Annotated in this window: 47 protein-coding genes and 1 tRNA gene (2 of these 48 only partly in view); 20 read left to right on the top strand and 28 right to left on the bottom strand. The window is 40.3% G+C overall.

The genetic code is table 11. The annotated features are described in order from the left end of the window. Positions 1-1,099, top strand: the 3' portion of a protein-coding gene (locus ABFX33_RS13530; protein ID WP_346086442.1) for an exonuclease domain-containing protein. The gene continues 347 nt to the left of window position 1, outside the view; the window shows 1,099 of its 1,446 coding nt (coding positions 348-1,446); its start codon lies off the left edge, out of view; the stop codon is at positions 1,097-1,099. A 613-nt stretch (positions 1,100-1,712) separates the two neighbouring features. Here the strand turns inward: ABFX33_RS13530 and ABFX33_RS13535 are convergent. The 6 genes from ABFX33_RS13535 to ABFX33_RS13560 all read right to left on the bottom strand — a co-directional run bounded on the left by ABFX33_RS13535 (position 1,713) and on the right by ABFX33_RS13560 (position 10,978). Then, positions 1,713-2,834, bottom strand: coding sequence for an acyltransferase family protein (locus tag ABFX33_RS13535; protein WP_346086443.1), 1,122 nt, complete (start codon positions 2,832-2,834; stop codon positions 1,713-1,715). Positions 2,835-2,898: 64 nt separating this feature from the next. Next, positions 2,899-4,449 (bottom strand): RagB/SusD family nutrient uptake outer membrane protein, encoded by a 1,551-nt coding sequence (locus ABFX33_RS13540; RefSeq protein WP_346086444.1) that lies wholly within the window; start codon positions 4,447-4,449, stop codon positions 2,899-2,901. Positions 4,450-4,467: 18 nt separating this feature from the next. Beyond that, positions 4,468-7,737, bottom strand: coding sequence for a TonB-dependent receptor (locus ABFX33_RS13545; RefSeq protein WP_346086445.1), 3,270 nt, complete (start codon positions 7,735-7,737; stop codon positions 4,468-4,470). Positions 7,738-7,773: 36 nt separating this feature from the next. After that, on the bottom strand, positions 7,774-8,913 hold the full coding sequence (locus ABFX33_RS13550; RefSeq protein WP_346086446.1) for a FecR family protein: 1,140 nt from the start codon (positions 8,911-8,913) through the stop codon (positions 7,774-7,776). Between the two features lie 66 nt (positions 8,914-8,979). Continuing rightward, positions 8,980-9,537, bottom strand: a complete 558-nt coding sequence (locus ABFX33_RS13555) for an RNA polymerase sigma-70 factor (RefSeq protein ID WP_346086447.1) — start codon at positions 9,535-9,537, stop codon at positions 8,980-8,982. A 736-nt stretch (positions 9,538-10,273) separates the two neighbouring features. After that, positions 10,274-10,978, bottom strand: coding sequence for an LOG family protein (locus ABFX33_RS13560; RefSeq protein WP_167457254.1), 705 nt, complete (start codon positions 10,976-10,978; stop codon positions 10,274-10,276). 117 nt (positions 10,979-11,095) lie between these two features. On the opposite strand from ABFX33_RS13560, the gene recR reads away from it, so the two are divergent. Next, positions 11,096-11,710, top strand: a complete 615-nt coding sequence (gene recR, locus ABFX33_RS13565; protein WP_120257865.1) for a recombination mediator RecR — start codon at positions 11,096-11,098, stop codon at positions 11,708-11,710. On the opposite strand, the gene ABFX33_RS13570 is transcribed toward recR, so the two are convergent. The 3 genes from ABFX33_RS13570 to ABFX33_RS13580 form a co-directional block, all read right to left on the bottom strand. Beyond that, complete coding sequence (locus ABFX33_RS13570; RefSeq protein ID WP_346086448.1) at positions 11,707-12,882, bottom strand: oxygenase MpaB family protein; 1,176 nt, start codon at positions 12,880-12,882, stop codon at positions 11,707-11,709. The genes recR and ABFX33_RS13570 overlap by 4 nt on opposite strands. 61 nt (positions 12,883-12,943) lie before the next feature. Beyond that, positions 12,944-13,306, bottom strand: coding sequence for a hypothetical protein (locus ABFX33_RS13575; RefSeq protein WP_257090186.1), 363 nt, complete (start codon positions 13,304-13,306; stop codon positions 12,944-12,946). Positions 13,307-13,312: 6 nt separating this feature from the next. Next, positions 13,313-13,930, bottom strand: coding sequence for a hypothetical protein (locus tag ABFX33_RS13580; protein WP_346086449.1), 618 nt, complete (start codon positions 13,928-13,930; stop codon positions 13,313-13,315). Positions 13,931-14,117: 187 nt separating this feature from the next. On the opposite strand from ABFX33_RS13580, the gene ABFX33_RS13585 reads away from it, so the two are divergent. Continuing rightward, on the top strand, positions 14,118-15,371 hold the full coding sequence (locus tag ABFX33_RS13585; RefSeq protein WP_346086450.1) for an amidohydrolase: 1,254 nt from the start codon (positions 14,118-14,120) through the stop codon (positions 15,369-15,371). A 158-nt stretch (positions 15,372-15,529) separates the two neighbouring features. On the opposite strand, the gene ABFX33_RS13590 is transcribed toward ABFX33_RS13585, so the two are convergent. Then, entirely contained in the window at positions 15,530-16,126 is a 597-nt protein-coding gene (locus ABFX33_RS13590) for a hypothetical protein (protein ID WP_257090192.1), read from the bottom strand. A gap of 523 nt (positions 16,127-16,649) precedes the next feature. Between ABFX33_RS13590 and ABFX33_RS13595 the strand changes: the two genes are divergently transcribed. From ABFX33_RS13595 to ABFX33_RS13605, 3 genes are all read left to right on the top strand, one after another. After that, positions 16,650-16,712 (top strand) — tRNA-Thr (locus ABFX33_RS13595). 401 nt (positions 16,713-17,113) lie between these two features. Further along, complete coding sequence (locus ABFX33_RS13600) at positions 17,114-18,211, top strand: slipin family protein (protein ID WP_257090193.1); 1,098 nt, start codon at positions 17,114-17,116, stop codon at positions 18,209-18,211. Positions 18,212-18,324: 113 nt separating this feature from the next. Beyond that, on the top strand, positions 18,325-19,746 hold the full coding sequence (locus tag ABFX33_RS13605; protein WP_346086451.1) for an RtcB family protein: 1,422 nt from the start codon (positions 18,325-18,327) through the stop codon (positions 19,744-19,746). Between the two features lie 122 nt (positions 19,747-19,868). On the opposite strand, the gene ABFX33_RS13610 is transcribed toward ABFX33_RS13605, so the two are convergent. The 4 genes from ABFX33_RS13610 to ABFX33_RS13625 form a co-directional block, all read right to left on the bottom strand. Next, positions 19,869-21,155, bottom strand: a complete 1,287-nt coding sequence (locus ABFX33_RS13610) for a chloride channel protein (protein WP_346086452.1) — start codon at positions 21,153-21,155, stop codon at positions 19,869-19,871. 154 nt (positions 21,156-21,309) lie between these two features. Further along, on the bottom strand, positions 21,310-21,768 hold the full coding sequence (locus ABFX33_RS13615) for a GyrI-like domain-containing protein (RefSeq protein WP_346086453.1): 459 nt from the start codon (positions 21,766-21,768) through the stop codon (positions 21,310-21,312). 120 nt (positions 21,769-21,888) lie between these two features. Further along, the gene (locus ABFX33_RS13620) at positions 21,889-22,749 is read right to left on the bottom strand and encodes a DUF6265 family protein (RefSeq protein ID WP_346086454.1); all 861 of its coding nucleotides are present in this window, start codon (positions 22,747-22,749) and stop codon (positions 21,889-21,891) included. A gap of 44 nt (positions 22,750-22,793) precedes the next feature. Beyond that, the gene (locus ABFX33_RS13625; protein ID WP_120257854.1) at positions 22,794-23,351 is read right to left on the bottom strand and encodes a DUF4256 domain-containing protein; all 558 of its coding nucleotides are present in this window, start codon (positions 23,349-23,351) and stop codon (positions 22,794-22,796) included. Positions 23,352-23,484: 133 nt separating this feature from the next. On the opposite strand from ABFX33_RS13625, the gene ABFX33_RS13630 reads away from it, so the two are divergent. Then, positions 23,485-24,369 (top strand): DUF808 domain-containing protein, encoded by an 885-nt coding sequence (locus ABFX33_RS13630; RefSeq protein WP_346086455.1) that lies wholly within the window; start codon positions 23,485-23,487, stop codon positions 24,367-24,369. A gap of 73 nt (positions 24,370-24,442) precedes the next feature. On the opposite strand, the gene ABFX33_RS13635 is transcribed toward ABFX33_RS13630, so the two are convergent. From ABFX33_RS13635 to acnA, 3 genes are all read right to left on the bottom strand, one after another. Continuing rightward, positions 24,443-25,828, bottom strand: coding sequence for a WG repeat-containing protein (locus ABFX33_RS13635; RefSeq protein WP_346086456.1), 1,386 nt, complete (start codon positions 25,826-25,828; stop codon positions 24,443-24,445). Between the two features lie 209 nt (positions 25,829-26,037). Next, positions 26,038-26,604 carry a pentapeptide repeat-containing protein gene (locus ABFX33_RS13640; RefSeq protein WP_346086457.1) on the bottom strand — a complete coding sequence of 189 codons (567 nt, stop codon included), beginning with the start codon at positions 26,602-26,604 and terminating at the stop codon, positions 26,038-26,040. Positions 26,605-26,882: 278 nt separating this feature from the next. Next, the gene (acnA, locus tag ABFX33_RS13645; RefSeq protein WP_346086458.1) at positions 26,883-29,651 is read right to left on the bottom strand and encodes an aconitate hydratase AcnA; all 2,769 of its coding nucleotides are present in this window, start codon (positions 29,649-29,651) and stop codon (positions 26,883-26,885) included. Between the two features lie 377 nt (positions 29,652-30,028). On the opposite strand from acnA, the gene ABFX33_RS13650 reads away from it, so the two are divergent. From ABFX33_RS13650 to ABFX33_RS13665, 4 genes are all read left to right on the top strand, one after another. Then, a complete protein-coding gene (locus tag ABFX33_RS13650; protein WP_257090205.1) occupies positions 30,029-30,562 on the top strand; it encodes a TlpA family protein disulfide reductase in 534 nt (177 codons plus the stop codon). A gap of 114 nt (positions 30,563-30,676) precedes the next feature. Then, positions 30,677-31,621: a homoserine O-acetyltransferase MetA gene (gene metA / locus ABFX33_RS13655; RefSeq protein ID WP_346086459.1), complete on the top strand. Its 945-nt coding sequence runs from the start codon at positions 30,677-30,679 to the stop codon at positions 31,619-31,621. A 67-nt stretch (positions 31,622-31,688) separates the two neighbouring features. Next, a complete protein-coding gene (locus ABFX33_RS13660; protein ID WP_257090206.1) occupies positions 31,689-31,898 on the top strand; it encodes a hypothetical protein in 210 nt (69 codons plus the stop codon). A gap of 105 nt (positions 31,899-32,003) precedes the next feature. After that, a complete protein-coding gene (locus ABFX33_RS13665; RefSeq protein WP_257090207.1) occupies positions 32,004-34,007 on the top strand; it encodes a M13 family metallopeptidase in 2,004 nt (667 codons plus the stop codon). Positions 34,008-34,072: 65 nt separating this feature from the next. Here the strand turns inward: ABFX33_RS13665 and ABFX33_RS13670 are convergent, their stop codons facing one another. From ABFX33_RS13670 to ABFX33_RS13695, 6 genes are all read right to left on the bottom strand, one after another. Continuing rightward, the gene (locus ABFX33_RS13670) at positions 34,073-35,290 is read right to left on the bottom strand and encodes an MFS transporter (protein ID WP_346086460.1); all 1,218 of its coding nucleotides are present in this window, start codon (positions 35,288-35,290) and stop codon (positions 34,073-34,075) included. Between the two features lie 155 nt (positions 35,291-35,445). Further along, positions 35,446-36,405, bottom strand: coding sequence for a bifunctional metallophosphatase/5'-nucleotidase (locus ABFX33_RS13675; RefSeq protein WP_120257845.1), 960 nt, complete (start codon positions 36,403-36,405; stop codon positions 35,446-35,448). Then, positions 36,383-37,144, bottom strand: coding sequence for a 5'-nucleotidase C-terminal domain-containing protein (locus ABFX33_RS13680; RefSeq protein ID WP_282254775.1), 762 nt, complete (start codon positions 37,142-37,144; stop codon positions 36,383-36,385). Before ABFX33_RS13680 ends, ABFX33_RS13675 begins: the two co-directional genes overlap by 23 nt. Before the next feature lie 155 nt (positions 37,145-37,299). Then, positions 37,300-38,367, bottom strand: coding sequence for an EamA family transporter (locus tag ABFX33_RS13685; RefSeq protein WP_346086461.1), 1,068 nt, complete (start codon positions 38,365-38,367; stop codon positions 37,300-37,302). A 19-nt stretch (positions 38,368-38,386) separates the two neighbouring features. Further along, positions 38,387-38,860 carry an Lrp/AsnC family transcriptional regulator gene (locus ABFX33_RS13690; RefSeq protein ID WP_223585270.1) on the bottom strand — a complete coding sequence of 158 codons (474 nt, stop codon included), beginning with the start codon at positions 38,858-38,860 and terminating at the stop codon, positions 38,387-38,389. 182 nt (positions 38,861-39,042) lie between these two features. Continuing rightward, positions 39,043-39,546, bottom strand: coding sequence for an FUSC family protein (locus ABFX33_RS13695; protein WP_120257842.1), 504 nt, complete (start codon positions 39,544-39,546; stop codon positions 39,043-39,045). Between the two features lie 212 nt (positions 39,547-39,758). On the opposite strand from ABFX33_RS13695, the gene ABFX33_RS13700 reads away from it, so the two are divergent. The 8 genes from ABFX33_RS13700 (at position 39,759) to ABFX33_RS13735 (ending at position 52,106) form a co-directional block, all read left to right on the top strand. After that, positions 39,759-42,680: an FAD-binding and (Fe-S)-binding domain-containing protein gene (locus tag ABFX33_RS13700; RefSeq protein ID WP_346086462.1), complete on the top strand. Its 2,922-nt coding sequence runs from the start codon at positions 39,759-39,761 to the stop codon at positions 42,678-42,680. Between the two features lie 94 nt (positions 42,681-42,774). After that, on the top strand, positions 42,775-43,425 hold the full coding sequence (locus tag ABFX33_RS13705) for a hypothetical protein (RefSeq protein WP_346086463.1): 651 nt from the start codon (positions 42,775-42,777) through the stop codon (positions 43,423-43,425). Between the two features lie 265 nt (positions 43,426-43,690). Then, the gene (locus tag ABFX33_RS13710) at positions 43,691-44,905 is read left to right on the top strand and encodes a DUF763 domain-containing protein (RefSeq protein ID WP_346086464.1); all 1,215 of its coding nucleotides are present in this window, start codon (positions 43,691-43,693) and stop codon (positions 44,903-44,905) included. Positions 44,906-44,989: 84 nt separating this feature from the next. Then, entirely contained in the window at positions 44,990-45,391 is a 402-nt protein-coding gene (locus ABFX33_RS13715) for a hypothetical protein (RefSeq protein ID WP_346086465.1), read from the top strand. 175 nt (positions 45,392-45,566) lie between these two features. Beyond that, entirely contained in the window at positions 45,567-46,649 is a 1,083-nt protein-coding gene (locus ABFX33_RS13720; RefSeq protein ID WP_346086466.1) for an efflux RND transporter periplasmic adaptor subunit, read from the top strand. Positions 46,650-46,671: 22 nt separating this feature from the next. Continuing rightward, positions 46,672-49,836: an efflux RND transporter permease subunit gene (locus tag ABFX33_RS13725; RefSeq protein ID WP_120257837.1), complete on the top strand. Its 3,165-nt coding sequence runs from the start codon at positions 46,672-46,674 to the stop codon at positions 49,834-49,836. Continuing rightward, positions 49,829-51,268 (top strand): TolC family protein, encoded by a 1,440-nt coding sequence (locus ABFX33_RS13730; RefSeq protein WP_257090225.1) that lies wholly within the window; start codon positions 49,829-49,831, stop codon positions 51,266-51,268. Before ABFX33_RS13725 ends, ABFX33_RS13730 begins: the two co-directional genes overlap by 8 nt. A 151-nt stretch (positions 51,269-51,419) precedes the next feature. Then, positions 51,420-52,106 (top strand): Bax inhibitor-1/YccA family protein, encoded by a 687-nt coding sequence (locus ABFX33_RS13735; protein WP_259179039.1) that lies wholly within the window; start codon positions 51,420-51,422, stop codon positions 52,104-52,106. A 79-nt stretch (positions 52,107-52,185) separates the two neighbouring features. Here the strand turns inward: ABFX33_RS13735 and ABFX33_RS13740 are convergent, their stop codons facing one another. The 5 genes from ABFX33_RS13740 to ABFX33_RS13760 all read right to left on the bottom strand — a co-directional run bounded on the left by ABFX33_RS13740 (position 52,186) and on the right by ABFX33_RS13760 (position 56,436). Beyond that, positions 52,186-52,698, bottom strand: coding sequence for an SRPBCC family protein (locus ABFX33_RS13740; RefSeq protein WP_346086467.1), 513 nt, complete (start codon positions 52,696-52,698; stop codon positions 52,186-52,188). A gap of 213 nt (positions 52,699-52,911) precedes the next feature. After that, complete coding sequence (locus ABFX33_RS13745; protein WP_346086468.1) at positions 52,912-53,352, bottom strand: carboxymuconolactone decarboxylase family protein; 441 nt, start codon at positions 53,350-53,352, stop codon at positions 52,912-52,914. Between the two features lie 128 nt (positions 53,353-53,480). Further along, the gene (locus tag ABFX33_RS13750; protein ID WP_077433996.1) at positions 53,481-53,846 is read right to left on the bottom strand and encodes a VOC family protein; all 366 of its coding nucleotides are present in this window, start codon (positions 53,844-53,846) and stop codon (positions 53,481-53,483) included. 121 nt (positions 53,847-53,967) lie between these two features. Continuing rightward, a complete protein-coding gene (gene glsA / locus ABFX33_RS13755; RefSeq protein ID WP_346086469.1) occupies positions 53,968-54,999 on the bottom strand; it encodes a glutaminase A in 1,032 nt (343 codons plus the stop codon). A 48-nt stretch (positions 55,000-55,047) separates the two neighbouring features. Further along, complete coding sequence (locus ABFX33_RS13760) at positions 55,048-56,436, bottom strand: family 10 glycosylhydrolase (RefSeq protein ID WP_346086470.1); 1,389 nt, start codon at positions 56,434-56,436, stop codon at positions 55,048-55,050. A gap of 309 nt (positions 56,437-56,745) precedes the next feature. Between ABFX33_RS13760 and ABFX33_RS13765 the strand changes: the two genes are divergently transcribed. Beyond that, positions 56,746-57,671, top strand: the 5' portion of a protein-coding gene (locus ABFX33_RS13765) for a porin (RefSeq protein ID WP_120257830.1). It continues 241 nt past the right edge of the window; the window shows 926 of its 1,167 coding nt (coding positions 1-926); it begins with the start codon at positions 56,746-56,748; the stop codon falls past the right edge of the window.

Genomic DNA, 57,671 nt, shown 5'->3' on the forward strand with positions numbered 1-57,671 from the left:
TAAATTATGTACCGTACGCTATGCCCGTAAGATCAAACCGGGGCTTTTATCCTATAGTTTGGGACGTTTGTGTGATTACCTCGACATACCCATCGAAAATAGGCACAGGGCAGGTGGTGATGCCGATGCAACAGCGATTCTTTTCGCCTATCTTCGTGCGCTCGATACAACGCAGGTGTTTCAGGAAATGATCAAACACAAGGCGATCGATCAGCGGTTTCCGCCGCATTTAGATCGGAAGGAATTTGAGCAATTGCCAGATACCGCCGGTGTTTATTATTTTCATGATAGAAATGGGAAGGTGATCTATGTGGGGAAGGCGGTCAATATCAAGAAAAGGGTGTTATCCCACTTTACAGGTAACAATATTCAGGCGCAGCGACAAAATTTTTTAAAAGAGATCTATCACATTAGTTACGAGTCTTGTGGCACAGAACTAATGTCCCTGCTACTGGAATGTGCGGAGATTAAACGACTTTGGCCCAAATATAATCGGGCACTCAAACGGTATGAACCAAAATTTGGTTTGTTTTGCTATGAGGATCAAAATGGGTATCTCCATTTGGCAATAGGTAAAATGAATCGGATCCAGGACTGCATTCAGTTATTTCAACGGGAATATGATGCCATTCAATTATTACAGTCCTTTATGAAAGAAGGAGAGATTAGCGCTCAGTTTTGTCATTTTGGCACTGCTAGTTTGGCAGCTAAATCCGTCAGTCGAGCTGATTTGCCTGACAAAGCACTGCATAATACACGTGTGGAGCGTTGTATTGATGAATGGTTAAAACAAAGGCCATCTTATGTATTTATAGATAAGGGGCGGAGTATAGAAGAAAAGAGCTGTATTGTCATTGAAAATGGCCGGTTTTATGGCATGGGCTATATTGATCTATATGGTCAATATGCTGATTTAGCAGATATCAGAACCCAGGTAAAGGTTTATCCAAGCAATCATTATATGATGGAGCTGGTCAGGCAAATGGCCGAACGCTATCCCAATAAGGTGCATTTTCTGACTCAAAATCCGGCTGGGCTTATAGCTGCTGAACCTGACACTGATTATGACAAAATTGCCACAGACAAGCTCTTCCAATAAGTTGATCTATTATTCGATAATATAGTCAGGCGATCCGGAAAGGGGAGATTCGTCATATCAATCTCAGCAATTTGTTAAAAAAATGTGAAATATAAAATCGACACTCTTTTTGGTCTAATAGTTGAAATATTCCTTGTGTAGAATAATAAAAAAAGACTTTTCATAATTTAGGTTAATAATTGGTTAGTTAAGACCTGGGGCTCCCAACCTCAGGTCTTCTTTTTTATATACAGAGACAGCGTCTGTCGTTGCTCCTATAGATGGAAAGTGCTTGCGAGATGAAATTAGACCTAGTTCTTTTTGTTAAAAAAGCACTTTTGGCTATTTTATCTTGTAACAGTAATGGTTTGTATATCAAATTATTGCGATTTGTCCCCCCTTTTGTCCCCCTTGTTTTTTTCTCTATAGGGTTAATTTGACTTACTTTAGTACATGCATACTGTAATGGCGGAATTAGTAAACAAATATGGGGCGTTTTCTAAAAGTAGCTACGGTATATCTTATCCATATCTTTATATATAAAAAGGGCCTAGGCCCTTTTTTTTGTGTCGTTCTGCTGGAGCTGTCTACTTTGTAGACAGTAGAAAATACCGAATTTTTTGCTTCAATAAACCTAGATTTTGATGTAGATATTCTTTTTTCTGAGGAATAAGGCTACTAACCAATTGAGGAAAACAAACAATAGGGCAAATAGTACTGACCCTAGTGTTTGGTTTGTCCAGTTTCCAAATATCGCCTGATAGCTAAAATCCCAGAGGTTTTGTTTTGTATTTGGTATCAAAATAAGGGCACATAGGCTGGGAACAATTCCACTCAGACAATAGATGAAAAGTGTGTTCTTACCAAAGTCGTCAAACACACTGTATAGCGGACCTTTGATCTTTAGAAAATCAATCAGATAAATTAACAGACTCAGAAAAGCTAAGGCTATCCCGGTTGTGAATAGGCAATAACTGCTGGTCCAGATCTTTTTATTGATGGGGAAGGCAAAAGACCATAAATATCCGGCTACCATCAAGGCCAGTCCCCAGGCAAATAGCCTGATCAACTCTTTCTTTCCCGCTAATCTTTGAATAATATATTTTCCGGTAATATAACCAAAAACAGTTTGACTGATTGCAGCGGGTGCGCTCCAGATATCTTCGGGATCAAATGCTTTACCTTCACCATGATAAAGGTGAGATGCACCGAAAAGCTTGATGTCCAAAGCTGTTCCAAACCATCCTTCCAAGCTATAGGGATCATTGGGGTTGGCTATATAGCAGATTAACCAATAGAAAAGTAGCAGAAAGATACTCGTGATAACGGCTCCCTTGTCTTTGAGGTAATAGATTAATAGTGCACTGCAAAAATAGCATAAGGCAATACGTTGTAAAACACCAAAGTAGCGGTATTTTTCCATGGACAGCCACTCCAGCTGATGCTGGCTATTCCATTCCACAAAAGGGAAAATATTTAATAAGAAGCCGATCAGAAATAATAATAGAAATCTTTTGCTGATTTTTTTTAGAAATACCGCAGATGGGATTTCTTCCATTTTTTTTAAAGAGAAAGCCATTGAATTTCCTACGGCGAACAGGAAAAAGGGGAAAATAAGATCTGTAAATGTACAGCCATGCCAAGCGGAATGTTCCAGCTGCGGATATACATGGTGGTAATTTCCTGGATTATTGACCAGTATCATGGCTGCAACGGTAAATCCACGAAATATGTCTAATGATTTAAAGCGGTTCATAAATTGATGTAAAAAAGGCCGCTTTAGTAAATTCAGTTCAACTAAAGCGGCCTCGGGTTGGTCACTAATAGCCTGGATTTTGAGTCAGGCTAGGGTTTGCCTGCATTTCCAATAATGGTATTGGTAGTAGGAGGCTATTTTGGTTAAAATTATATTTTATTGGAGTAGGGGCACTTACATTTCCTTCGTTACAGGTAAACTTGAGCTCGTTCAGCTTATTCATAACGTCCACCGTAACACCATAGCGATTTAGATCATCCCAACGTTGTCCTTCGAAAGCAAGTTCCAATCGGCGCTCATTGAGTATAATAGATTTCAGCTGACTTGCGTTGCCTGTTGTGATGTCGGGCAGCCCAGCACGGTGACGGATGATGTTAAGGGTATTCATTGCTTCGTTTGAATTGCCTAAGGCATTTAAAGCTTCAGCCTTTAACAAAACAATATCTGCCAGACGGAGCAGGTAGAAATGGTCTCCACTCTGAAAACTATTGGCGTGTTTTTGCTTGACATTAAAGGGGATTTTGGTATTGCTATCAGCACAAGGGTTCCAAAACTCATCAGCCCAAGGGACAGAAAAGAACCAGATATTGGCATTTTTTCGTTTGGTGTCACCCGCTTTGTCATAAGCATCTACAAGATCTTTAGAAGGAGTGCCATATCTGCGCCATTCATTTTCATTGATCAGTCCATTCCCATCCAGATCGGGGAAAAAGAAGGCACCTCCCCAACAACTTAAATTGGGACTTCCGGCAACATATGGGATTTCTATAATTGACTCATTGTTGTAGTTGTGTGCGCCATCAAAGAGGTCAGCATAGTTTTGAAGCAGCTGATAGCCACCTTTTCCGTTAATTACTGCATTTGCGTATTGGAGAACCTTGTTGTAATCCCGATCCGGGCGCTGTGCCCATATCTTGGTCAGGAGGGCATTTGCGGCACCTTTTGTTGCGCGAACTTTGTCGATCGAAGGTTGGCCAAATCCGTCTGGTAGATTGATTACGGCAACTTGCAAATCCGAATCTATAAAGTCATAAACCTCTTCTACAGTTGATCTTTTGATACGGATGACTTCTGGGTCTGTGCTGTTCGAGTGTTTTTCCAGTGGAACACCACCATACAATTTGACCAGCTGGTAGTAATGGAAAGCTCTCAAAAAGGAGGCTTCCCCTAAAATTTGTTTACGCCGCTCTTCTGAAAAGGTGGGGTCAGTGACTTTTCCCACATTGTCAATGACAATATTACATTTTGAAATGGCTCCATATAATTCTTCCCAATCCCTTCGAACCATGTCATTGGTATTGGTGATGGTGTTGAAATCAATTTGTCCAAAGTCAATCTCGCCACCACCCGCAGCGTGTGCATTGTCAGAGCGGATATCAGTTTGTAAAATCATCTCCCATTGGTAGTAATTGGCATTACTTCCTGGTCTTGTGCCATTTCCGATGAATGAGTTATAAGCGCCATTCATCGCTTTTTCGATATTATCACCTGTCAGGTAAGCATTTTCACTGGTTACCGTAGATGTTGGTTGTACGTCCAAAAACTTCTTACAGGAAGTGAAGGATAGGGATGCCATTAAGGCTATTGTGAGCGACGTATATAGATTAGATCTCATGTTATTCAAATTAAATGGTTAAAAGGTTAAGTTTAAACCAACAATAAAGGTGCGTGCTTGTGGTGAAGTACCGAAATCAATACCCGGAGACATATTGGAGCTCACAACTTCTTGATTGGTTGCACTGTACATACTGACCTCGGGATCTAAACCGGAGTACTTGGTAAAAGTCAATAGGTTTTCACCGGTCACGTAGAAACGCAGCTTATTAATTTTCCATTTCTCCAGGACCTGTTTGGGTATGGTATAGCCGAGTGTTAACGATTTTAATCGGAGATAGGAACCCTTTTCAACAAATCGGGAAGAGATTTTGGTATTGTAATTATCCTCCGTGGTGTTTAAATCGGGACGTGGCATCGTGCTGTTCTTATTTGTTGGACTCCAACGGTTAAGGACTTCCGCACTTTGGTTTCGAGGCTCCCACATACCTTCTGTATAAATACGTGTTGCATTGAGGATGTCGTTACCCTGTACACCTTGCAAGAAAAAAGATAAATTAAAGTTTTTGTAACTGAAATCGTTTGTCATCCCGTAAGAAAATTTAGGTGTAGCATTACCAATAACAGCCATATCGCTCGTCTGAAGGCCTGCATCGGGATCAGCCATCTGATAGATCATATCGCCCGTTTCCGGATTGACACCCTTGGCTACGTATCCCCAAAAGGTGCCTAAAGCAAGGCCTTCTTTGGCGATGGTACTGTTTCCACGACCGTCAATATTACCATCGTAATAGGTGCCGCCATCAATATTCAGAACTTTGTTGCGATTGAGACCAAAGGTTAGGGTTGTATTCCATTTGAAGTCCTGGACAAAATTCCGGCTACTTAATTCAAACTCAAAACCTTTGTTCTGTAGATCGCCAAGGTTCCTGAGGACTTTGGCATATCCCGAACTATAAGGTACACGCGAATCAAGTAAAAGTCCTACTGTTTTCTTTGCGTAATAGTCTGCCGCAATAGTCAATCGGGAGTTTAGAAAGCTCGCATCAAGACCAATATCTGTCTGGTTGGTTGTTTCCCATTTCAAGCTGGGGTTGTCCAGCGTGATTGGTGTGTAGCCCGGTACAACCTGATCACCAATGACGTACGATCCTGTCACATCTATTAAGCCAAGATAGGCGAAGGCCGGTATCTGGCTGTTTCCGACTTTACCCCAGCTCGCTCTGATCTTTAAATCGTTGACAGTATTTTTCCAGGCTTCGAAGAAACCCTCATTTGATATACGCCAGCCTGCTGAAAAGGAAGGGAAATAGCCCCAGCGGTTGTTGGGGCCAAATACCGAAGATGCATCTGCTCTTAAATTGGCCGTAAATAAATAGGTGCCATTATAATCATAACCGATTTTGGCGATACCAGAAACGGTCGTGATTGTAGCATCCTTTGCAGTAGGCATCCTTGTAATCATCGATCCGCCATTAACGGTATGGATCGCTGGATTAGCAAAGTTCTGTGTACTTATACTTGAACCTGTTGTTTGTGTTTTGGTGGTAATATACCCCAATAAACCAGTGAAGTGATGTTTTTCATTAAAGGTCTTATCATAGTTTAGGGTATTTTCAGACATCCAATACTGATTGTCCTGTTGGTCGAGCTGGGCCATTCCCTTATATTTCCGGCCTTCGGTGGTACGAAATGGATCGACAAAACTGCGGTATTGGTTGTTGTATTTCTCGTAGCCAAATAAAGTTTTGAATTTTAGTTCAGGGAGGATATTCGCCTCAGCAAAGATATTTCCGGTAAATCTATTGTTGACATAAGAATGTTCATTTCCGGTAGCCAATGCTACAGGATTATCAAGATCTGTATAAAAAGGGTCTACGGTAAATGCGCCTTTGTCACCGTAGATTCCAATCACTGGGGAACCTAAATAAGCATTCATAATAACACCATTCCGTGTATTTTCGGGAATATCCACATCATACCAGCGGTTATAAGACATGCTCGTTCCTACTTTGAATATCTTGTTGATCTGATGATCGAGATTGACTTTGAAATTGACTTTGTTAACTGTATTTGTAATGACGGTACCATTGTCTTTCTGATACGATCCTGAGATGTAAAACCCGGTCTTTTCATCGCCGCCACGTACAGAGGCCTGATATTTTTGGCTATGCCCCATGCGGAACAATTGATCTGGCCAATTGGTATCGGCTGAATATTTGGACCAATCGGTTGTTTCTCCAACTTCGGTCATCAGATCTTTGTATTGCGCAGCATTTAATACCTTTGGTCTTTTCCAGATTGTTGAAAAACCCTGATAAGTTTCGAAATTTACTAATGTTTTACCATTATTCCCACGTTTGGTTGTAATGAGGACGACGCCATTGGCACCCGAAGAACCGTAGACAGCTGCGGATGCGGCATCTTTTAACACCGAGATGCTCTGTATATCTGAAGGATTGAGTTCGGAGATATTTTCGGTAGGAACACCATCCAGAATATACAAGGGGTTGCTACCGGCAGTGATTGTCGACGTTCCGCGTACACGGATAGAGAAACCAGCCTGTGGCTGACCCGAGGATTTGACGATTTCTACCCCAGCCATTTTCCCTTCCATGGCACTAGCTAACTGGGTTACCGGTCTGTCTTCAATATCCTTTGTGTTCATGGTAGCAATCGCTCCGGTAATATCTTTCTTCTTCTGCGTTCCAAAACCTATCACAACGATCTGTTCCAATTGGTTATTTGCCGTTTTCAGTTGAACCGTCAAGGGGTTGCTGTTGCTGATCGTATTATTTACCGTTTCATAACCTACAGAACTAAAGCTTAGTTGTTGTGTCGGTGCGCCTTCTATACTAAACTCGCCTTTACTGTTGGTTTCGGCCTGACGGCCATTATCTATATTTCGGATGGTGACGCCCGCTAGCGGTTTTCCGTCCATATCAACCACTTTCCCTTTGATCAGCTGTTGGACAGTTTGATTATTTGCCTGGGCTATATCAATTTTCCTCTTTAATACAATGGTGTTGTTGACGATTTTGTACGAATACGATAGTTCTTTTAGGTTGTCATTCAAAATCTCTTCAATGGAGCCGTCCGTATGATGGATCAGAATCTTTTGATTGTCATTGATCTGAGAATTGTCGTAAAGAAATACGTAGGAACTTTGCCGTTCGATTTCTCGCGCAAACTTTGCTAATGTATATTCTTTGTCATGTAATTTGATTTTGGATTGACTCACCAAGGCGATAGCCTTGTTATTGACAGTCGCTAGGCACTGGATGGCAAGTAGGGCACCAAATAGTTTTGCCCGTTTATGCGCAAAATGATTCGTTGTAACTTTATACATAATTTAGTTGGTAAATGTGTTCTATATTTTTATACGTTAGAGTTCTACTTCAATTTTGTTGTTTTTTAATTGGCATTTAATATCGAGGAAGTTGAGTGTTTCAATCAATTGTTGCGCGGTGGAGTTGCGTTTTATTTTTCCGGTCAGTTCACGTTTTTCATTGGTTCCTTTGTAGATGATATCCACATTATACCAGCGTTTTATAGCAGATAGGGCTTCCTTGACCGGTGTAGATTCGAAATAGAAGAAGCCATTTTTCCAGGCTATCGCTTCTTCAATGTTCACGTCCTGGACAAGTAAATTGTTATTCCTGCTGAATGCGGCCTGACCTGGTTTTAACATCTTGGATCGACCGGATTGTGTCACCTGTACTGAGCCTTCGACAAGGGTGGTCCTGTTGTTCTCGTTCGGATAAGACTGTACATTAAAATGCGTTCCGAAAACCCGGATGATCTGCTGGTCTGCATTGACGTAGAAGGGTTTTTTCTTATCTGGTGTAATCTCAAAATAAGCTTCACCGGACAATGTTACCTCCCTGTTGTTGGATGCGAAAGTCTCGGGAAAGGTCAGTTTGGAGCCTGCATTTAACCATACCTTACTGCCATCTGCAAGTATGATATTATATTCTGTACCGATCGGTGTTTCTATGGTATTTGTTCTATGACCAGGATTGCTGTTTCCGGCGGTAAACTGATATTGAACCGTACCTTCGGCGGTCGTCGTGATCTTTACCTTTGCATCTTGATGTAGAATATGCTGTTTATTGTCGGATAGATCTATTTTGGTTCCATCTGCCAAGATTAATACAGCAGCTTTTGTCCCAGGATGAACCACTTTTTGAACTGTAGCTATTTTCGTTACTTGCTCATAGTCCGTGTGCTGTACGAGATAAAGCGGAAGTCCAAATAGGAGTAACAATGCCGCAGCAATTCCAGCCAATTTGTACCATCTGGAAATCGGTTCGATTTTGGAGCTTTCTATTTGCTGTTTGATATTCGAAAATAAACGTTCCTTAAGCTCTTGCTCACTCGTTGCGATTTGCTCGGGAATAGGGAGGGGGGCTTCATTGTTTTCTTTATACCATTGCAGTAAATACGCCTCTTCTTCTTCCGTACAGGTGCCTTGAAGCCATTTATAAGCTAATTGCTTAATATCAAATTGATTGTTATCAACCATATTTAGGGGGTATTTTCTATATAGTTCCCGAAATATGGCGGTACCCTGACAGTCGGGTGAAAAAAATTATAAAGTAATCAGAAAACGCTGAATACCAGTGCGTATTTTTTTTAGGGCACGACTTAATTGGGTTTCAACTGTCTTCACGGAGATATCAAGTTCATCCGCAATTTGTTTGTAAGTCAGTCCTTGTTCACGGGATAGTTTGAAAATAAGCTGGCATTTCTCGGGTAAGGTTGAGACAACTTGTTCCAACCGGGCTCGCAATTCCTCAAATTGAAGCCAATCTTCGGTGGAGTTATCAAAATCTACCCAATCGTTATCCTGTTGAAAGGCTTCTCGTTTATAACGCTGTGCCAGATATTTAAAGACCTTGTATTTCACAGCGACAGCGAGATAGGAGGAGACGTTGCTCTCTATATGCAATTGCTGTCTTCGGAGCCAAATAGAAGTGAAGATATTCTGAACGATTTCCTGTGCATCCTCCAGCGAATCTGTTTTTCGGGCAGCCTGATAGTAGAGCTTCTTCCAGTAGCGCTCATACAATGCTTCAAAAGCGATATTATCATCCTGTTGAATCAATAGAATCAACTCTTCATCCGAATGGCTCCCACTATCTTTCATCTGACACAATAATCTGTTTTTCTTCGGTTATGTTATCTGACTATATAATTTGTGTTGTAAATGTAGTTACTAAATTAGGAATATTCCAATTTTTAAAATTAATATTGCCAGCCCAATTGTATAAGGTATTGTCTGTTTTGGCCTCTCGGCCTATAGTTCGTTTTTCAGTAAATAAGCTAGGCGTTGAGCTTGGTTAGAAGATCTGAAAGGATGAATAATCGTAGCGGTGGACGCTGCTCTTATATACAGCTGAATGCGCTTTATTGTGTTAGGTTTGGTTATCTAGTAGTTAAAATGGATAAAGGCGTCAATTTTTGTATTTTATCTGTTTTCAGTAGTCTAATATCTCGTTTAAAGCACTGTTAAAGTACATTTCGTTTTGTAACAAAATAGTACTTTATCTGTGCTTCATCTGTACTTAAGAGGTACTATATCCGTACTGGGGAAGTGAGACCGCTATATACCTGCATCGAACGAACTGATAAGTTGTGCTTTTTTTTAACTGATGTATTTGAAATATTTCTTTTTGTTTAAGGTTAAAATGCTGTTTATTTATGCCTGACAAACACGAAGTGAAGTAGTCGTATCAATGCGAATAAAAAGTTTTAATGCTAGGATAGGCCTGATTTTCATTAGGATGGAAGGCTGCGGATAGATGGCGTGTGCATGAAAACACAAAAAGAGTACCCAAATTGTTTAGATACTCTTTTTTGTGTTTTATTTAATCTTATAGCGATTAGAAGTTCGGTTTCAACAGATACTTATCATAGAAACGGAAAATATGATCTGCTGCTTCTTCAGCTGTATCAACGATGCGATAAAGTTTGAGATCTTCTTCACTGATATATTTGTTTGATAACATGGTATTTTGCACCCAGTCCATAAGGCCTTTCCAGTACTCTGAACCAACCAATACAATTGGGAAGCGGGCAATCTTACCTGTTTGAATCAAGGTAATCGCTTCAAAGAGTTCATCCATTGTTCCAAAACCACCAGGCATAACGATATAACCTTGGGAGTATTTCATAAACATTACTTTTCGTACAAAAAAGTATTTGAACTCAAGTAGTTTATCCCGATCAATATATTTGTTGTGAAATTGTTCAAATGGAAGTTCAATATTCAAACCCACGGATTTTCCGCCAGACTCATAAGCACCTTTATTCGCTGCTTCCATAATCCCCGGGCCACCTCCAGATATAATACCATATCCACGTTCAGTTAGTAGCGCGGCGATATCTACAGCCATTTGATAATATTTGTGTTCACGTGGTGTGCGTGCCGAACCAAATATGGATACACAGGGGCCAATTTTAGCCAATTTTTCAAATCCGTCCACAAATTCTGACATGACTTTAAAAATCTGCCATGAATCTTTAACCTTAATTTCCTGCCATGTTTTGTTCTCAAAAGCGCGGATAATTTTATCTTCTTTTGTAATGTCCATATATAACGTTATACATTTAATTTCTAAAACCCATTTTTTTTCAAAAAGGAATACAATATAGCTATTTTTTTAATACTAGCTACTTTTTGCGATTATTCTTACATTTGCATTATGAATTTTTCTTCTAAACTTCTTGAGAACGCGGTTGCGGAATTTGGTAAATTACCGGGTGTGGGACAAAAGACAGCCCTAAGGTTGGTCTTGCATTTATTGAAGCAATCCGATCCCGAGGTGGCCCGTTTTACGGCGTCCATCGACCGTTTGAAAGAAGACATTCAATATTGCCAGGAATGTTTTAATATTTCGGATCATGCGACCTGTGAAATATGTGGATCGTTTAAACGTGAAAAGAGCCTCATCTGCGTGGTGGAAGATACACGTGATGTTATGGCCATTGAAAACACAAATTCTTACCAAGGTGTTTATCATGTATTAGGGGGGCTGATTTCGCCAATGGACGGAATAGGTCCTGCTGACCTTAAAATTGAAGGACTACTCAACCGTATTCAACGAGGTGGTGTTGAGGAGGTTATTTTAGCGCTTTCAGCAACGATGGAAGGGGACACAACCATCTTTTATCTGTACCGGAAATTGCGCGAGTTCAATATCAAGATTACAACAATCGCGCGCGGTATCGCATTTGGAGGTGAATTGGAATATGTCGATGAGCTCACCTTGGGCCGGTCAATCGCCACCAGGGTACCTTACGAGCGTCATGTTGGCTAGTTGTATTTCAAATAGATCTGTTTGACTCCCTCATGGACTTTTCGGCCTTTCCGTATTTGTTGTTGCCTAACCTCATCCTTTAGGATCTGGCTATTTTCTTTTTTGTTTTTAAGAATGTTGAAGTAGGCAATCTTACCGATCGTTGTCTTTTCCAGTCCCAATAGGTTGCAGGAGTAATTTCCTAGGAGATAGTTGTTATAGTACAAATGTACCTCCCGCATTAATTTTCTGCCAAACTTGCTTGTCGGGTAAGCTGCATGTACGGGTTCTTCCATAAGGGCCCGGGCTAATGCAATGCTGTCCTGATCGCCTTCTTTTTGGGTCATGGTCCAATAGTATAGGGCTTTGATGGCTTCTTCCTCCGTGTCTGGAAGCAGATCCAATGGAATACCCAATAAGCTCCCGATATACTTCCAAAGGTGCATAATTCCATTTATTTCGCTTTCTAATAAATTGAATTTCATTTGTTTAAGACCTATTAGATAAACTAATGAAAAACCTAAGTTTGTTGCCAGCATATCCCACGCATTTAAAGGGATACCCCATTTGTCAGTGTCCCAATCGCCATGTTTCAATATATTCAAGCGAGCGAAGGAATGGATACATCGCGTCAATAAAATGGCTTCAAAGCCAATACCACCTTTTCGTAATGCCTGGTCAGCGGTGATGTCGACCCAAAATGTTACCGTCTCGGTTAAGCGTTTGACGGCACCTTTTTTAAGTGCTCCAGTAAAAATCAAGGGTTTATTGATCGCGCTGGATTCATAACCACCCATGAGACAATAATCGCGTAATACAATGAGTCCAGTCAATCCTGAGCGCTGACTGAGCGCAATTCCCTGTTGTACTTTCTGCCAATCGAGCCACTGAGGCTCTATAGTCAAGGTGTTCATAAAATCCGAAATCAGTTTATCGTAAATGCTTTCGATGGCTTTGCCCTGCAGGTAATCCCGAATCAATTGTTGCCCTTTTGTAAAGCCAATTTTCAGATGTAAATGTTCTACCAATCGGTCGCAGGCCTCATCGTACTGATATAACAATGGAATATACTGATCCGCATCGGCCAGATTTGGTTTATTGGGCAACTTATCTAGCAACTTAACACCGATACCCTTAGTCCAATAATAGGAAAAGGAGGTTGTGTTAATTTTATAGCGCTCGGGGATTTTCATTTTTAAATGGGATACCTAACTTGGAATCAACTGATCTGTTATCGATTTTAAATGGATGAATTTATTGAATTGTCCATAGTGTATAACTTCCTTCTGCATAGATTTTTTTATCTTCTTTTGTAAAGTTAAAATCCATGTAATCTGTCTGGCAGGAAGAGATATCGCTACAGCAGAATTGTCGGGAAATTTTGAAATGAAGGCGAAAGGAACCCTTTAGTGTCATGCGATCAAAGAGAATATTGCTGATGCTAAAATCTGTCAGTGTCGGAGCACCATCTTGATCATCGAGTTGACCAACAACATGATCATTAATCAGTCGCTGCTGTTCGGTGCCTAATAAGTCTGAGAATTGTATTGGATCGTTTCGCAGCGATTCAAAGTTGCTGTCTCCTGTTATTGTTAATTGTATGCTGATATCTGCCATGTCTTACTATACATTAAATGCTCTCCAGTTAGGGATGTACAAGTTATAGATCGCTTCTGATTCTTTCTTGTTTTTTTTGGAAAATTTACAAAATGCTGCTAAAACAACCAGATTAATCTGTTCTTTATCAAAATCGATCAATCGGGATGAAAAATGGATTTCATTGCCCTTGATTTTATAATTCCTGTTAGATAGCTTGCCTATACGGATTGCTGAAATTGCGTAGTTGTCCAGCTGTTCTTCCCAATAAGTTATCCTTTTGATCAGTTCATTGTATAACAATTCCTGACTCCAGGACTTGAGCAACTTGAGTGTATTTACAATCTTTCGTTGGTGAACGCAGATACTGCTTGATTTAAGTTCAATAACAGGTGCCGCTGAGGTATGAAAAACCTTAACCAGATAGGGTTTTGTAAATAAATGATAGGGATTTTCCAGGTAGGAATAGGACTGATCATGTCCGGAAGGTGTTGGCGGATGGAGTCTGATATATTGCTTGAGGGAGGCAATATCATAAAAAGGCGGTGCATACACACGAAAGGGGGAATCTGTCCCTTGAATTTGGATATAATCTTTGTCCCAACTGACTATTTCATAAAAATTGTGATCAATTTCAATCTGCATATTACGAAAGTGGTGTTTTATAAAACGAGTTCAAAGTAACTATATTTTTATATTAAACACAGGATTAAGAGAAAATTCATGCAGACTTGATATTTTCGACCACAGCCATAATATTTACAAATGTTGTGATAATATCTACAAAGCAAAAGGGGCTAAATAGCTTAGCTTTGAAAAAAATGATATTTTCATGAATGAACTCAATCAGCACAGCGAACAGTATACATTAGAAAATGTACGATTGGAAACAGGTTTTCTCTATCGTGAAGGGAAAATTGTTGGAACTGATACGGCACTCTTTACGGTAACAATAGCGGGCGGTAAGATAAAGGAAATTCGGCCGGGTCAGACTACAGTTGGCTCTGGTGGATTTGATGCGAAGGGAAAATTGGCATTACCCGTCTTTAGGGATATGCACATCCATTTGGATAAAACCCTTTATGGTCTACCTTGGAAGGCTGTATTTCCTAAAAATAGAACCGTGAAGGATATGATTGCCCGCGAGCAGGAAATTATTCCGGAACTGCTTAAAACCTCGGTGGAAAGGGCTGAAAAGCTAATCATGTTGCTACAGGGTTACGGAACTAATTTTGCAAGAACACATTTTAATGTCGATCCAACCTCTGGAAGCAAATCATTAGCAAATCTATTGCGGGCATTGGAACATGTGAAAGATTCCTTTGGCGCAGAATTGGTTGCTTTCCCACAACATGGCTTATATTATACGGACTCCGCTGGGCTGATGAAGGAAATTGCCGCTTGGGATAAGGTTGATTTTATAGGTGGTCTAGATCCCTATAGTATCGATGGAAGTATCGAAAAACCCATGGACTTGACTGTTCAGTTAGCTTTGGACAACAAAAAGGGAATCGATATCCATCTGCATGAGGGGGGTGAATCTGGTGTCAAAACGATCCATTACTTAATAGATAAAGTACTTGAGAATCCCGCACTGCAGGGACGGACATTTATCAGTCATGCTTTTGCATTGGGCTATATGTCTCAAAAAGATCTTCAATATACAGCTGAACGCTTGGCTTCCGCCAAGGTCGGTATTGCGAGTTCAGTCCCGTTTCGCAATATGCTGATGCCGCTGCCTCAACTGCGGAAAGCAGGAGTGGAGGTACTTACCGGAAATGATAATGTACAGGATCACTGGGGGACCTTTGGTAGTGGCAATATGTTGCAAAAAGCAAACCTTGCTGCGCAACTCTATGGTTATGAGACGGAATTTGATCTGTCCCGTTGCCTACACTATGCGACAAATGGAAAATTACCTTTGGACGATAGTGGTCAACAAGTATGGCCAAAGGTAGGAGATGAAGCGAGTTTCCTATTGGTGGATGCAAGCTGCTCTGCTGAAGCTGTATCACGTATCTCAGCTGTCGATGGCCTACTGCACAAAGGGAATATCGTCAAGTGGAGCAATTCGCCCCAAATTTAATCGGCCTACACGCCCCATTTATTGTTTTATTATATTGCCACTTTTTATCCGTTAGTGATAAAAAGTGGCTTTTTTTGAATTGTCTGTCAGCTCGGTATACTGGTCAGAAAGAACCTTACGTTGATTATTCTGGCTGTGCTGCGGAAAGCACGAAGATTTTATTGTACAAAGCTTGTCTTGCAATAATCTATTTTATAGTTGCTGTTTTCAAGAACCAGCTGAACCTCATTTTGCGTTTTTATATTGTTACCATAATCTATAAATACGCTGTACTTGTCTGTGCTTAGCTTCTTTATTTCGACGGTATTAATGGCTAGGGCATCATCATTACCTCGGCCGAATAACCACATTTCCTGCGTGTAGAGCGGGTAAATTTTTCCCCACTTCGCTTTGTATCGCGCTTCCGCCTCCGGTAATTCTGCGTCTGTTAGATTGGAGGGGCCATAGATTTCATTGGCATCTGCTAAGAACTCCATAAAACGTGCCGTGCAGAGGGCTTCTTCCTTGTCCAGATAATAGCAATACTTCCCTGATTTATCATCATTGCAGTGAAAAATGTGCTCCAGCCATACTTTGGCTGGATCAAAATCTGTTGTTGACTTTACCTGATCGCTGGCTTTGGCAGTATCAGTGCTACTTTTTGTTGTTAGGCTGTCGCCAGCGGGCTTTACAGTATTATTTTTAGGCTTTGAACCCGTGCAACTTGTAGCGACAAAATAGATAGCCAGTATAACCAATAATGTTTTTGCTCTCATTTAGTAAATTCCAATTAATTATAACGGTGTAAAAATAGCACTTATATCAGAAAGCTTTCTCATGGAAATCAGTGATATTTATTGTTATCTAATGATCATCTATGCAAATCTCTCGTCTAGTCACTGTTAATCTACGCAATATAAATGCGCAATTTGGGCTCTAATTTTTAATGCTAACATTTGTTTTTAAATTTTTATAGCTTATTATCAGTATGTTGTGCTTGTTTTTGTTATTTTATTTGTGTTTTATTTTATTGCGCAAATGGTCTGCATGTTAACAGAGCGATCTTTGTAATGTCAGCAATGATAAACGTTCTTTGATGAAACTAGCAAAATGCTTTTAAGATATGTACTTCTTTTTAGGAGAAGTATAAAAAGACTCTTATTCTTTGATTTGCATCCTAGTCTCCTGTTTCTGTATAGCAGGATAGTATTGTTCCCCATGGGACTCAATATACTGATAAAAAGAGGAGAATGAGAGAAGGTTGCCAGGGTTGAAGGTTCGAATCCTTCCCTCGAAAGAGGTAGCTCAAGGGTAGAGCACGGCAGTTCCGTTGTAGGTCGCAGGTTCGACTCCTGCTCCTGAGCAATCAGGATAGTTCAGCTTGGTTAGAACAACAACTCAATCGTGTGGGTTCGAATCCCACTTCCATTTTCGGATGGAATAGCATAAGGGTATTGCACAGAATTTAGGTTCTGGTTTTGAAAGTTATACCTTCTTTAAAAAGGTTACTTAAATAAAGCTTGCTATAGTCTGTCCGGCACTGAGGAGAACTTCGTTTTTCTTCATGGCAGTCGGTGTGGAGCCCGTGATCGGGAACATCTCATACAGAGACGATACAGGAAGAGCGTTGTCGTGGATCGCTAAGGCGGCCATTTCGAGCGCTTCTACGGTAAAGCTCCGTATGGGCTCTTTTTGATCCCGCTCGGCATTGATGGACAGCTCATAGCAAGTTTTGTCATTAGAAAATAGTATAAACAATAAATATGATGAAAAGAGTACAAGTAAATGTCAATGAAATTGGATTGGTGGTTAAAAATAACCAAGTTATCCGTGTATTGGAAGCCGGTAAGTACTGGTTGGGTTTCAGTGAAAAACTGGAGGTATACAATAGGGCAAATTCGTTTCCGTCTAACCATAACATTGATGTGCTCTTGCAGGTGGAGGGCTTTCGTGAACTGGTGGATATTGTCGAAGTGGCGGATACGGCAATTGCGCTGGTTTTCTTAAACAATAATTTTGAAAAGACCTTGGCAGCAGGTAGACATGTGTTCTGGAAAGGGTTGCAAGTGCGCAAATTTCAGCTGGAGGATATTTCGGAGATCGAAATACCAGTTTCTGTCAACCGTCAATTGTTTGAAAAGCAAACGTTGGCTTATTATATCCGTCAATACAAAGTTGAACCAAATGAAAAAGGATTACTTTTTGTTGATGGCGTGTTTACAGAAATTTTGGATTCAGGAACGTATTACTGGTGGAAGAACGCAAAGACTATTGCGGTGTCAAAAGCAGATATGCGTGTGTTAACTTTGGATGTGGTAGGTCAGGAGATTCTATCGCGGGACAAAGCGCAAATACGGATCAATTTCACGTTGCAATATCAAATCGTTGATATCGTCAAAGCGTTATTGGATAATAAGGAATATGAGAAGCAATTGTATGCTGTGATGCAATTAAACCTTCGGACATATATCGGTCAGATGACGCTGGATGAACTGATGGACAAGAAGACAGAGATAAGCACTTATATTTTGCAAAATACGATGGAGTATATTGCTGGATTAGGCTTACGTCTATTAACTTGCGGAGTCAAAGATATTATTCTGCCAGGGGATGTCCGTGATATCATGAACCAGGTGTTGATCGCTGAAAAGCGCGCTCAGGCAAATATTATTATGCGCCGTGAAGAAACTGCTTCGACTAGAAGTTTGCTGAATACTGCAAAACTTATGGAGGAGAATGCAATGTTGTTTAAATTGAAGGAAATGGAGTATGTGGAGAAAATTGCCGAAAGGATCAATAACATCTCTATTTCGGGAAATGGGCAGATTGTAGATCAATTAAAGCAGTTGTTTGTGAAGTAACAACAAAGGGAAGTTAATAAAATTGAGGATAAAAGAGGTGCGGGTAGCAATTGTAAAGAGGTATTGCTACCTGCTTGGGATTGGAAAGATCCCCCTTGTTAAAAAAGATGAAAATGGAAAATAAAAGAATTAATGGCAATGATCTGATTGCATTAGGATATAAAGAGAACCATACATTGGGTGCTGCGTTGAAAATCAACAGCAAGCGACATGGTTTTACGCGAGCAGAAATGTTAGCCAAATTTAAATCTGTGCTGGAAAATCCAACAGCGTATACTGAAGATATTATTTTCAGTGTGTTGGCAGAGGCCATATTAGGACAGGATGTTGTTGATGCGACATTAATTGCATTGAATGAAGATCCTGTGGAGTATACGATTTATGGCGCGTCCGGAATAGAAGCAGGAGCTAAAGAACAGATGAAAGTAGCCATGAAGATGCCGGTTACTGTTGCTGGCGCTTTGATGCCCGATGCCCATCAAGGGTACGGACTGCCGATCGGCGGTGTATTGGCCACTGATAATGCTGTAATTCCTTACGGAGTTGGCGTTGATATTGGTTGCCGAATGGCTTTGTCCATCTTTGATCTGCCAGCATCCTTATTGGATACAGATGCGGCGACATTAAAAGAGACTATTCTGAAACATACGCGATTTGGTGCCGGAAATGGCTATCTGAAGCATGAACGTGTGGATCATGCCGTCCTGGACAATAAATTGTTTGCAGAAAATGATCTGCTTAAATCCTTAAAAGATAAGGCATGGACACAGTTAGGTTCTTCCGGTGGAGGGAATCACTTTGTGGAATTTGGGATTGTGGAGTTTGTTGAAAAGGACGAGGTGCTGAACGTTGATAAAGGACTTTACCTGGGTTTGTTGACACATTCGGGATCCCGGGGTCTAGGCGCAACTGTGGCTGCTCATTACACCAAATTGGCGAAGACTTTATGTAAGTTACCCTATCAAGCTCAAAATCTGGCTTATCTGGATTTAAATACAATGGAAGGACAAGAATATTGGTTGGCAATGAATCTGGCTGGTGATTATGCTTCGGCCTGCCATGAAGTTATTCATGACAAGATCAAAGATGCTTTGGGGGCGGAGTTACTAGCCAAAATTGAAAACCATCATAATTTTGCATGGAAAGAGACCTGGAATGACCGGGAGGTTGTGGTACACCGAAAAGGAGCTACTCCTGCGGCAAAAGGCGTAATGGGAATTATCCCGGGTTCCATGGCTACTCCTGGATTTCTGGTGCGCGGAAAAGGGGAGATGGCTGCTATCCAATCGGCATCTCATGGTGCAGGACGATTGATGAGCCGTACACAAGCAATCAAGACGCTTTCCGCTGCTGAGTTGAAAGATATGCTTGCTGATCGGGGGATTACACTTTTGGGAGCCGGGATGGATGAAGCACCCATGGCCTACAAAGACATCCATACCGTCATGGCCTCGCAAGAGGAGTTGGTGGACGTCGTCGCAAAGTTCTCACCAAAAATTGTCCGTATGGCTGATGATGGTAGCCGCGAAGATTAGGGGTATTTTGAAGCTTTATTAAATTAAATAAAAGGATCAAATTCTTAATGAATTTTGATCCTTTTTCTTGTCTGTTAGTATTTTCAATTTGGAGACAGACCCCTTGAAGTCAATGCTGGCTGTTAGTTATGGGCGACTTCCTTGTAGGTATATACATTATAAGGATAGATCCTTTTGGAAAGTATTTTGGCGATGACACTTACCACTAATAAGGGTGCAAATAGTAGATAACCTGAAGGGACGATGCTGGCAATAATGAAAATCGCAGTAAATGGTGCATGGATGGCAGCAGAAAGCATCGCTGCGGCTCCAAATAGTGCAAAATTAATGACAATAAGATGGGTGCCCAGATAGTGATTGCACAGTTGCGCAAAAAATACACCTAAAAGTGCGCCTGTTACAATACTGGGGGCGAAGACACCTCCATCACCACCAGCCCCTAGGGTAAGTGCTGCTGCAAGCGGTTTTAATAGGACTAATAGCAGTAACGGAAGAAAGTAGAGCCAATTGATAGATCCATGTAAACTACTTTCCAGGATTTCTCCGAGACCGTGATAGCTGTCTCCATATAGGGCTGGCAAAAAGAAGATCAAGATTCCCACTGTAATGGCTCCCAAATTGACCCGGATAAAATTATTCTTTATTCCGGCAAAGAAAGATTTTGCATAGATCACAATTTTAGTGAAATACAAGGCTAATAGACCAGCGATTAGGCCTAGTAAGACGATAAAAGGGACGGCCTGCCAGTGCCATTGCTTCGCTGCAAAGTTGAACAAAGGACTGTCATCCATATAGTGTACGAATAGCGAGGCGACCAACATGGAGCTGATGCCACTGATCAATAGTGTTTTGTTGTATTTTCTGGCGATGACTTCAAAGGCAAATAACAAGCCACCAAGCGCACTGCCAAACAATAGTGTTACACCGGCAATAACACCCGCGCAGATCAGTTCTGTTTTATAGGCCCAAGCAGGGTGAAGACGCTTATAGGCCTGGTTTCCTACAGTGGCTGTGGCTACTACAGTAGAAACTTCAATACCAGTTGATCCGCCAAAAATAACGGTCAAAAAGCCGTTGATATAGTGGGATGGTATTTTGAAAAAAGGCAAATGATCCTTTCGTGTTTCCAGCGTTGTGTAAATCTCCTTGATTCCTTTGTTTTTCCGGTTTTGAAAAGCATACTTTCGTAGAAAATATATTGCCGTAATACCTACACTTGGTAATAGGATAAATAGTCTAGGATCCCAGTTTAAAACGCCTTCAGCTATTTTTTCCTGTACATATCCGGTCATATGTTTCAGGCTGAAAGCGAGTAGGCAACATAGCAGGCTTACGAAAACTGAACTTCCGATTAATTTTATGTAGCTGTATCGTACGATTTTCTTACGGTGGGCTGTGGTGTCCTGCATATTAGTTTAATTAAATCGGCACAAAGGTAAAAGATATTTTGGCTAAAATAAATGCAAGAAAGGTCCGACATACGTTTTGTTACATAAATAAAAATTGTCAGGGCAATAACAGGCTTGACTGTTATTGCCCTGAATGATGTAACAAAATCTTTGGCTATTGGAGTGCAATGAAAATATCAACCTTTGCCTGCTCTGGGTTTTGTGCTTCCTCACCGTATATTTCAAAATCTGCTGAAAATGCTCTTGGAAGACCGGCTTCCCAGATGTTTAACCAGGCATCGTAAACAATACCTGCCGCCAGGTTTCCTTCAGCCTCAACATGATGATACAGACTTTCTTCGATGCGTATGCCATCCATATCTTCCGGGAGATCATCAAGATGAGCGACCTTACAACCTAATAAAGTTGTGTAGGGCAAGGTGTGATCCCTTTCGTATTCTGTGTAAACACAATAGAGCTCATTGGATACTTTATTTGGAATCCGGTTCATGATATCATTTTCGAAAAACCGGGCCCATAGTTCAGGAATATCTTTGGCGGCTTGATTGTTCTGATTGCTTGTACGTATAGCAATTCCAATAATATTGAAAGAAGGTATAGATCTATTTTCCATGCGTTTTATATTTTTCTCAAAAATAGATTTGACAGCTGACAACAGCATGTCATTAGGGAATGCTGGATTGAAAAAAATAGATTCTTCCCAATGGATCCAAAATCTTAGGTAGGTAGTAAATCAATGTTCTTTTTTCCATATTTTTTCAGAAAAAGGTAGGTATTCGGATAATGCTGCTGAGCCGTACCAAGAATAGTATAGGGGTTCCAAAAGACCATTTTTAATTGCTGGATCTGTCTGAAGTATTTCTTTGGCCTGTTCAATTGTTGCAACCTTATTGAGGATAAAAAGACCTCGAAAGCCACTGTCATTTTTTCCAAATGGGCCAGCTACAATCAGCTGCCCATTCTTGACCAAACGGCCAATATTTTCCATATGTCCTTTAAAGCTTTCGCCGATCAGTTGTTTATCTGTGGTTTTATTTTGGCCAGTTTTTAACAGCACGAAAATATAACTTTTCATCCCATAGTCGTCAGCGCCCAACTTGGTAGCTAAGTCGCGATCATAATTGGGGTTTTCACTCAGACTGTCAGTTTTTATTTTGTGGACATAAAAAGCATGTGCTTTTCCGGATTTCCCTTCAACTGAAATATGAATACGGTCTCCGGCAAGCTGTTTATAACGTATTCGGTTGGGAAAATCGTGGTGCTCATTGATAAACGAATAGGTGCTATCCTTAAAAGTCAATTCAAAGTCTATTTCTTTTCCATTATTTTGACCGATTACCAAAGCGGTGTAAATAACTTTGTCGCCGAGTTTTTTGATTTTCAGATACTCACTGACGATTTTTTGGCCATTTTTAATGCTGTAAGAAACACCCTTTAATTCACCGTCGCTCATGCGATCCCAGTGTTCATAGCGTTCTTTATCGGCTACTTTCCAGGTGCCCTGGAGAAACGCGGGAAAGGGGGCTTGCGCGAATACTGATCGCGAAAACAAGATGCAGATGAGGCTAAACCATAAGATGATAGACTGTTTCATTTTTGATGTAATCTATTTTAAGTTAGCTTTTTATTCTTTTTTGGTTAAACGTATAATACTGCTCTAAAGCCACGTGCGGCATAGTAGGAGATAGCGCCATTGTGGTAGGTGAAAACATGATCATACCGGCGGTCACAGAATAGGGCGCCTCCGAGTTTACGGATATCGGCCGGTGTCTGTATCCAGCTTGATGTTTTCAGGTCAAATTGCCCCAGCGTTTGTAACTGTCGATATTGTTCTTCCGTTAGCAATTCGACTCCCATCTGTTTAGCTGTTTCCATGGCACTGCCTACCGGTTTATTTTCCTTTCTGGAATCCAATGCGGACTGGTCGAAACACAAACTCCTTCTTCCTTTTGGGGTTTCCTCGGCACAGTCAACAAACAAATAAGCAGCATTAACCGGATCTATTCCGATAACATCAGGTTCGCCACCACTCTGCTCCATTTGATGTAGGCTCCAGATCTTGGTCGGGTTTTCTTCCAGTTTATGTTGTATCTGCTCCCATACAAGATCCTGATGTCTGTTCATATTCGTATCAAACCGCTGCTTCAGCACTTTGTATAATGCTGCCTGATCCGTAGCTGAAAGTGATTTTTTCATATTTGGTATAATTTGAATCTAAAATACACAATTAAAATAAATCTGTTTATAGTCGATTATTGTAATCCAATTAAATTACTTATTTGGGAATTGAATTAAATTTATATTTTTACGTTCAAATTTTTAATAAAATATGGCTTCAGGAATATTTGCAATATTAGATGATATTGCGGCTTTAATGGATGATGTTGCAGTTGCTAGTAAGATAGCAACAAAAAAAACAGCTGGAATTCTGGGTGATGATTTGGCCGTGAATGCGGAGAAAGCTACCGGATTCTTAGCATCTAGGGAATTGCCCGTTCTGTGGGCCATTACAAAGGGATCTTTAGTGAATAAACTGATTATCGTTCCCATAGCTTTACTACTGAATGTCTTTTTTCCAATAGCCATCAAATATATCTTGATCTTGGGTGGATTTTATCTGGCCTTTGAAGGGGTTGAAAAGATTATCGAGTATTTGTTCCATCGTAAACATGAGACCGGCGAATCCAATGTTGAGGAGGTTGTCGAAGAGAATAATATGGATGCTGAAAAGTCAAAAATCAAGGCAGCTATTACGACTGATTTTATTCTTTCTGTGGAAATCGTGATTATTGCATTGGGAACGGTACTTGATAAAAGTCTGACCTTGCAAATCATTACTGTTTGTGTGGTTGCTTTGCTTGCTACAGTTGGCGTTTATGGCATTGTAGCATTGATTGTCAGGATGGATGATGCTGGATATAAGTTGATTAAAAGTGCAAAGGAAAAAGGGCCATTGGCCAGTTTAGGCAGATTGCTGGTTCGCGCTTTGCCTTTTATTATCAAATTATTGGCTGTGGTAGGTACGATTGCCTTGATTTTGGTTTCGGGTGGTATCTTTTCGCATTATATAGATTTTCTACACCATGCATTACCTAATTTTCCAAGTATGGCTAAGGAATTTTTGTTCGGCTTGGGCGGTGGTATTATCGCGGTGCTGCTTTTTACAGTAGGTAAGAAAATTTTCGGCAAAAAGAAGACAGTAAGCGCGAATTAATAGCGTAAATAGATAAAAAAAATAGGGCTGGTAATCTTTACCAGCCCTATTTTTTTGAATAGCCGGTTATGCTTTAGATTTCTTCGGCTACCGCTTCAGCAGCTGCATCCAATTCGACCTGTTCACCTTTTGTATTGATTAGAATGACGTCATCTGAGCCTTCTTTCGAGACGGATGCTACACCATCGCTAAATGCTGTTGCACCGCTGTAGATAAAAGGAATGGCAATTTTTCCCTGACCATTTAAATAGCCGTATTTGCCGTCTTTACTCGCAAGGAAAAGATTCGGTTCTTCGGTTATTGAAATAAAATCATAAGCCGGAGCCAATGTTTTGTTTGTTTTAATATCAACGAGACTGTATTTGTCATTTTCGACACTAATAAAATGTGTGCTATTATTCTCGGAAATGAAACTATAGCTAGCCGGTACAGTTATTTTTCCAGCTTGATTTAAAATGCCATATTTTTCATTTTGTTGAAAAACAGCGTAACCACCATTGATAAAGGAGATCATATCGTAATTTGCCGGAATAAGGACTTTACCTGCCTTGTCAAGTATCCCATATTTTTCTTTTAGACCGAATAGAAATTGTGCCGAATTATCATCATAGCTTAAATATTCGTATTGAAAGGGGATAACTGCTTTTCCTGCAAGGTTGATTGCACCATATTTCTCATTTTTAAACTGGACCACACTGATTTCACCTACAAATGGTGTAATGTAATGATATTGGGCAGGCACGATGATTTGTTGCGCATTATCTTGCAATCCCATAAGACCTGAGGTACTGTCTTCAAATAGGTAAAGGTTTTCCGCCATTTGATTGCTTTCCTCACCCTCTTGGCCTTCTTCGTAGATAGATTCCACTTGATCGTAGTCTTCGGGAACAATAAAGTCATTGTCATTTAACTGACTGTTTGCGACACTTTGTGCGACAATATCTACGCCAAGAGGTGTGGTTACCTGAAGTACGGCGCCTGGAATTTTTTTGAAGATATCAAAACCTTCCCAATAGATAACAGGTAGCTTCTCGCTATACCAGATGGACAAGTTGGTATTACCTTCAATATCTTCCATATTGGGAAGCTCAATCTGTGCCAGTTTGCAAGGATAACCCGCAATGGTTTTAGTTTGACCGGGAACTAATTTTATGGAGAAGGAGGTTGCGTCCTCTTCGTGTACGGTGTATTTCGATAGGGAGGGATAAAGGATCGTTGATTTATCTTCATTCTTTTTCGCAAGAAAAATGGACTCTTGTCCCTCCGCCGAAGATATAACTTTTATTTTGTCGTTACTGACGTATGCCTCATAAAGTGAAACAGGGCCTTCTTGCTCCGTGCCGCCACTGTTGTTTGCGAATACAATAGCATAACTAATTTTAAATGCCTTATTGACCTGCGCGAAAGATACCGTACTGGCGGCCATTAATACGGCGAATGATAAGAATGTTTTTTTCATCTATATAAATTTGCTTTTTTTGGTGAGGAAATTATCATGAGCTCATATGCACAAGGTATATTCGCTATCGTAAGGGCATGACATTTTTCATCTACCTAAAATTGATAGGCAAATATGATGATTTAGAATAGGCTCTTTTATCCCTGAAATCCGTTATTTCGTAATTTCTTGCTAAAGATTTCTTCTGGAGCGAGATGATTAAAATCTTATCAGTCGATCAGCAATTGATATTTGGCGAGCAAACCGGGTAATTGCTCTGATTCAAATTTGCTCTTTTTCATATGATTTGTTTCTGGATCCAGCTGGATATTCATGGAGGTACGAAAATCACAGCCTTCCAGGTTGCATTGTTCAAATCGGGCACGCAGAAAGTCGCAATCTTTAAAGATTACCTGTTGAAGGTTCGCTTTTTCAAAATCGACATGCTGTAATGAACACTGTTCAAATTTGAATTTCTTCATATTTCGTTCAAAAAAAGAAGCATAGTCGAGCATGCTATTTTTCACTTCGATATGGAAAGAGAAGGAGCTGCATTCGTTGAATTGGATCCCCAACATCTTACAGTCTTGGAAAACAATATGATCCAATTGAGTTCCCTTGAGCTTAATGTTGGATAAATTACAGGATTTAAATTCACAATCTGTAAAGATCAGATCTACCAATGCCGCATTTTGGAAATCGCAATATTCAAACGTGCATTTATAAAATTCTTTAATTTGCTGCAATTCGCTATTGAAGCTTACTTTAGAAATCGTCTGTTCTACCAGTTCATCCATGATTTTTCTGCTGCGTAAATATTGGGATTGATTACCTGCGAAAATACATTTTTATCGTGGATAATGAAAGGGGCGTTGATAAAAAATGGCTGACTTCAGGGAGGAAAAACAGGTGGTAAAGGGTGTAACTTTGGCCTAGCTTCATCGTTGTATATTTGGTGGCTAGAATATCGTCTAATAGAACTCTGGTAGGTTTTTATATAGGTTGTGAAAGGGGCGCCGTTTAATGGCGCCCTTTTTCTATTTGTTCATTTCATGCTTCTTCAGCAATGTCAATACTAATTGTTTTTTAAATATTGTCTTAGTACATATTGTAAGATACCATCATTCTTGAAGTATTCTATTTCTATGGCTGAATCCAGTCTCGCTTTGACTTGAAATGTTGTTGTCTTTCCATTGTCGTGTACAGCTTTTACATCGAGCAGTTTATGTGGTGTTAGCGCATTTGCTAAGCCAGTGATGGTATAGACTTCAGTGCCATCAAGTCCGAGTGTTTCAGCATTTTCTCCATTGATAAAAACGAGTGGAGCTACGCCCATACCGACAAGATTACTTCGATGTATGCGTTCAAAACTTTCGGCAATCACAGCCCGTACACCAAGGAGAAAAGTGCCTTTGGCTGCCCAATCACGGGATGAGCCCGATCCATATTCTTTTCCCGCTAAGACAATCAAAGGCGTATCTGTTTTGCGATATTCCATTGCAGTATCGTATACTGTTTTTACTTCATTCGTCGGGAAATACCTACTAAAACCGCCTTCCTGGTCGGTGATTTTATTTTTAATCCGCACATTGGCGAAGGTGCCACGCATCATGACTTCATGATTACCGCGTCGGGAGCCATAGGAGTTGAAGTCTTCTTTATTGACCTGGTGAGACTTGAGGTATTTTCCTGCTGCAGTCTCTTCTTTAAAAGATCCGGCAGGAGAAATATGGTCCGTTGTGACTGAGTCTCCCAAATAAAGTAAGACTCTCGCATGCTGGATGTCCTGAATAGGTGCCGGAGCAGCCTGTAAATTCTCAAAAAATGGGGATTCTTTGATATATGTCGATGTGTCATCCCATTGATAGTTCTGATCAAGATTGACTGCTAGATCCTGCCAATCCGTAGAACCATCAAAGATAACGTCGTAGACCTCTTGGAAATCAGATTGTTTGACGCATTCGTTGACTGTTTTGGTAATTTCCTCACGACTTGGCCAGATATCTTTCAAATAAACGGGTTGTCCATTCGGATCATAATCAAGAGGATCTTCCATCAAATTGATGTCCACGCGGCCAACAAGGGCATAGGCAACAACCAGCATCGGAGACATTAGGAAATTCATTTTTACCTGCGGATGGACCCGTGCTTCAAAATTTCTATTCCCTGACAATACTGAGGCCACAATCAACTCACCTTTCTCAACTGCTTCCGCAATTTGTGGTGGGAGTGGGCCTGAATTTCCGATACAGGAGGTACATCCGTAGCCTACAGTGTGGAATCTGAGTGCGTCAAGATCTGCATTGAGCCCCGATCGTTCAAGGTACTGTGTGACCACTTTTGAACCTGGCGCCAAGGAGGTTTTTACCCAAGATTTTGTCCGTAACCCACGTTCAATAGCATTTCTGGCCAATAGACCAGCACCGATCATGACTGTTGGATTAGAGGTATTTGTACAGCTTGTAATTGCAGCAATAGCGATACTACCGTCACTAACAATATATTCCTTATGATTGTGTTTTATTCTTACGGCATGTATAGACTCTGAAATGACTTGATGTGGTGAATCATGTTCAACAGGTACTTTCCCAAAAGTAAATTCGGTACCCGATCCGCCATCTGCTAACCAAGCTGATTCCGAACGTTGTGGCATCGGGATGTATTGTCGATGGTGTTCACTATCGAGTAGCTGTGAAAACTTATTGTTTAAGTCCTTAACCAAAATTTTGTCCTGTGGACGTTTGGGGCCTGAAACTGTGGGCTCGAGTGTGCTTAGATTAAATTCGACAACGGAGGAGTATATGATCTGTTCTTTTCCTGTGCGCCAGAGTAGATTTTGTTTACAGTATTTTTCTACAATCTTGATTTCCTGCTCGGTTCTATTGGTGCTGTGCATGTATTCCAGTGTGCGGTCGTCTATCGGAAAATAGGTGACCGTACAGCCAAATTCAGGTGACATATTGGAGATGGTGGCCCGGTCTGTGACGGACAGTGTATCTAATCCGTCTCCAAAGACTTCAACAAATTTTCCGACAACACCTTTATCCCGTAGAATTTTTGTGATGGAAAGTACCATATCAGTCGCTGTACAGATATCAGGAATACTACCTGTGAGCTTAAGTCCGATCACCTCCGGACAGGTAAAGAAGATAGGTTGTCCCAACATCGCTGCTTCGGCTTCGATACCGCCAACACCCCAACCCAGGACACCGATGCCATTGACCATAGGGGTGTGGGAGTCCGTGCCGACTAAGGTGTCGGGAAATAACCAATTATCACGGGAAATAACACCTTTGGCAAGATATTCTAAATTTACCTGATGACAGATTCCCATCCCCGGAGGGACAACAGTGAAATTTTTTAAGCCTTTTTGAGCCCATTTCAGAAGCTCGTACCGTTCACGGTTACGTTCATACTCCAAGGCTACATTTTTGTCGTAAGAATATTCGGTGCCAAAATAATCTACCTGGACGGAGTGGTCGATAACCAGATCAACAGGGATCGCTGGGTTAATTTTTTGACCATCTTTGCCATGTCGAACAAATTCAGCTCGTAAGGAGGCCATATCTACCACTGCAGGGACACCGGTAAAGTCCTGCATGAGAATGCGTGCTGGTTTGAATGGAATATCTTTGTCGACAGGCTGAGGAGACCAATTGATTAATGTGGCGATATGCTCATCCGTGATACTAAATCCATCATGGTTACGTAAGACATTTTCCAGGAGAATCCGAATACTGAAGGGCAGATGTTCGATATCACCATCCGGTAGATTTCTTAGGGAACTATACTGATAAACTTTTCCATTGATTTCGATTTCCTGGATTGATTTTTCCTTGCTCATATTGATTTACTTATTATATACTATATAATAATCATAGCCGCCAATTTGTTTGTAATAACTTTTAGACAAATCATCGCATTCAATTGATCGTTTCCTCAAAATAAATTGGGGTGGTGACTAATGAGCAAATTGTTTTTGGTGGGTTTAATTCCCAGCTGCTGGGTTTATTATGTTCTGATTTTGCAGTTTTTTCTTGTGTTCATAGACTGCATTGGATCAGTAGGATGTATTTAAACCATCAAGTTTGGTCAATTTGCTGACATGGATATTGAATTAAAATACGAGAATAAATGTAATTTTATTGTAGTTTGTGCTTGATGAACACAATCAATTTATACAATAAACGTTGATTGTGTGTCCTTCATGAAAGAAACAATATGAGAAGAAAAAACAGCGTCGGATCTATTGCGATCAGCATCTTACTGCTATTACTATTTACATACACATCGGTTTATGCGTATGGAGATGATCCGACAACGCATGTTGGCATACGACTCAAAAATGAGGAAGTTAGTTTTAAAGATAGTAAAGGCAAGGTTATTTCGTTGAATCAGCTCAAAGGTAAAGTTGTTTTGATCAATTTTTGGGCGATATGGTGTTCACCTTGTTTAGCAGAAATGCCTTCTTTGGACAAACTCTATAAAGACTTTCAAGGGAATAGCCGAATTGTGTTTTTATCGGTGGACGTAGACGGTAACCTGAAGTACTCAGAGAAGTTTTTAAAGAAAAGAAAATATAGTCTTCCGGTCTATCAGCTGAACTCCGCCTTACCAAAAGATCTTAGTACGACGAGTATCCCCACGACCATTATCATAGATAAAGCGGGCAAACTGGTCAATAAGCACGTGGGCGGGATGGATTTTGGCTCGGCGAAGTTTCAAAAAGCCCTAAGGCAATTAACCGAAGAGTAATCTGAAAGGGAAAAAAGCTATGATTTGGTGCAAACTTAAATTTGCGGTTTCATTTAGTATTCTGCCATTTTCTTGTTAATTTTGCATGCTAATTGTATAAGGAGAAATTTATATATGCCAGTCAAACTTCCTAATAACCTTCCTGCGATAGAGCTTTTAAAAAAGGAAAATATCTTTGTCATGAGTGATCTAAGAGCAAATGAGCAGGATATTAGACCATTACGTGTTTTGGTCCTCAATCTGATGCCTCTTAAGATTACAACGGAGACCGATTTTATCCGCTTACTTTCCAATAATCCTTTGCAAGTTGAGATGGAGTTTCTTCGATTGGAAACCCATGTTTCAAAAAATACTCCTGAGGAACACTTAGAGATGTTTTATAAAAGCCTAAGTGAAGTGAAGGAAAACTTCTACGATGGTATGATCATCACAGGCGCTCCGGTTGAGATGGTCAGATTTGAAGAAGTGACCTACTGGAATGAAATTCAGACGATCTTTGACTGGGCAAGAACGCATGTAACGTCAAGCTTATATATCTGTTGGGCTTCACAGGCGGCATTGTATCATTTTTATGATGTGGAGAAAAAACCGTTGGATGAAAAGCTTTTTGGTGTATTCAAACATACTGCTCTCGACAAAAGACACCCGTTATTTCGTGGATTTGATGATGAGTTTTTTATTCCTCATAGCCGGCATACAACTATGGAGAAAGACGATTTACTTGCTAAAAGCGGGATAGAAATTCTTTCCGAATCTCCTGAGGCAGGTATTGCCATCGCATCTTCCCGCGGCGGTCGGGAATTTTACCTGACCGGCCATTCTGAATATGCACCATTTACTTTGGATGAAGAGTATAAAAGGGATTTAGAAAAAGGCCAGGCCATTCGCATGCCTGAGAACTACTATAGAGATGACAATCCAGAAAATCAACCTTTGGTGCGTTGGACGAGCCATGCGAACTTGTTATTTAATAATTGGCTCAACTATTTTGTATACCAGGAAACGCCTTTTGATTTAAAAGATGTCGTTCATCTGGGGGAGATCAGACAAAAAGACTGAACACAAATTTTATCCTAAGCAAACAAAATAGGCTGGCGGAGCATTCTATCTATATAAAGTAGATCATATGAAAAGAATGTCTTTACTGTTTTGTTTGCTATTTTCCATTATTATACTCCATGCTGAGGTGCCGATTGAGGAAAATCAAAAGCTCAAGGAGGCAAACGGCACGTTGTGGTATGCCAACCCCTGGATTTGGCTGGGTGGAGTGGCACTCTTCCTGGTGATTTTCTTTCTCCTGCTCCGTAAATCGACTCAAAACAAAAGACAGACATAGTGTAATATCTATTATTTCAGTTGTCTGCAAAACTATGTTTTGTGTTAGGAACAATAGCGAAACTTTTCTTAAGTTTGTGTAGATACATAACAAACTAAAATTTATATGAAGAGAAATATACTTTTGGCTGCTTTGTTGGCATGTGGTTCTTTGGCCGGCCATGCGCAAAATAATGCAATCAATGTAAATTACATGGATAAAAGTGTTCGTCCGCAGGATGATTTCTACAATTTTGTGAACGGTCAATGGATGAAAACGGTTAAAATTCCGTCGGATAAGGCACGTTGGGGTTCTTTTGATGAGTTGCGTGAAAATACAGACATCGCTACATTGAAAGTGTTGCAGGAATCGTTATCAGGCCAGTTTACAAAAGGAACAGATAACCAGAAAATAGGGGATTTGTATCGGTCTTTTGTAGATATGAAGACGCGTGACAAATTGGGATTAGAACCTGTTCAGCCCTATTTGACAAAAATTAATGCGATAAAGAATTTTGATGATCTTTATAAATATCTGGTAGAAGTGGCTCCTATCGGAGGAAACCCTTTCTTTGGTGGATATGTATATGCGCATCTCAAAAATTCTAATGTCAATACGGTTTATTTGGGAGGTGGAAGTCTAGGCTTAGGCCGTTCTTATTACCAAGTTAAGGATCAAAAGAATGAAGAGACGTTAAAGGATTATTCGGAATATATCTCTGCGCTTTATGCCAAATCGGGGCAACGTACAAGAGATCTAAAAGGTCCTAAAATTGTTGCATTTGAAAAAGAATTGGCCGCTAATCTAAAAACTGTCGAACAGTCGCGTGATGCAAATGGCCGCTATAATCCGGTGGCGGTTGCTGATTTGAAAAAGATGGTAAAAAACGTCGACATTGCTAAATATCTAAGCGATGTAGGATTCAAAGCGGATACCGTTATTGTACCCGAACTAAAATACTATGAAAATTTAGATAAAATCTTCAATCCGGCGAACCTTCCGATTATTAAAGATATCTTGACATTTCACTTATTAAACACCGCTGCTTCATATACAACGCAGGAATTAAATGATCTTTCTTTTGATTTTTGGGGTCGTAAGTTAAAAGGGCAGAAGGAACAACGTGCACTGGACAAACGAGGGGTAGAGTTCGTTAATTCTATCGCTGGAGAGCTTTTGGGTAAGTTATATGTTAAGGAGAATTTTCCACCAAAAGCCAAAGCGGACGCGGAGGAGCTGGTAAGCTATCTTGTAAAAGCATTCGGGCAACATATCAATGGTCTAACATGGATGTCTGCAGATACAAAAGTGAAGGCGCTCGAAAAGTTGTCGAAGTTTAAAGTGAAGATCGGTTATCCGGACAAATGGAAGGATTATAGCAAACTTGATATTGGAACATCACTTTACGCGAATGTTTTATCATCCAGCAAGTGGGCTTTTTATGAGAACCTTGCAAAACAAGGTAAGCCAGTTGATAAATCTGAATGGGGAATGACACCACAGACTGTAAATGCTTATTATAGTCCATTGTTTAACGAAATCGTATTTCCGGCAGCAATTCTTCAGCCTCCGTTTTATGATTACAAAGCGGATGCAGCGGTTAATTTTGGTGGCATCGGTGCTGTCATAGGACATGAGTTATCCCATGGTTTTGATGATCAGGGTGCAAAATACGATGGTAATGGAAATTTGAACAACTGGTGGACTGATGGTGATAAGGCTAAATTTGAAGCTGCAGCGGATGCGTTGGTTAAACAATTTGAAGCTTATGAACCAGTTCCGGGAGTTTTTGTGAACGGTCGTTTCACTTTAGGTGAGAATATTGGTGATTTGGGTGGTTCTTCGGTCGCTTTTGATGCATTACAGTTGTATTTAAAAGACAAAGGAAATCCTGGTTTAATCGATGGTTTTACGCAGAATCAACGTTTTTTCCTTTCTTGGGCAACCATTTGGAGAACGAAGACAACGGATGAATTTGTTGTGAATCAGGTGAAAACGGACCCACATTCTCCTGCACAATATAGGGCATTCGCTCCAATCATCAATTTGGATGCATTCCATGCTGCATGGGAAACGAAAGATGGCGATAAAATGTTTATCCCTACAGATAAACGTATTAAGATCTGGTAAGAAAATCCACCGATCTTATTTAAATAATAAAAGGGACATTTCATTTGAAATGTCCCTTTTATTATTTATCGCATCCATTTCAGCACAAGGTAAAAGCCGAGTCCTGTAAAGGATAGGGTCAGTGCTGTAGCCCACCACAATGTTGTAAATCCAAAGGAGTCAACAATAGAAGTTCCGAGCAATGGTGAAAAGATATTTGCTGCAGAGAAAGCCAGGGAGTTGAAGCCCATATATGCTCCCTGAGTTTTGGGTGTAGAACGATTGACAGATACGGTCGCCATAAAGGGAAGTGTCAGCATTTCGCCAAGACCGAAGATGAAAAATGTGAAATATAACCAGCCAAGTCCACCCATATAATTTAACATGGCGTAGGAGAGGGCGCATAAAGCGGTACCAAACACCAATGTACTAATCAGGGAGAACCTCTTTTCGGCGACATGCACGACAAACATCTCCAATAGCACAATCACAAAACCACTCCAACCTAGTAGAAATCCGATCTGATGATCATCCAGGTGGTGTACCTCACGATAAAATATTGGTAAGGTCGTAATTAGCTGGAAAAAGCAAAACGAGAAAATGCAGCAGAATATATTAAATAATACAAAGGGAATATCGGTATAAGGATTGCGACTTTGTTTTACGATTATATTGCTGTTTGCCAATGCTTCTTTTTTTGCTTTTACATCTGTTCTTTTTTGTCTTTTATTAAAGAAGATAAAGAAAATTACTGCAGCACACATCACTGCAAAGGAATTTCCGTAGAATATCCAGTTAAACGAGATCGTCGCCAGAAAACCTGCAGCAGCAGGACCGATTGAAAAACCTAGATTAATCGCTAAACGGTTGAGCGAAAAAGCTCGGGTAATATTCTCGGGTTTAGCGTAACTGGCAACAGAAACAGAATTCGCAGGTCTAAATGCATCAAAAATTAGACTTAGTGTAAAGATCATGATAGACAGGGATTGAACCTCTTTAAATAAAGGAATCAATAGAAATAGGGGCGAAGCCAATACTAAACTTCCGAATTGTACCTTAAAGCTACCAATCCGATCTGTCAACCACCCACCGATGTAGGAGCCGCAAACTGAGCCTATGCCATAGCTCATAAGCACAATCCCAACTTGTTTGATATCAAAATGAAGGACCTGTGTCATATAGAGCCCCAGGAATGGAATGACCATACTTCCCATTCTGTTGATCAACATAACAACTGCCAAGAGCCATGCGGCCTGTGAAAGGCCTTTGAAGGAATCCAGGTATATGGATATGATTTTTTTCATGCAAATAATTTGCTTTTTAAAAGCTGGTCATTTATTATGAGCGCTTCCATCTTTCCGGTATGGGCTGGTTTTGGCTCACAAAAACTTCAACGGATTCTGTCAAAAAAATGCCAAATTGATTTGGTCAATTTGGCATCTATTATAAATGGATAATATTATGCCAGTTGCGATTCTGCTATTGACGGGTTGACCTGATAGGTACTTGCTATCATCTGCTTTTTGTCTGATCCCGGTTCCATAATAAAATCAATGCGACCAAGATTGATACCTGCAAAACCAACCTGGTTGACCACTGTCTGTGTTCCTTTTAAATTTGTGACCAAGGTCGGTTCATTTAAAAAAGTATGGGTGTGTCCACCAATGATCAGATCGATATCTGATGTTTTGGCTGCCAGAACCAGATCTGAAACTTTATCATTCTCATATTGATACCCGAGGTGCGAAAGACAGATAATAAGGTCGCACTTGTGTTTTTCTTTCAGGATTTTAACAATTTTGTTGGATATTTCAATCGGATCCAGATATTTCATCCCTTTATAATTATTGGGATCTACTAACCCTTCGATATCAACTCCCAGTCCAAATACACCCACCTTAATGCCGCCTTTATGAAATATCGTATAATCCTGGGTTTTCCCTTCAAGTACGGTGCCTTTAAAATCATAGTTGGCCGTCAGAAATGGAAATTTGGCGTGATCTAGGTATTTCACGAGTCCATCCAGGCCATTATCGAACTCATGGTTACCAAATGTCCCGGCATCATATCGCAATTTGGTCATCAGGTCGAGCTCTAATTTACCGCCAAAGAGGTTGAAATACGGTGTTCCTTGAAACATGTCACCTGCATCCAATAATAGCAGATTATTTTCCTCGCTACGGATCTTATTGATCAGTGTGCTACGACGAGCTACGCCACCCAGTCCCTGATACTTACCACCGTCCATTGGAAAAGGCTCAATGCGACTATGCACATCATTGGTATGTAAAATGGTCAATTTGATCTTTTTACTTTTTGCTGCCGCCTGAAAAGGTAATGAACCCAAAGCAAGTGCTGCAGAAAATCCACCGGCTTGCTTGATAAAGGTTCTCCGATTAATTGATTTTAATTCTTCCATCTAATTCCGCATTTACTTGTTTACCTGCTTTTGTTAATTCACTTACATATTCTATCAAACCTTCACGCATCCGTTGGGGATAGTTGGTTCTAGCGATCGATTGTGTCAATAGGACGAGATTATCGCCACCATTGGCCAGATAATCATAGGTAACGAGTTTGTACGCTTTATTGTCATCTATTGCCTGTCCTTTGATTTTGATATCCTGTACCTTATTTCCTGTTATCGTTAAGGTCATGCCCGCAATAGGCTGGCCATGGGTTGTCGCGATATAGTCAGCTAGCTGGCGTATTTGGCTGCCTTTTAGCTCAATAATCGTCAATGTATTTTCAAAGGGCATTACTTCAAAAATATGTCCTACTGTGATATTCCCGGCTTTGAGATCATTGCGAATTCCTCCTTTTGTTGCAAAGGCAAGGTCGGCGGGATTGTGGGCATAATGATCACTCATCCACAACAAGGCTTCACAAAAGAAATTACCCATTAATGTTTCAGGTGTTTTCTCTTTTGTCAACGCCTTATTGGCATGTCCGATAACGCGGTTCATTTCGGTTTCCATTTTTTGCTTGAATGGCTCATAGATGGAAACGACGGTAGGATCTGCTTGTACATCCTTGTTGATATGGTATTGTTTGAAATCCTTTTGTGTAGGGTGGAGTTGCTTTGAACAACCTGTGACCATCAAAAGCGAAGCGACTCCAAAACTACCAATAAAGGCAATTTGCTTTGATATATTCATTATAGTTAGTTTAGCCAAATACTGGGGCAAAGTTAGCCAATTAAATATGAAGAAATCTTATTCCTGCTCGTCTAATTTTGCTAAAAAGATAAAAACAATAAAAGCTTAACATAGATCTACGTTAAGCTTTATCATATAATTAGAAAAATAACAACCTAGTGTACTAATTCTGCTTCGGGAAGATCATCTATAGTTGTTTGACGATCATCATGCTTTGGCAAAGTATCCAATGTGCCTCCTTGCAGGATCTTTTTGTTTTTATTTTTAGTTGACAATTTGGTGCGGTAAGCCTTCCAGTTCATCAGTAAAACAGAGAACAAAATAACTGCCAAACCTACAATCTGTAAGGAAGTCACGGCATGTGAAGTGAAAAAATGACTTAATATTAACGCAATGATCGGATTTACATAAGCGTATGTACTTACTTCCATCGCTGGGCGCACCTGCAAAAGCCAAATATAGGAGCTAAATGCAAGGATAGAACCAAATGTGATCAAATATGCCAAATTAAACCAATCGACAGGAGCGACACTGCTTAATTCAAATGATGCGTACTCGCCTGTGAATAGCGCGGTGATATTAAAAAGAACACCTGCAGTGACCATCTGCCAGGCTGTTTTGACCATAACGTGCAGATCTTCCTTTTCTTGTGCTTCTGATTTTTTGAAGTATTTAGACGCTAATGAACCTACTGTCCAGGCGATGGAGCCCAATACCAAAATACAAAGTGCGATGATTTTCAAATTCCCATTGGCATTGTCGTTGGAAGCCATGATCTGTTCTGCAAATAGCATAACAACTCCAACAAATCCAAGCACAACACCGGCTACTGTGGTGACACTGCTAAAATTTTCTTTCCATTTGGGTTTGTCAAGTAAAATAAACCAGATTGCAGCTGCGGCGGCAATAATCGCGGCTACCCCACCAGAAACATATTGTTCGGCCCAGATGACTCCGGCCATATCCACAAATAGAAGTAGGAAGCCTACAAAGGCAGCTTCCAATATGGAGCGTTTGTTAAACAGTTTATAACCCTTTATGGCACAATAACTCATCAGGATGGCACTTGCGGTAACAAACCGAAACGAGCCTAATATAAATGGTGGAAAACTATGTAGTGCTTTTTCTATAAAGAAAAAGGTGGAGCCCCATACCACATAAATAATAAAATAAGCAACTACAACCATTAAAGGGCTTGCAGCTTTTTTGTGTCCTTGCAACATAATTAAAACCTCCTTTCTGTTATTCAGGTATAACAACCTGTTGATCTTCTTTTACCGTCTGAAGTACAATTGTGGTACGTGTAGAAATTATTCCTTCTACTTTGCCCAGTGTATTGCGCATTAAATCAACCAAACCTGTTGAATCTGCCGTTCTTACTTTGATAAGATAACCGTCATCTCCAGCAATGTCGTGTACTTCTTGTACCTCCGGGATTTCCGCGAGGGCGAGACCTACACGTTGTTCGCCAATGATATCATTGGATTTGATGAAAATAAATGATAAAAGTTTCTGATCAACAGCCGCTGGATTGATCTTGGCGCTGTATTTTAGGATCACGTCTTTCTGTTCAAGCTTCTTAACCCGCTCCAGTATTGCTGAAGGAGCCATACCTAATTCTCTGGCGATATCAGCATTGTTGATACGCCCGTTATCCTGCATTAAACGAAGGATTTTGTAATCTACCTGATCTAAATTATATTCTACTTTTGTCATTTCGACTGCAAAGGTAAGGAAAAAAGTATAATATTCAAAATATTAGTATTAATTATGAATATTATTCTGAAAGAATAGTTGTTGTTGTGAATTTTATTCGATTTTCCTTTCTGCTGATTTTCTTTGTTTGCTTTAATTTGTTGGTTGAAAAGGAGTTGCAGGTGGTCTACAGTTTATGATGGTCAACAATTATACCGATTTCTCAATTTAATAATAATATTCCGGGTGGATAGGATGACACCTAAGCCGATCAAACATCCCACGCAAACACAACCGAAACGGTCGAGGGCTGCAAAATAGGAACGACTTTCCTGCTCATGTAAGTAGACAATAATTAAAGCCACCATAGATGTGCGGGCCACAGCCATAATATTCAGTGCTTTGCAGATGATGAGGGAGGCAAGCATCCCGATAATCATTGCATATAGCTGCGGAATCGGTACGAAGTATAAGCTGAGGCCGATGGCAGAGCCAATGAAATTGGATTTGGCACGGTCAATGGCAATTTTTTTGGACTCGTTTTCCTGCGGGGATATCACTAGGATAATTGAAATAAGTGTCCAGGAAACAGAGTATTCCGGAAAGGACACAAATAGGATGTAGCCTAGCAAAAATCCTACTAGTACCCGTATCGAATATATAATAAAATCTGAATGTAATGTGTATCGAAGGATAAGATTACGCATATAACAGAGCGGATGTTAATTCATTAAACCGTGTTGCTGCTGCAAAAATACAAGCAATTGATGAAGAAGCGAAATAAAATACCGGTTTGTTGCATTTTGTTATTGCGTTTTTATGCGTTTTGTTAAAAGAAATTGTGTATTTCTTGCAATTCTTCCTTTTTCCAAAGGAGAAATTTGACTAAATTTGTTTTCTATATAAAAAAGCAAATTCAGTGAAAGATCAGAATCAGTTAGCCTTATTGGCAACTCAACTTAAAGGGGAGTTGTATTATTCAGATGAGGCATCGCATCAAACCATGTTACTTGCCTACTCAACAGATGCTTCGGTGTACCAGGAAAAACCGTTGGCGGTGGCCATTCCATCTGATATAAACGATATAAAGAATCTAATTGATTTTGCCCGAGCAAACCAAACAACCTTAATTCCCCGTACCGCTGGAACATCGTTGGCAGGACAGGTTGTCGGAAATGGTATCATTATGGATATATCCCGTCATTTTAACCGTATCCTGGAATTGAATGTGGAGGAGAAATGGGTGCGGGTACAACCGGGAGTGATTCGTGATGATCTGAATAGTTACCTGAAGCCTTTTGGGCTCATGTTTGGTCCGGAGACATCCACGGCAAGTCGGGCTATGGTTGGTGGTATGATTGGTAATAATTCCTCGGGTCTACATTCCATTGTCTGGGGCGATACCCGTCATAATCTAATTGCAGCAAATGTACTTTTAGATGATAAATCAGAGGTGAGCTTTGCTTCGCTGGATGAGGCAAGTTATTTCAAAAAACTTTTACAGGCAGATCGTGAAGGGGATATCTACCGTCACATGAATGATTTGTTGACAGATCCTCAAAATTTAGCAGCGATTGAAACAGGCTACCCCAAGCGTTCAATTACGCGACGGAATACGGGATATGCCTTAGATATTTTGAGTGACCGTACACAGCCCTTTAATATGTGTAACCTTTTGGCGGGTTCGGAGGGAACTTTGGCGATTGTAACGGAGGCAAAGCTTCACTTGATGGATTTACCACCGCAGGAGCTTGGACTATTATGTGTTCATTTTGCTGATATGGTTGAATGTATGCATGGAAATGTCATCGCATTGAATCATCAGCCTGAGGCGTCTGAGCTGGTCGATAAATATATCATGGATTTTACGGTCGGGCATCCGACTTATAAATACAATCGCTTTTTTATTGAGGGTGATCCTCAGGCACTGTTGATCGTAGAATTTAGAGGTCATACTGCTGCGGAGACCGAAGCCAAGGCGATGGCTTTAAAGGCAGAACTGATTGAGAAAGGGTTGGGCTATGCCTATCCTTATATTATTGGAGTCGAGCAGACTAATCTTGTCTGGGATGTCCGAAAAGCTGGATTAGGGCTTATCCGTAATCTTCCTGGGGACAGCCAACCGGTCAATTTAATCGAAGACTGTGCGGTTTCTCCAGAGGATCTTCCGGCCTATGTCAGTGACATCCAGAAACTTTTGGTTGAAGAAGGGGTGCATGCATCTTACTATGCACATGCTGGAGCGGGTGAACTACATATCGAGCCTTTTGTCAATTTGAAAACAGAAGAAGGTAAGCGCACTTTCCGCTCCATATTGGAAAAAACAAGTGACCTTGTATTAAAGTATAATGGATCGTTGAGTGGGGAGCATGGCGACGGACGTTTGAGGGGAGAATTTATTGGTAAAGTACTCGGAGAAAAGGTTTATAAACTTCTGGAGGAAGTAAAGGTAATCTTCGACCCAATAGGAGTATTTAATGCAAATAAGATTGTCAACACTCCACCAATGGATGCCCATTTGCGTTATGACAATGACAAAAATAGGACGGATATAAAAACTTATTTTGATTTTTCCAAAGATGAATCCATTCTCCGTTTGGCTGAAAAATGTTCGGGCTCTGGTGATTGCCGGAAAACAGAAATTACCGGCGGGACGATGTGCCCATCTTTTATGGCGACACGGGATGAGAAGGATACTACGCGTGCACGAGCGAATATGTTGCGTCAATTTTTGACCAACTCCACGAAAAAAAATCGCTTTGACCATGAGGAAATCAAAGAAGTGATGGATCTATGTCTGAGTTGCAAGGGCTGTAAAACGGAATGTCCGTCGAGTGTGGATGTTGCCAAGATGAAAGCCGAGTTTTTACAGCATTATTACGATGAACATGGGGCTGGCTTTAGGACCAAATTGATCGCGAATTTTACTGATTCCCAGAAACTGGGATCGCTCGTCGCTCCAATCTATAATTTTGTTGTGAAGAATGGCTTTTTATCCGGTTTGGTAAAGAAAATCGTAGGGTTTGCACCTAAACGCTCTCTTCCTACGGTGAATGGAACGACGTTGAGCCAATGGGTCAGGAAGCAAACGATAACACCGCAGAATAAACGCAGGGTCTATCTATTCTCCGACGAGTTTACAGAATATAACGATGCTGAGATTGGTATTACAGCTTACAAGCTACTAACGGCATTGGGCTACGAAGTAATTATTCCAAAACATGTACAAAGCGGACGGACCTATCTCTCCAAAGGATTTGTCAAAGAAGCAAAAAAGATTGCCAATCAAAACATTAATTTCCTAAAAGGCCTGATTACCGACGAAACGCCGTTGTTGGGTATTGAACCATCTGGTATCATTACATTTAGAGATGAATATTTAAGTCTGGTTGATGAAAATCTTCGTACTCATGCACAGTTGGTGGCTAAAAATGCACTTATGATTGACGAATTTCTATTGGCGGAAATCGAGGCGGGCCGTATTCATCAGGAGCAGTTTACAGCTGTGGAAAAGAAGATCAAGCTGCATGGACATTGCTATCAGAAAGCTTTTCATCTGGTAGGCATTACCCAGCAAGTCTTAGCGTTCCCGTCCAATTATTCCGTTGAAGTGATTCCGTCGGGCTGCTGTGGCATGGCAGGTTCGTTTGGTTACGAAGCCGAACACTATGATGTCTCAATGAAAGTGGCCGAACTGGTTTTATTGCCGGCTGTACGTAACACAGATACAGCAACTCTAATTGCTGCTGCGGGTACTTCGTGCCGACATCAGATCAAAGATGGTACCGGAAGAAAATCTTTTCACCCCGTTGAAATTTTATACGATGCTTTATTGAAATAAAATAAAAACATTGCGAATAGTTGTTTGTTATCAGTAATAGTAGTAATATTATAGGAACAATATTTCAATGATTACTGATAATAAACAATTCACCATGTACAAAATTCAATCTATAGCCCTTCTTGCAACAGCTACGATGATGGTGGCTGCTTGTGGAAATTCCAATCAGAAGAAAACTGATGGAAGTGATACTGCGACAGCGAACACCATTGAGCGGGTACGCATCGAACAACTGACGAATGGTACTCCAGGACCTGAAAAAAAGAATTTCTTTCTGCGTATTACCGACGAAGTTAAAACCGATTCAAGTCGCATTTATACAACGAAATCAATTTACAATAAGGATACAGTAGGTGCTAAAATTGAAGTCGTTGATTTTATCCCAGCAGGTATTATCGATGGTCAGCCAAGTGATGATGTGGGCTTTACGAAAGGAAAAATTAAAATTACTACCCTAGGAACGCAATCTGACAACTTAGTTAAAGCTTTAGGTGAATTGTTTCAAATACCAACTACTGATGGTTTTACAAAAGAAGTTGTTCTGCCAAATGTATTTTCATCCAATAAAGTGAATGTTGATCTATCAAAGAAAACTGCCTATAGTTTCAAACTATTTTTAGAGAATAAAAAGGCGGAACCTGCGGAATTGTTTTTTAATGTGGATACCTATAAACACTCGATTGAATTTTCCGAAAAAGATCCATCATTCCGTGCTGGATTTATATCGGCTTTGACTGGAAAGTAAATCTTTAACTATTGATAGATAGTAAGTAACCGGCTTTGGCCGGCAATATATTGAAATAGCGAGAAGGCTGTATAATCACACGATTATACAGCCTTTTTTTAGTATCGGTTCTTTATATTAGTCTGATGTCCTGGTTTTACATGCTGCTGATTTCCTTAGGCATGTATAGGATCTTGGTATTGTAAGCGATAAATCCCAATTCTCTGAAAATCTTGTTTAGCAAATAAAAAGAGTTACATTTGTGCTAATATATTTAGTTTTATTTATGAGGCATTCAGGAACGGCGGATTTGCCGCTACACTATGGAAAGGTACCGGCTTGGCTGTATGAACGGATGAGTTCACTAGGCAAATCCATTGTGGAGGTCATCCTGATGGATTATGGGCAAGACGAGGTGCTGAGGAGATTGGCAGATCCATTTTGGTTCCAAAGCTTTGGCGCTGTACTCGGCATGGACTGGCATTCATCAGGTATTACAACATCGGTCATGGGCGCTTTAAAACGCGCGATCAATCCCTGTGCGGATGCATTCGGCCTTTATATATGTGGCGGTAAGGGTAAATTTTCTAAAGACACACCCCAGGAGCTACTTTATTTGGCAGATAAAACCGGTTTGGACGGGAATAAATTGGTTCGAACAAGTAAGTTAGTGGCCAAGGTGGATAATACGGCTATACAAGATGGTTATCAGTTATACCTCCACAATTTTATTGTCAGCAAGGACGGTCATTGGGCTGTGGTACAACAGGGTATGCATAATCATGATGGAACTGCCCGCCGCTATCATTGGCATTCAGAGAAAGTTCGCTCTTTCATTGACGAACCTCATGCTGGTATTGAAGGACGTTCGCAGGGCCTTATTTTGAACTTGACCGCTTCTGGTGCAGCCCCTAACAGAACAGGCATTATGGCTATCGTTAACGAAGATTCTTCCCGTGCATTATTGGACTTTAAAAAATTGGTCATGCCTTCCCATCACGATGTACGTGCTGCAGATGTTGATCTCAAAAGGTTAGGAGCGATGTTATATGTTGCACGGGAAAATCAGCCTCAGGATTTTGAGGAGCTTTTGCTGTTAAAGGGAATGGGGCCGCGTACATTACAATCCTTGGCACTAGTCAGTGAGGTAATCCATGGTGCTCCGGCACGATTTAAAGATCCCGCGCGCTTTTCTTTTGCCCATGGAGGAAAGGATGGTCATCCTTTTCCTGTCCCTTTGAATATTTACGACCAAAGTATTCAAATCTTACAAAAGGGTATCGAAAGGTCAAAACTGGGGAATAGCGATAAATTAAAATCCATGCATAAACTCCATCAGATCATATTAGACGCTGAGCATAATTTCACACCCCAGTTTGATATTCAACAGGTCATAGCAGAAGAACGTAGAGACTCCTGGAGGTACAATGGTCGAACAGTATTTGGTGAGGCAAAAGCTCCAAAGGGTGGTGACATAGGGCAACAGTTGTCACTTTTCTAAACATTATTGTTGGATTGTAATCATTTTGTTAAATTGTGTTAAACCTTATTGAAATTATTTATACGCTAGTATATTTGCCCTCAAATGAAAGCGGTTATTACAATTCTATGTTTTATAGGGTTCCTATTGATTAGGAGCGGTAATAGCCATGCTGTGCTTAACGAATCTGATCGCCCTACGGTCAGTTTTATGTACCAGCACAATAATGCCAACCTGAAGGACAGGATTAATACGCTAAGTGTCCACATCGATCCTCTAATAGCTGGAAACTTACATGATGAGAACCCCGTTATCGAAGAGTTTAATAGTGAGAATTTTCAGTTGACCAAAGACCTCGAAGCAGCTTCTAATTTAGTCGCTTTATTGTTCTGTGCGGTTGTACTTTTTATCTTTGTATTTCGTTTTGCAAAAAAGATTCCTTTTTGCAATTTTGTCGCTTATTTACACCCCCAAAGGTATATTCTTCAACAAAACTGGAGAATTTAATAGCCAATCCCCGAAATAGCCCAACTTTATTTTCGTTGTATTCCGAATAATTCAGACTTTCATTGATAGACTAATGATTCTGTGTTCTTTTTGTATTACAATAATCTAAGGCTTAGGTTGTTTCAACTACCATATCAACAAACAATCAAACTTATTTTTAATTAGACGCTTACAAATGAAAAGAGTATTTATGCTCGTTAATTTGGCTATGGTATTATGCCAAATTGGGTGTACTTCCAAAAAGGAAGAGAAAGAAGAAAAGGAAAAATTCAATGTTACCTCTCCTGTACAGGTGGATACAACAATCCGTAAGGATTTTGTTTCTCAGATTAAATCTTTTCGTAATATCGAATTACGTGCACAGGAGAAAGGATACCTGGAGCAGATTTTTGTCGACGAGGGACAATTTGTGCACAAAGGACAGCTTCTGTTTCGCATTATGCCCAAAATGTATGAAGCAGAGTTTAGAAAATCTATGGCGGAAGTGAATGTTGCCGAGATTGAAGTGCAGAACACCGAGAGCTTAGCCGATAAAAATGTCGTATCCCCCAACGAACTTGCGATGGCGAAAGCAAAACTGGAGCAAGCCAAGGCGGCTTCCGCAATTGCCAAACTGCACCTTTCTTTTACAGAAATAAGAGCTCCATTTGATGGTACAATTGACCGTATCCCGCTAAAATTAGGAAGTTTGGTGGATGAGGGCGAGTTATTGACAAGCCTCTCCGACAATAGCCAAATGCTGGTATACTTCAATGTGTCGGAACCAGAGTACCTGAATTATCAGACAAACGTGAGTAAACGCGGAGATACCCATGTTGGATTATTGCTTGCCAATAACGAATTGCTTCCAGAACATGGTGTGGTTGAAACCATAGAGAGTGAATTTGACAGCGAAACTGGTAACATTGCCTTTAGGGCGAGATTTCCAAATCCCAATCGATTATTGAAACATGGTGAAAGTGGTAAAGTCGTTATGAATTTTCCATTGAAGCAGGCATTGATTATTCCACAAAAGGCAACCTACGAGTTACAGGACCGGAAATATGTTTATGTCGTGGATAAAGCAGGCAAGTTAAAAGCGCGTTATATCACAATTAGCAATTCCCTTCCTGACCTTTATGTGGTCAGCAGTGGACTTCAAAAAGATGATAAATTCCTATTGGACGGTATACAGAAAGTGAAAGAGGATGAAAAGATCAACTACAGTTTTGTTCAGCCTAAAGATGCCATTTCTAATTTGAAGTTAAAAACAGAATAAATCTCCATACTCTTAAATTACTATGTTTAGTCGTTTTATAAATAGACCTGTACTTTCGATTGTTATATCGTTGATCATTGTGTTTCTGGGGGTTCTTTCGATGGTACAACTTCCAGTAACTCAATTTCCATCCATATCGCCACCTAAAGTAAACATTACAGCAGAATACCCGGGTGCGAATGGGGAACTCATGATAAAATCTGTTATCATTCCGCTTGAGCGCGCCATCAATGGGGTTCCGGGAATGAAATATATGGCTTCAGATGCCGGTAACGATGGTGAAGCCAGCATACAGGTGGTATTCAATCTAGGTACAGATCCAAATCAAGCTTCATTGAACGTGCAGAACCGCGTGGCTTCTGTTGTTAATAAGCTTCCACCTATCGTTGTACGCGAGGGGGTGAAAATTACAAGGGAAGAATCCAATATGTTGATGTATATCAACCTATATAGCAAGGATAAAGACCTTGATGGAAACTTTATGTATAACTACGCCGATATGAATATCGTTTCAGAATTGAGACGTGTAGACGGAGTTGGGGTTGCGAATATTCTTGGAACACGGGAATTGGCGATGCGGATCTGGTTAAAACCTGATCGCATGACCGCCTATAAAATATCCGCTGAGGAGGTGATGAAAGCTCTGTCAGAGCAAAGTTTGGAAGCATCTCCGGGCAAGGCCGGCGAGTCTTCCGGGATTACTTCACAGTCTTTTGAATATGTCCTGAAATATCCGGGGCGTTTCACAACAACAGAAGGCTATGGTAATATCGTATTACGCACAAATGCAAACGGTGAAATGTTGCGCTTGCGCGATGTTGCCGATATTAAATTTGGATCCGCCATGTATGATATTTATTCTACCTTGAATGGGAAGCCCTCTGCCGCTATTGTCCTGAAACAATCCTATGGTAGCAATGCTTCTCAGGTAATTCAGGATGTTAAAAATAAAATGAAGGAACTAAAGTCTTCTTTTCCGAAAGGACTGGATTACGAAATCAGTTATGATGTTTCTAAATTTTTGGATGCTTCCATGGAAAAAGTTATCCATACCTTAATTGAAGCCTTTATACTGGTGGCGATTGTTGTCTTTTTATTCCTTGGGGACTGGCGGTCTACTTTGATTCCAACCATTGCCGTACCGGTTTCCTTAGTGGGATCGTTCCTGTTTATGCAGTTTTTTGGTATCACAATCAACCTGATCACACTATTTGCCCTGGTATTGGCAATTGGTGTCGTTGTGGATGATGCCATTGTCGTCATCGAAGCCGTACACGCCAAGATGGAGGAATTGCATATTTCAGCCTATAAGGCAACGAAGAAAGCGATGCATGAAATCAGCGGTGCTATTATCGCTATTACATTTCTGATGGCGGCCGTATTTATTCCTGTTGCGTTTATGTCGGGGCCTGTCGGTATTTTTTACCGCCAGTTCTCCATCACGATGGCGACATCTATTATCCTTTCCGGTGTAGTTGCATTGACCTTGACACCAGCGTTGTGTGCGATTATGCTTAAGAACAATCATGGAAAACCTCGTAAGAAATCTATCGTGGACAAATTTTTGGATGCGTTCAATAGATTGTTTGATAAGATGTCCAACAAATATGTTTTCTTACTGAAAGGTATCGTTGACAAGCGTCTCTTTACTTTTGTGGTATTGATCGGATTCTGTATTGGCGCTTACTTTTTAAATAATTCCGTGCCAGCAGGCTTTATTCCAAACGAGGATCAGGGGATGATTTATGCCATTATCCAAACGCCACCGGGATCGACCTTAGAACGGACAAATCTGGCCGCTCAAACTTTGCAGAAGGAGGCGGAGGACATCGATGGTGTACAATCCGTTTCTTCATTGGCCGGTTACGAAATATTGACTGAGGGAACTGGTGCGAATACCGGAACCTGTCTGATCAATTTAAAAAGTTGGGAAGAGCGTAAGGAATCCTCGCAGGAAATTATCGAACAGCTGGAAAATGCAGCGAAAAATATCCCTGGGGCTTCCATCGAGTTTTTCCAGCCACCGGCAGTACCGGGATATGGTGCCGCAGGGGGATTTGAGTTGCGGCTTTTGGATAAAGCGGGCTCCGGTGACTATAAGAAAATGGAGACCGTAAGTAAGGATTTTGTCCGTGAATTGAATAAGCAACCGGAGTTGTCCTCAGTTTTTACATTTTATAGTGCTAGTTTTCCGCAGTACATGCTCCATATCGACAATGATATGGCTCAATTAAAAGGGGTGACTATTGACAATGCCCTAAATACGCTTTCTACGCTGGTGGGGAGTAACTACGAAACCAATTTCATTAAGTATGACCGGCAATATAAGGTCATGGTACAGGCATTACCGCAGTATCGGGCTCTTCCTGAAGATATCTTGAAATTATATGTAAAAAATGATAAGGATGAGATGGTGCCTTTTTCGGCTTTTATGCATATGGAAAAGGTATATGGACTCTCCGAGATCACGCGTCACAATATGTACATGGCTTCTGAAATTTCAGGTTCTGCTGCTCCTGGATATAGTAGCGGTGAGGCTATTGAAGTGATCAATGCTGTCGCTGCGAAAACCTTACCACAGGGCTATGGTATTGATTGGGCTGGTATCTCCAAAGATCAGGTGGGACGTGGTAATCAAGCGATCTATATCTTTTTGATCTGTTTAGGCTTTGTTTATCTTATTCTTTCTGCACAATACGAAAGCTTTATCATGCCATTTGCGGTTCTGTTATCATTGCCAATTGGTATTTTTGGAGCTTTTTTCCTACTCAAAGTTCTAGGACTGGAAAACAACATCTATGCACAGGTGGCCTTGGTCATGCTCATTGGATTATTGGGTAAGAACGCGGTTTTAATTGTTGAGTTTGCCACACAACGACATGCGCAGGGACTCAGTATCATCGAAGCCGCTTTGGAAGGAGCCAAGGTGAGGTTTAGACCCATCTTAATGACATCATTTGCGTTTATTGCAGGTCTGATTCCATTGGTAATGGCTTCTGGGCCAGGAGCGATCGGCAACCGGACCATTGGTACTGCAGCGGCAGGAGGGATGTTGTTTGGAACTGTCTTTGGTATCCTTGTCATACCGGGGCTCTACTTTATTTTTGGAACAATCGCTTCCAAACGTAAACTTATCAAACATGAAGATGAAAATCCATTAACTGAAGAAATCGATAACAATGGCTAGTCAAACAAATAAATATTGGGTAGTAGGGGTTTTGCTGTCCGCAGCAATGACAGGCTGTAAGGTTCCTAAAGCGACTCAGATTCAGGAAAACAAGCAAGTGCCACAGGAATTTGCTGAAGCACTTGCACAGGACACAACGAATTCGGCCAATATGAAGTGGCGTGATTTTTTTAGTGATCCTAATTTAGTTGCTTTAATTGATACGGCATTAAAAAATAATCAGGAGCTGAATGTGACCTTGCAAGAATTGGCTATTGCCAAGAATGATATTTTGCTGCGAAAAGGTGCATTGAAACCGAGTGTGGGTTTACGTGCCGGCGGCGGTGTGGAGAAGGTCGGGCGCTATACAAGCCAGGGAGCTGGGGATGCCAGTACGGAGATCGCGCCAGGGAAGGAAATGCCCGATCCACTGGGTGATCTAAAGATAGGTGCCTATGCAAGCTGGGAAATCGACGTCTGGAAAAAACTGAAAGATTCTGAACAGGCTGCATTGAACAGGTATCTTGCTACGGTGGAAGGTAAAAACTTTGTCCTGAGCAGTCTTATCGCTGAGGTTGCACGATCTTACTATGAATTGTTGGCTTTGGATAACCAGCTAACGATTATCAAACAGAATATCGAGTTGCAGGACAATGCACTGGAGGTCATAAAACTACAGAAGCAGGCGGCGCGTGTGACAGAACTTGCTGTTCAAAAATTCCAGGCAGAAGTATTAAAAACCAAAGGAATGGAATTTGAGACACGCCAGCAGATTAAGGAAACTGAAAACCGAATTAATTTCCTTTTAGGACGTTTTCCACAGGAAATCAAACGTGATAAAAGTAGCTTCGTGGATATGGTACCTGCGAAAGTACAAACGGGGATACCGAGTCAACTCCTGAGCAATAGACCTGATATCCGTGAGGCTGAATATGAACTTGCTGCTGCAAAATTGGATGTACAGATTGCGCGGAAGGAATTCTATCCTTCCTTGGAAATATCGGCTGCGCTGGGCCTGCAAGCTTTTAAGCCATCCTATTTGTTTAAAATGCCCGAATCGATGTTGTACAACATAATAGGAGAGTTGGCAGCTCCGTTGTTAAACAAAAATGGATTGAAAGCGGAATTCAATACCGCAAATTCGAAGCAGATACAGGCAGTCTATAATTATGAGAAGGCAATTTTAAATGCCTATTTGGAAGTGTCTACCCAACTGTCTAATATCGAAAACCTCGGCAAGAGTTATGATTTCAAAACCAAGGAAGTTGAAGTGCTCAATAATTCTGTGACGGTATCAGACGATCTGTTTAAGTCGGCACGTGCTGATTATATGGAAGTGCTGATGACTCAGCGCGATGTATTGGATTCAAAACTTGAATTGATAGAAACTAAGAAGCAACAGCTTAATGCTGTTGTGAATATCTACAAAGATTTGGGAGGAGGCTGGAAATAAGTTGTTTGTTTGAATGGACCCTGCTAGGCGGGGTCCTCTTTTTTTGTATCAATGCGAGGTAATTCGATAGGCTCTGCTTAAATTATTTCTTGTGAAAATCGAATTAATGCTTATTTTTAATGTATATTAATACATCTTATTTAACTGTTTTATGGAATCACAAGAGTATTTACTTGTTAACGATGAGGCTGAAAGGGGCGTTTTTTACAAAAAAACTTATCTTCATGTTGCCCTTTCTATTTTAGCATTTATCGTTTTAGAAACCCTATTGATAAAATTAGTTCCTTATGATTTTATTGTATGGATGGTCAGTGGGAAGTTTATTTGGTTGTTTCTCCTCGGATGTTTCTGGTTGGGAGCTTCATTGTCTTCTCGATGGACATTAGCGCAGAGTCGTCAGACCCAGTATCTTGGACTGGCATTTTACATTGTATTGGAAGCTATTATTTTCCTGCCAATGATTTTTATTGCCGCTTCGATGACTGATGGTGCGGGCTTGCTTTACCAGGCAAGTATAATGACGCTGGCCTTGTTTACAGCACTTACAGCAGTTGCTTTTATGTCAAATAAGGATTTCTCTTTTCTGAAAAACATCCTTGTTATTGGTGGCTTCCTAGCATTGGGTGCCATTGTCGCGGGCGCATTATTTGGATTTCAATTGGGACTTTGGTTTTCTATCATCATGGTGTTGATTGCTTCAGGAAGCATTTTGTACCAAACGCAAAGTCTGAAATATAATTACGGCAATGAACAATATGTAGGGGCAGCATTACAGCTATTTTCTTCTATCATGTTGTTGTTTTGGTATATTTTACGTATTCTGATGAGTCGTCGTTAATTCAATTCGTTTTTTGAAGAAAAGGTATTTAAAGATCATTTGATTATGCTTTAAATACCTTTTTTTATGATGTATGAAGCTATTTCAAGACATCTTTTAAGTTTTTGAGTCCTTGGTCAAAATCCTTATCCATATTCATAAATAGGCTCATTAGATTCCAGGGGTAAGGTGATTTACCGGTAATACCCCAGGTTACCGATGTCTGATTGGGCGATATTTCTTTCAGCTTAAAATACCCTTTTGACGGTTCGCCGAATCCAAAGTCAAGTGATGTTTCGATCGTTTCTCCATCTACGATGCGCGTAATGGTTTGTGAACCTTTTCCAACTTTCTTGCCATCCCAACTGTATTTAAATCCAACCTGACCATCGGTGCCCTGTTCGGATTTCTTCATTTGTGGATCGGAAAGTTGCCATACCCCAAAGTGATCTTGATTTCGAAGCATTTTCACATAGTTGAAGACCTCCTGTTTAGGTTTGTCAATGGTAATCTCACTTTTAGCATCAAAATCCTTAGGAACAAAAAGTGCCACAATTAAGGGAATGGCAATGAGAATAACCAAAACAATTAAAATTTTTTTAACGATTTTCATTTTTCTGAGTTTAATTGGTTTAATAAACTTTTTTCGGATTAAAGATAGCTGATTAATGCGATTTGCGGGATGGTAGATTTAAGATTTTATCGACTAGTTATTTTAAACGAAAATGGGGCCGTTCGCGTTGGACTGACCCCATTTTTATAGATTCATTTACATCCCAACGGGAGCGATTGAATTCGCATCCTAGCGGGTATGTCCGGGGTCTACCTACTTTAATAATTCTAAATGTGTGCTTATACCAATTCTATTCCATGAATTGATTGTGATAATAGCGATAATGATCTGTGCAAGTTGTTTTTCGTCAAATAGTTTCTTCGCTTTTTGATAAGTTTCCTCCGTCAGGCCCTGTTGATGAATTAGGGTAATCTCCTCAGTCATCTCCAATAAAACCTGTTCTTCGGCATTAAATAATTCGGTCTCACGCCAAGCGTTCAGCAAGAATATACGCTGGGGAGTTTCACCATACTTTAATGCATCTTTGGTGTGCATGTCAAGGCAAAAAGCACATCCATTAATTTGGGATGCTCTTATTTTAATAAGCTCTTTCTGGACAGGGGTAAGAAAGGTATTAGCGAGGTAGGTTTCTAAACCCATCATCGCTTTATAAGCTGTTGCATCTACTTTTGCAATATTTAATCGTGCTGTCATTGTTTTATATTTTGATACTACAAAGTTGCAGGAAAGATTGAATAATAAACTTAAACTGGTTTAAGAAAGCACATGTCAAATGAACATCTGTTAAATCAAACCAACGCATGTAGTTACGGAAGAACTTCTTATTCTGAAATAATCAGGTAATAATTGTCAGGATCCCGGAGGATAAACTGATTTCTTAATGAATTTTCATTGTAGTGAATTTCTTTTTCGAACATGGCATCGAGTTTGGTGGCATTTTCAAACACTTCCTGGAGATTATCTACCCGAAAGAATAGGATTAGACCATTTCCGGCATTTTTGGGTTGGAGCATGGTGGGATGTGCGTGTTCACCCCATTTGTGAAGGCATAAAATTACATTGTTTTCAACTGTTAGAATTTCAAAAGTCTCGCCACCATGTTCGCTGGTACAACCTAGCAAATCCTGGTAAAAGGTTGAACTTTTAGAAACACTTTCCACAGCGATTATTGTTTCTGTTCTTACCATTGGTTTATTTTTTGGTATTTTAATTTATTCCTAGGCCTGCATATAGCTATGCAGACTTAGGAATTAACAAGCAAAACAGGGATTCGGTTTTGCAACGATTTAATTTATGCTATTTGATCTGTTAATCAAATAGGCTCAGATGTTTGGCATTCACCAGATCTAGGATCATATGATAACCTGCCAGTGAGTTGCCGTGTTGGTCTAAAGCCGGACTGAAAGCCCCTATTCCCATATTACGGGGAACACTGACAGCGATTCCTCCGCCCACACCGGATTTACTCGGTAGCCCAACCGTACGGGCATATTCACCACTGAATTCGTACATGCCGGCAATCAGCATTTGTGACTGAATAAGCTGTGATAGATTAGGATCTTGAAATTGTTTGTTTCCATCATAACGGACACAGTGATTGGCAAAAAAATAGCCTATTTTGGCAAGATCTTCCACTGTGATTTCGATGGAACATTGTTTAAAGTAATTATTGAGCTTTTCTTCCCCTTCACCATCAATTAACCCATTATTTCGCATAATGTAGAACATACCGCGATTCCGATGACCAGTTTCTCTTTCTGAGTTATATACCGCATGGCTATAATCTATCTGTTCATTGTTTGTAATGAAACGAATCATCTTAAGGATTTTAGCAAAGGGTTCTTCAGCATTCCCTTTAATAAGGGCTGTGGTCAATATAGCACCTGCATTCATCATGGGGTTAAGCGGTTTACCCATTGTTTCTAAATTGCCAAAGTGATTGAAAGGTTTGTCGGTTCCAAAATATCCCATTTTCTCAAAAACAGCTTTTTCACCACTTTCCTGTACCGCGATCATCAACGCAATTATTTTTGATATACTTTGAATCGTAAATTTTTGATGTATATCTCCGGCACTTACCAGAGTACCATCGTTATTTACAACAGATAGTGCAATGGATTGTGCATTTGCTTTGCCCAGTTCTGGAATGTAATCTGCTACTTTTCCCAGTTTAAAGCGCTGACTATTCTTTTCAAGAATGCTATTTAATGTTGCTTGATCTATCTTTTTTGCATCCTTTACCGTTGCGGTACTTGTCGTCTGCTGCGCCTGGCACACATCTATTCGCCCTGTATAGCTTAGGACAAGTAAAGCTGTTATCAAACCAAAAGTTTTATTCATGTCTTCAATCTATTTATGAAAGTCCAAAGATAGGAAAGTATCGATACTTTAGCTGTTCGAGGGTGCAGGATCAACATTCCAGCCCGAAAGTATGTCACCATAGAAAAAGAAAGTTACATAAAAGTTTTTGTTACTGACCTTATCCTTTACAAGATATTTTTTTGTGACATCGTATGCATCAACTTGCTTATACTTAGATAATACCACAGGATTTGCTGCCGGATTTTCCGCTTTTACCATGTCTTGAATTTTTTGGGTGATCAATTTCATGATGCCAGCTTTCTTAAAAGGGTCGTTTTCTACCTTATTGGTTGAAATACGAGGTAAGGTTCCATTGTTTTTTTCTTTTTTGGATTTAGCGGCTGTCGTATAGGCCCTGAAGCGCTCTTTAATCTTTGGATCTTGGAGACTGTGTATGGTGAAAATAGAGATTCCCTGAGCACCATTATTTAAAGCCTCATCCATATCGACAAACATTTCATCATTGTTTTTAGCCATCAATCCGCAGTACAGAGTGGTATTCGCAGCCTTATCTCTGACATTTTCTAGGGTACAATCTTTTATAAAGCTTGGATCCTCGGTGTAAAAGTTGCTATATACCATAGGGAATACAACGTCCAGTTTCCATTTACCCCAATCTTGACGAACCATTCTTGAAGCCATTTTTGGTGTAGGAAAAGGCGAGGCTGCCATAGTCTTTCCATGACTGTGGACAACTTCAGCAATCATATTAGCGATGTCAGTGATCTGATCACAACGAAACTGTCTCCATTTTAGATCTTTTGATGGGTCTTTTTGTGTCCTTGGATCATAACCATATTGTTTTTTGAATTTTTCTATGGCAATGGGGTGATATCCATAATCCCACGCTGGGTATTCGCGATCCTGAACGATATTATACTTTGGCCACAAAGTGGTTGGTAATACAACATCTACATAGCGGTTGTAGTCTATTGATATACCATCGAGCCCTTCAACTTCGCAATAGGACTGGATTTTTTGTTTAATATATTCTTTTACTCCTGGTACAACGGGTGATAGGAACTTGTAGTAGCCAACATACGCAGTGGTATCAGCCAGACTTTTTCCATTTCTATTAACACTAAACCAGTCTGGATGTTCTTTTAGGATCTTGTCCCGATCATGCTCTAGGTTCATCGTCCAAAGCCAGGCGATCACCTGTATTCCATATTTCTTTGCAATAGGAATGGCGACTCTATATTCATCAGGACTGGCTGCATTTAGCATGACCCCATCAATACCCAGGTAATTCATCTCACGGCAGATGGAATCAAAATTTGTAGTTGGATTATAATCTAGCCAAGTCCAAAACATTGCCGGCTTCTCCCGCTCCGCTGCTTTGGAGACAGGAATGAAAAACCCATAGATAATTAGTACGAGGCAAATACAGCATTTTCTGATTAATTGTTCTTTCATATGATTTATTGATTCTAAAATTTATCTATAATTTGTTCTTTGGATATTTAGTATTTGTTTGAATCTTGAAATTTTTACTAATTCAAAGATTGAAATCTGGATATATTCAACCGTGAAAATACACAAAAACGCGGAATTTAATCAATTTGAACTCTCTGGGGAGGAAACTTTCTTTTAGTTACAAAATTTATTAGAGAATTAAAACTATTCACCCGTTTAGATGTTACTAGAGAAAGAATAAATTATAATATACATTATTGACATTGAAAAGTGCGCTGGGCTACTGGCGAATAGATAATTGTTTTAGATATGAGGAAACTTTACATTCCAATTTCTGTCTTATACTTATTGCTATACACGACTGTAAAAGGACAAGAACCGGGGCCAGTTGAGCCGATAAAAAGAGATTCTGTACAGCAAATCAAAGAAGAAATCACCTATCCCAAACTGCAGATAAAGGGTCTTTTTCAGGCGCGGTACCTTGTGAGCACAACTAAAGATGTTGACGTGAACGGGCTTCACCATAGTGATGGTTCTGGAACGGACAATAATTTTATGGTGAAGTATATGCGGGTGCAGATGCGTGCACAGATCAGTAAGCGAACTGAAGTAGCAGTCCTTGCCAATTTAGCTGATTTTAAAAGTGACCCAAAAACAAAGGTACTTGAAAATGCGTATTTAAAATATACGTTTAGCCCTAAGCTGGCCATTACAGTTGGTCAGTTTCGACCTTGGTTTGGCATTGAGGAAACTTATCCAATAGATATTATTAAATCGTTGGATTGGTCAAATCAATATCTTGAATTTGGCAAATTGGGTTGGGCGAGTTTTCAGATTGGAATGGCAGCAACAGGGGAGGTCAATTTAGGAGATATGCCGTTTAGTTATTCTTTTTCCGTAGTCAATGGAAATGGTAAAAACCAAGTCGTCGACAATGATAATGGAAAGCAATATTCAACACGCTTGGTATTTGGGCTTTCAAAAAAATATGGGGTCAATCTTGGGCTAAATGGCGGTGTGGGTGAGGTTATGAAAAAGCAAGTACATGCACTGGGGGTAGATCTGAGTGGAAACGTAGATTTTGGGAAACGTTGGAACCTGGATATGCAACTGGAAGCAAAACAGGCTATCAATCATAACTTATATTATGCATTGGATGAGGGGGCGCGTACTTCAAAATTAAGTGACTACCTCGTTCGCGGTATCTATTTTCTGCCGAATTTAAGGTATGAAGT

Origin of the sequence: Sphingobacterium ginsenosidimutans, from assembly GCF_039536865.1 — a bacterium.
Classification (GTDB): Bacteria; Bacteroidota; Bacteroidia; order Sphingobacteriales; family Sphingobacteriaceae; genus Sphingobacterium; species Sphingobacterium detergens.

Excerpts from the sequence above, each read along its gene's own strand:
- ABFX33_RS13610 (WP_346086452.1), bottom strand. The coding sequence starts at position 21,155 with ATGCAGGACACCACAGCCCACCGTAAGAAAATCGTACGATACAGCTAC.
- ABFX33_RS13540 (WP_346086444.1), bottom strand. The coding sequence starts at position 4,449 with ATGAGATCTAATCTATATACGTCGCTCACAATAGCCTTAATGGCATCC.
- ABFX33_RS13740 (WP_346086467.1), bottom strand. The coding sequence starts at position 52,698 with ATGAAAATCGTTAAAAAAATTTTAATTGTTTTGGTTATTCTCATTGCC.
- ABFX33_RS13710 (WP_346086464.1), top strand. The coding sequence starts at position 43,691 with ATGAGGCATTCAGGAACGGCGGATTTGCCGCTACACTATGGAAAGGTA.
- ABFX33_RS13760 (WP_346086470.1), bottom strand. The coding sequence starts at position 56,436 with ATGAAAGAACAATTAATCAGAAAATGCTGTATTTGCCTCGTACTAATT.
- ABFX33_RS13545 (WP_346086445.1), bottom strand. The coding sequence starts at position 7,737 with ATGTATAAAGTTACAACGAATCATTTTGCGCATAAACGGGCAAAACTA.
- ABFX33_RS13685 (WP_346086461.1), bottom strand. The coding sequence starts at position 38,367 with ATGTTGCAAGGACACAAAAAAGCTGCAAGCCCTTTAATGGTTGTAGTT.
- ABFX33_RS13660 (WP_257090206.1), top strand. The coding sequence starts at position 31,689 with ATGAAAAGAATGTCTTTACTGTTTTGTTTGCTATTTTCCATTATTATA.
- ABFX33_RS13690 (WP_223585270.1), bottom strand. The coding sequence starts at position 38,860 with ATGACAAAAGTAGAATATAATTTAGATCAGGTAGATTACAAAATCCTT.
- ABFX33_RS13575 (WP_257090186.1), bottom strand. The coding sequence starts at position 13,306 with ATGGCAGATATCAGCATACAATTAACAATAACAGGAGACAGCAACTTT.
- ABFX33_RS13615 (WP_346086453.1), bottom strand. The coding sequence starts at position 21,768 with ATGGAAAATAGATCTATACCTTCTTTCAATATTATTGGAATTGCTATA.
- ABFX33_RS13570 (WP_346086448.1), bottom strand. The coding sequence starts at position 12,882 with ATGAAAATCCCCGAGCGCTATAAAATTAACACAACCTCCTTTTCCTAT.
- ABFX33_RS13620 (WP_346086454.1), bottom strand. The coding sequence starts at position 22,749 with ATGAAACAGTCTATCATCTTATGGTTTAGCCTCATCTGCATCTTGTTT.
- ABFX33_RS13590 (WP_257090192.1), bottom strand. The coding sequence starts at position 16,126 with ATGAGAGCAAAAACATTATTGGTTATACTGGCTATCTATTTTGTCGCT.
- ABFX33_RS13680 (WP_282254775.1), bottom strand. The coding sequence starts at position 37,144 with ATGAATATATCAAAGCAAATTGCCTTTATTGGTAGTTTTGGAGTCGCT.
- ABFX33_RS13555 (WP_346086447.1), bottom strand. The coding sequence starts at position 9,537 with ATGAAAGATAGTGGGAGCCATTCGGATGAAGAGTTGATTCTATTGATT.
- ABFX33_RS13625 (WP_120257854.1), bottom strand. The coding sequence starts at position 23,351 with ATGAAAAAATCACTTTCAGCTACGGATCAGGCAGCATTATACAAAGTG.
- ABFX33_RS13550 (WP_346086446.1), bottom strand. The coding sequence starts at position 8,913 with ATGGTTGATAACAATCAATTTGATATTAAGCAATTAGCTTATAAATGG.
- ABFX33_RS13695 (WP_120257842.1), bottom strand. The coding sequence starts at position 39,546 with ATGCGTAATCTTATCCTTCGATACACATTACATTCAGATTTTATTATA.
- ABFX33_RS13725 (WP_120257837.1), top strand. The coding sequence starts at position 46,672 with ATGTTTAGTCGTTTTATAAATAGACCTGTACTTTCGATTGTTATATCG.
- metA (WP_346086459.1), top strand. The coding sequence starts at position 30,677 with ATGCCAGTCAAACTTCCTAATAACCTTCCTGCGATAGAGCTTTTAAAA.
- ABFX33_RS13720 (WP_346086466.1), top strand. The coding sequence starts at position 45,567 with ATGAAAAGAGTATTTATGCTCGTTAATTTGGCTATGGTATTATGCCAA.
- ABFX33_RS13635 (WP_346086456.1), bottom strand. The coding sequence starts at position 25,828 with ATGAAAAAAACATTCTTATCATTCGCCGTATTAATGGCCGCCAGTACG.
- ABFX33_RS13600 (WP_257090193.1), top strand. The coding sequence starts at position 17,114 with ATGATGAAAAGAGTACAAGTAAATGTCAATGAAATTGGATTGGTGGTT.
- acnA (WP_346086458.1), bottom strand. The coding sequence starts at position 29,651 with ATGAGCAAGGAAAAATCAATCCAGGAAATCGAAATCAATGGAAAAGTT.
- recR (WP_120257865.1), top strand. The coding sequence starts at position 11,096 with ATGAATTTTTCTTCTAAACTTCTTGAGAACGCGGTTGCGGAATTTGGT.
- ABFX33_RS13580 (WP_346086449.1), bottom strand. The coding sequence starts at position 13,930 with ATGCAGATTGAAATTGATCACAATTTTTATGAAATAGTCAGTTGGGAC.
- ABFX33_RS13730 (WP_257090225.1), top strand. The coding sequence starts at position 49,829 with ATGGCTAGTCAAACAAATAAATATTGGGTAGTAGGGGTTTTGCTGTCC.
- ABFX33_RS13585 (WP_346086450.1), top strand. The coding sequence starts at position 14,118 with ATGAATGAACTCAATCAGCACAGCGAACAGTATACATTAGAAAATGTA.
- ABFX33_RS13535 (WP_346086443.1), bottom strand. The coding sequence starts at position 2,834 with ATGAACCGCTTTAAATCATTAGACATATTTCGTGGATTTACCGTTGCA.
- ABFX33_RS13675 (WP_120257845.1), bottom strand. The coding sequence starts at position 36,405 with ATGGAAGAATTAAAATCAATTAATCGGAGAACCTTTATCAAGCAAGCC.
- ABFX33_RS13640 (WP_346086457.1), bottom strand. The coding sequence starts at position 26,604 with ATGGATGAACTGGTAGAACAGACGATTTCTAAAGTAAGCTTCAATAGC.
- ABFX33_RS13665 (WP_257090207.1), top strand. The coding sequence starts at position 32,004 with ATGAAGAGAAATATACTTTTGGCTGCTTTGTTGGCATGTGGTTCTTTG.
- ABFX33_RS13745 (WP_346086468.1), bottom strand. The coding sequence starts at position 53,352 with ATGACAGCACGATTAAATATTGCAAAAGTAGATGCAACAGCTTATAAA.
- ABFX33_RS13715 (WP_346086465.1), top strand. The coding sequence starts at position 44,990 with ATGAAAGCGGTTATTACAATTCTATGTTTTATAGGGTTCCTATTGATT.
- ABFX33_RS13735 (WP_259179039.1), top strand. The coding sequence starts at position 51,420 with ATGGAATCACAAGAGTATTTACTTGTTAACGATGAGGCTGAAAGGGGC.
- ABFX33_RS13630 (WP_346086455.1), top strand. The coding sequence starts at position 23,485 with ATGGCTTCAGGAATATTTGCAATATTAGATGATATTGCGGCTTTAATG.
- ABFX33_RS13705 (WP_346086463.1), top strand. The coding sequence starts at position 42,775 with ATGTACAAAATTCAATCTATAGCCCTTCTTGCAACAGCTACGATGATG.
- ABFX33_RS13650 (WP_257090205.1), top strand. The coding sequence starts at position 30,029 with ATGAGAAGAAAAAACAGCGTCGGATCTATTGCGATCAGCATCTTACTG.
- glsA (WP_346086469.1), bottom strand. The coding sequence starts at position 54,999 with ATGAATAAAACTTTTGGTTTGATAACAGCTTTACTTGTCCTAAGCTAT.
- ABFX33_RS13750 (WP_077433996.1), bottom strand. The coding sequence starts at position 53,846 with ATGGTAAGAACAGAAACAATAATCGCTGTGGAAAGTGTTTCTAAAAGT.
- ABFX33_RS13670 (WP_346086460.1), bottom strand. The coding sequence starts at position 35,290 with ATGAAAAAAATCATATCCATATACCTGGATTCCTTCAAAGGCCTTTCA.
- ABFX33_RS13605 (WP_346086451.1), top strand. The coding sequence starts at position 18,325 with ATGGAAAATAAAAGAATTAATGGCAATGATCTGATTGCATTAGGATAT.